General features: G+C 34.5%; 61 protein-coding genes, 2 tRNA genes, 2 rRNA genes and 2 pseudogenes (2 of these 67 only partly in view). 52 read left to right on the plus strand and 15 right to left on the minus strand.

The window, feature by feature from the left end; genetic code table 11:
- Both CALHY_RS05270 and rrf read left to right on the plus strand, forming a co-directional pair.
- A 23S ribosomal RNA gene (locus tag CALHY_RS05270) occupies positions 1-2,564 on the plus strand; it begins 389 nt to the left of the window's first position.
- Between the two features lie 58 nt (positions 2,565-2,622).
- Positions 2,623-2,739 (plus strand): 5S ribosomal RNA (gene rrf / locus CALHY_RS05275).
- A 103-nt stretch (positions 2,740-2,842) separates the two neighbouring features.
- On the opposite strand, the gene CALHY_RS05280 is transcribed toward rrf, so the two are convergent.
- The 6 genes from CALHY_RS05280 to sigY are packed head-to-tail and all read right to left on the minus strand — an operon-like array spanning position 2,843 to position 5,976.
- Entirely contained in the window at positions 2,843-3,601 is a 759-nt protein-coding gene (locus tag CALHY_RS05280) for an ABC transporter permease (RefSeq protein WP_013402952.1), read from the minus strand.
- A complete protein-coding gene (locus CALHY_RS05285; protein ID WP_013402953.1) occupies positions 3,588-4,526 on the minus strand; it encodes an ABC transporter ATP-binding protein in 939 nt (312 codons plus the stop codon). Before CALHY_RS05285 ends, CALHY_RS05280 begins: the two co-directional genes overlap by 14 nt.
- Positions 4,519-4,725 carry a PLD nuclease N-terminal domain-containing protein gene (locus CALHY_RS05290; RefSeq protein ID WP_013402954.1) on the minus strand — a complete coding sequence of 69 codons (207 nt, stop codon included), beginning with the start codon at positions 4,723-4,725 and terminating at the stop codon, positions 4,519-4,521. The genes CALHY_RS05285 and CALHY_RS05290 overlap by 8 nt, the downstream gene beginning before the upstream one ends.
- A 16-nt stretch (positions 4,726-4,741) precedes the next feature.
- Positions 4,742-5,038, minus strand: coding sequence for a hypothetical protein (locus tag CALHY_RS05295; protein WP_013402955.1), 297 nt, complete (start codon positions 5,036-5,038; stop codon positions 4,742-4,744).
- A gap of 4 nt (positions 5,039-5,042) precedes the next feature.
- The gene (locus CALHY_RS05300; protein ID WP_013402956.1) at positions 5,043-5,444 is read right to left on the minus strand and encodes a hypothetical protein; all 402 of its coding nucleotides are present in this window, start codon (positions 5,442-5,444) and stop codon (positions 5,043-5,045) included.
- Entirely contained in the window at positions 5,425-5,976 is a 552-nt protein-coding gene (sigY, locus tag CALHY_RS05305; protein WP_013402957.1) for an RNA polymerase sigma factor SigY, read from the minus strand. Before sigY ends, CALHY_RS05300 begins: the two co-directional genes overlap by 20 nt.
- A 175-nt stretch (positions 5,977-6,151) precedes the next feature.
- Between sigY and CALHY_RS05310 the strand changes: the two genes are divergently transcribed.
- From CALHY_RS05310 to trpA, 13 genes are all read left to right on the plus strand, one after another.
- The gene (locus CALHY_RS05310; RefSeq protein WP_013402958.1) at positions 6,152-7,000 is read left to right on the plus strand and encodes a hypothetical protein; all 849 of its coding nucleotides are present in this window, start codon (positions 6,152-6,154) and stop codon (positions 6,998-7,000) included.
- A gap of 128 nt (positions 7,001-7,128) precedes the next feature.
- Entirely contained in the window at positions 7,129-7,647 is a 519-nt protein-coding gene (locus tag CALHY_RS05315; protein WP_013402959.1) for a shikimate kinase, read from the plus strand.
- Complete coding sequence (locus tag CALHY_RS05320) at positions 7,644-8,504, plus strand: TIM barrel protein (protein ID WP_013402960.1); 861 nt, start codon at positions 7,644-7,646, stop codon at positions 8,502-8,504. The genes CALHY_RS05315 and CALHY_RS05320 overlap by 4 nt, the downstream gene beginning before the upstream one ends.
- Positions 8,505-8,513: 9 nt before the next feature.
- Positions 8,514-8,951 carry a type II 3-dehydroquinate dehydratase gene (aroQ, locus tag CALHY_RS05325; RefSeq protein WP_013402961.1) on the plus strand — a complete coding sequence of 146 codons (438 nt, stop codon included), beginning with the start codon at positions 8,514-8,516 and terminating at the stop codon, positions 8,949-8,951.
- Positions 8,952-8,971: 20 nt separating this feature from the next.
- On the plus strand, positions 8,972-10,036 hold the full coding sequence (locus CALHY_RS05330; RefSeq protein ID WP_013402962.1) for a M24 family metallopeptidase: 1,065 nt from the start codon (positions 8,972-8,974) through the stop codon (positions 10,034-10,036).
- A gap of 17 nt (positions 10,037-10,053) precedes the next feature.
- The gene (locus CALHY_RS14015; protein WP_274376862.1) at positions 10,054-10,182 is read left to right on the plus strand and encodes a hypothetical protein; all 129 of its coding nucleotides are present in this window, start codon (positions 10,054-10,056) and stop codon (positions 10,180-10,182) included.
- 1 nt (position 10,183) lies between these two features.
- Positions 10,184-11,557, plus strand: coding sequence for an anthranilate synthase component I family protein (locus CALHY_RS05335; protein ID WP_013402963.1), 1,374 nt, complete (start codon positions 10,184-10,186; stop codon positions 11,555-11,557).
- On the plus strand, positions 11,538-12,149 hold the full coding sequence (locus tag CALHY_RS05340) for an anthranilate synthase component II (protein ID WP_013402964.1): 612 nt from the start codon (positions 11,538-11,540) through the stop codon (positions 12,147-12,149). Before CALHY_RS05335 ends, CALHY_RS05340 begins: the two co-directional genes overlap by 20 nt.
- Positions 12,130-13,140 carry an anthranilate phosphoribosyltransferase gene (gene trpD / locus CALHY_RS05345; protein ID WP_013402965.1) on the plus strand — a complete coding sequence of 337 codons (1,011 nt, stop codon included), beginning with the start codon at positions 12,130-12,132 and terminating at the stop codon, positions 13,138-13,140. The genes CALHY_RS05340 and trpD overlap by 20 nt, the downstream gene beginning before the upstream one ends.
- Before the next feature lie 6 nt (positions 13,141-13,146).
- Positions 13,147-13,929 carry an indole-3-glycerol phosphate synthase TrpC gene (gene trpC, locus CALHY_RS05350; RefSeq protein ID WP_013402966.1) on the plus strand — a complete coding sequence of 261 codons (783 nt, stop codon included), beginning with the start codon at positions 13,147-13,149 and terminating at the stop codon, positions 13,927-13,929.
- Positions 13,926-14,540 carry a phosphoribosylanthranilate isomerase gene (locus CALHY_RS05355; protein ID WP_013402967.1) on the plus strand — a complete coding sequence of 205 codons (615 nt, stop codon included), beginning with the start codon at positions 13,926-13,928 and terminating at the stop codon, positions 14,538-14,540. Before trpC ends, CALHY_RS05355 begins: the two co-directional genes overlap by 4 nt.
- Positions 14,533-15,714, plus strand: a complete 1,182-nt coding sequence (trpB, locus tag CALHY_RS05360; protein WP_013402968.1) for a tryptophan synthase subunit beta — start codon at positions 14,533-14,535, stop codon at positions 15,712-15,714. The genes CALHY_RS05355 and trpB overlap by 8 nt, the downstream gene beginning before the upstream one ends.
- Positions 15,711-16,481: a tryptophan synthase subunit alpha gene (trpA, locus tag CALHY_RS05365; RefSeq protein ID WP_013402969.1), complete on the plus strand. Its 771-nt coding sequence runs from the start codon at positions 15,711-15,713 to the stop codon at positions 16,479-16,481. Before trpB ends, trpA begins: the two co-directional genes overlap by 4 nt.
- A gap of 61 nt (positions 16,482-16,542) precedes the next feature.
- Here trpA and CALHY_RS05370 read toward each other — a convergent pair whose 3' ends face one another.
- Positions 16,543-16,722 carry a hypothetical protein gene (locus CALHY_RS05370; protein WP_013402970.1) on the minus strand — a complete coding sequence of 60 codons (180 nt, stop codon included), beginning with the start codon at positions 16,720-16,722 and terminating at the stop codon, positions 16,543-16,545.
- A 148-nt stretch (positions 16,723-16,870) separates the two neighbouring features.
- On the opposite strand from CALHY_RS05370, the gene CALHY_RS05375 reads away from it, so the two are divergent.
- The 4 genes from CALHY_RS05375 to truA are packed head-to-tail and all read left to right on the plus strand — an operon-like array spanning position 16,871 to position 20,086.
- Positions 16,871-17,707, plus strand: a complete 837-nt coding sequence (locus CALHY_RS05375) for an energy-coupling factor transporter ATPase (RefSeq protein ID WP_013402971.1) — start codon at positions 16,871-16,873, stop codon at positions 17,705-17,707.
- Positions 17,692-18,558 carry an energy-coupling factor transporter ATPase gene (locus tag CALHY_RS05380; RefSeq protein ID WP_013402972.1) on the plus strand — a complete coding sequence of 289 codons (867 nt, stop codon included), beginning with the start codon at positions 17,692-17,694 and terminating at the stop codon, positions 18,556-18,558. Before CALHY_RS05375 ends, CALHY_RS05380 begins: the two co-directional genes overlap by 16 nt.
- On the plus strand, positions 18,558-19,346 hold the full coding sequence (locus CALHY_RS05385; RefSeq protein ID WP_013402973.1) for an energy-coupling factor transporter transmembrane component T family protein: 789 nt from the start codon (positions 18,558-18,560) through the stop codon (positions 19,344-19,346). Before CALHY_RS05380 ends, CALHY_RS05385 begins: the two co-directional genes overlap by 1 nt.
- A 5-nt stretch (positions 19,347-19,351) precedes the next feature.
- Positions 19,352-20,086: a tRNA pseudouridine(38-40) synthase TruA gene (gene truA, locus CALHY_RS05390; RefSeq protein ID WP_013402974.1), complete on the plus strand. Its 735-nt coding sequence runs from the start codon at positions 19,352-19,354 to the stop codon at positions 20,084-20,086.
- Between the two features lie 10 nt (positions 20,087-20,096).
- Here the strand turns inward: truA and CALHY_RS05395 are convergent.
- Positions 20,097-20,173 (minus strand) — tRNA-Val (locus CALHY_RS05395).
- Between the two features lie 126 nt (positions 20,174-20,299).
- On the opposite strand from CALHY_RS05395, the gene CALHY_RS05400 reads away from it, so the two are divergent.
- From CALHY_RS05400 to rfbC, 28 genes and pseudogenes are all read left to right on the plus strand, one after another.
- Positions 20,300-20,887 (plus strand): YdcF family protein, encoded by a 588-nt coding sequence (locus CALHY_RS05400; RefSeq protein ID WP_013402975.1) that lies wholly within the window; start codon positions 20,300-20,302, stop codon positions 20,885-20,887.
- A 76-nt stretch (positions 20,888-20,963) separates the two neighbouring features.
- Positions 20,964-21,037, plus strand: a tRNA-Gly gene (locus CALHY_RS05405).
- Between the two features lie 168 nt (positions 21,038-21,205).
- Positions 21,206-21,535 carry an anti-sigma factor antagonist gene (locus CALHY_RS05410; RefSeq protein WP_013402976.1) on the plus strand — a complete coding sequence of 110 codons (330 nt, stop codon included), beginning with the start codon at positions 21,206-21,208 and terminating at the stop codon, positions 21,533-21,535.
- Positions 21,536-21,569: 34 nt separating this feature from the next.
- Positions 21,570-22,052, plus strand: a complete 483-nt coding sequence (spoIIAB, locus tag CALHY_RS05415) for an anti-sigma F factor (RefSeq protein WP_041723117.1) — start codon at positions 21,570-21,572, stop codon at positions 22,050-22,052.
- A complete protein-coding gene (locus CALHY_RS05420) occupies positions 22,018-22,740 on the plus strand; it encodes a SigF/SigG family RNA polymerase sporulation sigma factor (protein WP_013402978.1) in 723 nt (240 codons plus the stop codon). Before spoIIAB ends, CALHY_RS05420 begins: the two co-directional genes overlap by 35 nt.
- Positions 22,741-22,844: 104 nt before the next feature.
- Entirely contained in the window at positions 22,845-23,540 is a 696-nt protein-coding gene (locus CALHY_RS05425; protein ID WP_013402979.1) for a ComF family protein, read from the plus strand.
- A gap of 38 nt (positions 23,541-23,578) precedes the next feature.
- Positions 23,579-24,019 carry a TIGR03826 family flagellar region protein gene (locus CALHY_RS05430; RefSeq protein ID WP_013402980.1) on the plus strand — a complete coding sequence of 147 codons (441 nt, stop codon included), beginning with the start codon at positions 23,579-23,581 and terminating at the stop codon, positions 24,017-24,019.
- A gap of 80 nt (positions 24,020-24,099) precedes the next feature.
- Complete coding sequence (gene flgM, locus CALHY_RS05435) at positions 24,100-24,387, plus strand: flagellar biosynthesis anti-sigma factor FlgM (protein WP_013402981.1); 288 nt, start codon at positions 24,100-24,102, stop codon at positions 24,385-24,387.
- Positions 24,388-24,484: 97 nt separating this feature from the next.
- Positions 24,485-24,970 (plus strand): flagellar protein FlgN, encoded by a 486-nt coding sequence (locus tag CALHY_RS05440; RefSeq protein WP_013402982.1) that lies wholly within the window; start codon positions 24,485-24,487, stop codon positions 24,968-24,970.
- Between the two features lie 20 nt (positions 24,971-24,990).
- Positions 24,991-26,568: a flagellar hook-associated protein FlgK gene (flgK, locus tag CALHY_RS05445; protein ID WP_013402983.1), complete on the plus strand. Its 1,578-nt coding sequence runs from the start codon at positions 24,991-24,993 to the stop codon at positions 26,566-26,568.
- Positions 26,569-26,609: 41 nt separating this feature from the next.
- Complete coding sequence (gene flgL / locus CALHY_RS05450) at positions 26,610-27,557, plus strand: flagellar hook-associated protein FlgL (RefSeq protein ID WP_013402984.1); 948 nt, start codon at positions 26,610-26,612, stop codon at positions 27,555-27,557.
- Between the two features lie 37 nt (positions 27,558-27,594).
- Positions 27,595-27,972 carry a DUF6470 family protein gene (locus tag CALHY_RS05455; protein WP_013402985.1) on the plus strand — a complete coding sequence of 126 codons (378 nt, stop codon included), beginning with the start codon at positions 27,595-27,597 and terminating at the stop codon, positions 27,970-27,972.
- A complete protein-coding gene (gene mntA / locus CALHY_RS05460; protein ID WP_013402986.1) occupies positions 27,972-28,412 on the plus strand; it encodes a type VII toxin-antitoxin system MntA family adenylyltransferase antitoxin in 441 nt (146 codons plus the stop codon). The genes CALHY_RS05455 and mntA overlap by 1 nt, the downstream gene beginning before the upstream one ends.
- Entirely contained in the window at positions 28,387-28,806 is a 420-nt protein-coding gene (hepT, locus tag CALHY_RS05465) for a type VII toxin-antitoxin system HepT family RNase toxin (RefSeq protein ID WP_013402987.1), read from the plus strand. The genes mntA and hepT overlap by 26 nt, the downstream gene beginning before the upstream one ends.
- 41 nt (positions 28,807-28,847) lie before the next feature.
- Positions 28,848-29,306, plus strand: a complete 459-nt coding sequence (gene fliW, locus CALHY_RS05470; protein ID WP_013402988.1) for a flagellar assembly protein FliW — start codon at positions 28,848-28,850, stop codon at positions 29,304-29,306.
- Positions 29,307-29,318: 12 nt separating this feature from the next.
- The gene (csrA, locus tag CALHY_RS05475) at positions 29,319-29,561 is read left to right on the plus strand and encodes a carbon storage regulator CsrA (protein ID WP_013402989.1); all 243 of its coding nucleotides are present in this window, start codon (positions 29,319-29,321) and stop codon (positions 29,559-29,561) included.
- A gap of 190 nt (positions 29,562-29,751) precedes the next feature.
- A pseudogene (locus CALHY_RS05480) lies at positions 29,752-30,202 on the plus strand (DUF4143 domain-containing protein); the annotation flags it as partial.
- Between the two features lie 289 nt (positions 30,203-30,491).
- A complete protein-coding gene (gene hag / locus CALHY_RS05485; protein WP_013402990.1) occupies positions 30,492-31,310 on the plus strand; it encodes a flagellin Hag in 819 nt (272 codons plus the stop codon).
- A gap of 89 nt (positions 31,311-31,399) precedes the next feature.
- Positions 31,400-33,292: a glycosyltransferase family 2 protein gene (locus CALHY_RS05490; RefSeq protein ID WP_013402991.1), complete on the plus strand. Its 1,893-nt coding sequence runs from the start codon at positions 31,400-31,402 to the stop codon at positions 33,290-33,292.
- 69 nt (positions 33,293-33,361) lie between these two features.
- A complete protein-coding gene (locus CALHY_RS13305) occupies positions 33,362-35,752 on the plus strand; it encodes a glycosyltransferase (protein WP_013402992.1) in 2,391 nt (796 codons plus the stop codon).
- Positions 35,753-35,863: 111 nt separating this feature from the next.
- Positions 35,864-37,189, plus strand: coding sequence for a glycosyltransferase family 4 protein (locus CALHY_RS05500; RefSeq protein ID WP_013402993.1), 1,326 nt, complete (start codon positions 35,864-35,866; stop codon positions 37,187-37,189).
- Positions 37,173-38,297 (plus strand): FkbM family methyltransferase, encoded by a 1,125-nt coding sequence (locus tag CALHY_RS05505; protein WP_013402994.1) that lies wholly within the window; start codon positions 37,173-37,175, stop codon positions 38,295-38,297. The genes CALHY_RS05500 and CALHY_RS05505 overlap by 17 nt, the downstream gene beginning before the upstream one ends.
- A 241-nt stretch (positions 38,298-38,538) precedes the next feature.
- Positions 38,539-40,749: a haloacid dehalogenase gene (locus tag CALHY_RS05510; RefSeq protein ID WP_013402995.1), complete on the plus strand. Its 2,211-nt coding sequence runs from the start codon at positions 38,539-38,541 to the stop codon at positions 40,747-40,749.
- Between the two features lie 63 nt (positions 40,750-40,812).
- On the plus strand, positions 40,813-41,091 hold the full coding sequence (locus CALHY_RS13400; RefSeq protein WP_274376864.1) for an SPASM domain-containing protein: 279 nt from the start codon (positions 40,813-40,815) through the stop codon (positions 41,089-41,091).
- A gap of 23 nt (positions 41,092-41,114) precedes the next feature.
- Positions 41,115-41,888 (plus strand): glucose-1-phosphate cytidylyltransferase, encoded by a 774-nt coding sequence (gene rfbF / locus CALHY_RS05515; protein WP_013402996.1) that lies wholly within the window; start codon positions 41,115-41,117, stop codon positions 41,886-41,888.
- Positions 41,889-41,912: 24 nt separating this feature from the next.
- Positions 41,913-42,989 (plus strand): CDP-glucose 4,6-dehydratase, encoded by a 1,077-nt coding sequence (gene rfbG, locus CALHY_RS05520; RefSeq protein ID WP_013402997.1) that lies wholly within the window; start codon positions 41,913-41,915, stop codon positions 42,987-42,989.
- Positions 42,990-42,995: 6 nt separating this feature from the next.
- A pseudogene (locus tag CALHY_RS13865) lies at positions 42,996-43,907 on the plus strand (NAD-dependent epimerase/dehydratase family protein).
- A 33-nt stretch (positions 43,908-43,940) separates the two neighbouring features.
- The gene (gene rfbC / locus CALHY_RS05530) at positions 43,941-44,549 is read left to right on the plus strand and encodes a dTDP-4-dehydrorhamnose 3,5-epimerase (RefSeq protein WP_013402998.1); all 609 of its coding nucleotides are present in this window, start codon (positions 43,941-43,943) and stop codon (positions 44,547-44,549) included.
- 290 nt (positions 44,550-44,839) lie between these two features.
- Here rfbC and CALHY_RS05535 read toward each other — a convergent pair whose 3' ends face one another.
- From CALHY_RS05535 to CALHY_RS05550, 4 genes are read right to left on the minus strand one after another with little or no spacing between them, the layout of a single operon-like run.
- Positions 44,840-47,659: a DEAD/DEAH box helicase gene (locus CALHY_RS05535; protein ID WP_013402999.1), complete on the minus strand. Its 2,820-nt coding sequence runs from the start codon at positions 47,657-47,659 to the stop codon at positions 44,840-44,842.
- A 16-nt stretch (positions 47,660-47,675) separates the two neighbouring features.
- The gene (locus CALHY_RS05540; protein ID WP_013403000.1) at positions 47,676-48,890 is read right to left on the minus strand and encodes a hypothetical protein; all 1,215 of its coding nucleotides are present in this window, start codon (positions 48,888-48,890) and stop codon (positions 47,676-47,678) included.
- Positions 48,887-49,612: an OmpA family protein gene (locus CALHY_RS05545; RefSeq protein WP_013403001.1), complete on the minus strand. Its 726-nt coding sequence runs from the start codon at positions 49,610-49,612 to the stop codon at positions 48,887-48,889. Before CALHY_RS05545 ends, CALHY_RS05540 begins: the two co-directional genes overlap by 4 nt.
- 23 nt (positions 49,613-49,635) lie before the next feature.
- Positions 49,636-51,255: a MotA/TolQ/ExbB proton channel family protein gene (locus CALHY_RS05550; RefSeq protein WP_013403002.1), complete on the minus strand. Its 1,620-nt coding sequence runs from the start codon at positions 51,253-51,255 to the stop codon at positions 49,636-49,638.
- A 693-nt stretch (positions 51,256-51,948) separates the two neighbouring features.
- Here CALHY_RS05550 and CALHY_RS13665 point away from each other — a divergent pair.
- The 5 genes from CALHY_RS13665 to CALHY_RS05580 all read left to right on the plus strand — a co-directional run bounded on the left by CALHY_RS13665 (position 51,949) and on the right by CALHY_RS05580 (position 55,370).
- Entirely contained in the window at positions 51,949-52,200 is a 252-nt protein-coding gene (locus tag CALHY_RS13665) for a hypothetical protein (protein ID WP_158304229.1), read from the plus strand.
- A gap of 245 nt (positions 52,201-52,445) precedes the next feature.
- The gene (locus tag CALHY_RS05565) at positions 52,446-52,844 is read left to right on the plus strand and encodes a flagellar protein FlaG (RefSeq protein WP_013403003.1); all 399 of its coding nucleotides are present in this window, start codon (positions 52,446-52,448) and stop codon (positions 52,842-52,844) included.
- A 13-nt stretch (positions 52,845-52,857) separates the two neighbouring features.
- The gene (gene fliD, locus CALHY_RS05570; protein WP_013403004.1) at positions 52,858-54,432 is read left to right on the plus strand and encodes a flagellar filament capping protein FliD; all 1,575 of its coding nucleotides are present in this window, start codon (positions 52,858-52,860) and stop codon (positions 54,430-54,432) included.
- Between the two features lie 80 nt (positions 54,433-54,512).
- A complete protein-coding gene (gene fliS, locus CALHY_RS05575; protein WP_013403005.1) occupies positions 54,513-54,890 on the plus strand; it encodes a flagellar export chaperone FliS in 378 nt (125 codons plus the stop codon).
- Positions 54,891-54,905: 15 nt separating this feature from the next.
- Positions 54,906-55,370 (plus strand): flagellar protein FlgN, encoded by a 465-nt coding sequence (locus CALHY_RS05580; protein ID WP_013403006.1) that lies wholly within the window; start codon positions 54,906-54,908, stop codon positions 55,368-55,370.
- A 6-nt stretch (positions 55,371-55,376) separates the two neighbouring features.
- On the opposite strand, the gene CALHY_RS05585 is transcribed toward CALHY_RS05580, so the two are convergent.
- The 3 genes from CALHY_RS05585 to thpR all read right to left on the minus strand — a co-directional run.
- Complete coding sequence (locus CALHY_RS05585; RefSeq protein ID WP_041723122.1) at positions 55,377-55,718, minus strand: DUF2442 domain-containing protein; 342 nt, start codon at positions 55,716-55,718, stop codon at positions 55,377-55,379.
- A 170-nt stretch (positions 55,719-55,888) separates the two neighbouring features.
- Positions 55,889-57,076 (minus strand): MFS transporter, encoded by a 1,188-nt coding sequence (locus CALHY_RS05590; protein ID WP_013403008.1) that lies wholly within the window; start codon positions 57,074-57,076, stop codon positions 55,889-55,891.
- 47 nt (positions 57,077-57,123) lie between these two features.
- Positions 57,124-57,671 carry the 3' portion of an RNA 2',3'-cyclic phosphodiesterase gene (gene thpR / locus CALHY_RS05595; RefSeq protein ID WP_013403009.1) on the minus strand. 4 nt of this gene lie beyond the right edge of the window, so the window shows 548 of its 552 coding nt (coding positions 5-552); its start codon lies beyond the right edge, outside the window; its stop codon occupies positions 57,124-57,126.

The raw sequence follows: 57,671 nt of genomic DNA on the forward strand, positions 1-57,671 counted from the left end.
AAAGCGCGAGTAGAGTGGTGCTTCTGATCCTGAGTAGCACCAGTGCCGTGGAAGCTGGTGTGAAGCAGGGGGGACCACCCTCCAAGGCTAAATACTACCGGTGACCGATAGTGGACGAGTACCGTGAGGGAAAGGTGAAAAGAACCCCGGGAGGGGAGTGAAATAGAGCCTGAAACCCTGTGCCTACAAGCAGACGGAGGGGCTATATAGTCCTGACGTCGTACTTATTGAAGAACGGTCCGGCGAGTTACTTACGCATGCGAGGCTAAGGCGCGAGAGAGCGCTGGAGCCGCAGGGAAACCGAGTCTGAAGAGGGCGATAGTATGCGTAAGTAGACCCGAAACCGGGTGATCTACCCTTGGCCAGGGTGAAGTGTGGGTGAGACCACATGGAGGCCCGAACCGGTCGTCGTTGAAAAGGCGTCGGATGAGCTGAGGGTAGTGGAGAAATTCCAATCGAACCCGGAGATAGCTGGTTCTCCCCGAAATAGCTTTAGGGCTAGCCTCAAGTGATGGCCGCTGGAGGTAGAGCACTGATTGGGCTAGGGGCGCAAAAACGTTACCGAACCCTATCAAACTCCGAATGCTGGCGGCGTGAAGCTTGGGAGTCAGACCACGAGCGATAAGGTCCGTGGTCGAGAGGGGAACAGCCCAGACCGACTGCTAAGGTCCCAAAGATGTGGCTAAGTGTGCAAAGGATGTTCAGCCGCGAAGACAACCAGGAGGTTGGCTTAGAAGCAGCCATTCCTTTAAAGAGTGCGTAACAGCTCACTGGTCGAGCGGCTGGGCGCCGAAAATACTCGGGGCTGAAGCCACACACCGAAGCATCGGGTTTAAGCTGGGAATATATCCAGCTTAAGCGGTAGGGGAGCGTTCTGCGGTAGGGTGAAGCCCAAGGCGAAAGCCAGGGTGGACGAGGCAGAAGTGAGAATGCCGGAATAAGTAGCGCGAGGCAGGTGGGAAGCCTGCCCGTCGGAAGCCCAAGGGTTTCTGGGGAAGGCGAATCCGCCCAGAGTTAGCCGGGGCCTAAGGCGAGGCCGAAAGGCGTAGCTGATGGGTATCAGGTTGATAATCCTGAGCCACCTGCCGGAGGATACCCTACGAGGCGGGACGCAGGAGGAGCAGGCAACCGGGGAGTTGGTATACCCCGGCCAAGCGGCGAGTGGGCGTGCGTAGGCAAATCCGCGCGCGCGGTAACCATGAGCCGTGATGGGGAGCCGAAATTAAAGTAGGCGAAGTGCTGAGCTTCACACTGCCAAGAAAAGCGTCGCGTAGGCGAAGGCAGGTGCCCGTACTGGAAACCGACACAGGTGGGCGAGGAGAGTATCCACAGACGGACGGGTGAAGCACCGCTAAGGAACTCGGCAAACTGACCCCGTAACTTCGGGAGAAGGGGTGCCTAAGGTGAAAGCCTTAGGTCGCAGGGAATAGGCCCAAGCGACTGTTTATCAAAAACACAGGTCTCTGCCAAGCCGAAAGGCGAGGTATAGGGGCTGACGCCTGCCCGGTGCTGGAAGGTTAAGGGGAGGGGTTAAAAGCTCCGAACCGAAGCCCCAGTGAACGGCGGCCGTAACTATAACGGTCCTAAGGTAGCGAAATTCCTTGTCGGGTAAGTTCCGACCCGCACGAATGGCGTAACGACTTGGGCGCTGTCTTGGCGGTGTGCCCGGCGAAATTGTGGTACCAGTGAAGACGCTGGTTACCCGCGGTTGGACAGAAAGACCCCGTGGAGCTTTACTGCAGCCTGGCACTGTGTTTTGGTGTGCCTTGTACAGGATAGGTGGGAGGCTGAGAAGTGGGGGCGCCAGCCTCCATGGAGCCGACGGTGGGATACCACTCTGGGTGCACTGGAGCACTAACCAGACACTCTGAACCGAGTGATGGGACACTGTCAGGTGGGCAGTTTGACTGGGGCGGTCGCCTCCTAAAAGGTAACGGAGGCGCCCAAAGGTCACCTCAGCACGGATGGAAATCGTGCGGTAGGAGTGCAAAGGCGGTAAGGTGGCTTGACTGTGAGGCTGACAAGCCGAGCAGGGACGAAAGTCGGGCTTAGTGATCCGGCGGTTTCAAGTGGGAGAGCCGTCGCTCAACGGATAAAAGTTACCCCGGGGATAACAGGCTGATCTCCCCCGAGAGTCCACATCGACGGGGAGGTTTGGCACCTCGATGTCGGCTCATCGCATCCTGGGGCTGAAGTAGGTCCCAAGGGTTGGGCTGTTCGCCCATTAAAGCGGTACGTGAGCTGGGTTCAGAACGTCGTGAGACAGTTCGGTCCTTATCCGCCGCGGGCGCAGGGTATTTGAGGGGAGCTGACCCTAGTACGAGAGGACCGGGTTGGACGGACCGCTGGTTTACCAGTTGTACCGCCAGGTGCACGGCTGGGAAGCCAAGTCCGGATGGGATAAACGCTGAAAGCATCTAAGCGTGAAGCCCACCCCAAGATGAGATACCCCACACCGATGAGGTGGTAAGGGTCCTGGGAGACTACCAGGTAGATAGGCCGCATGTGTAAGCGCTGTGAGGCGTTGAGCAAGGCGGTACTAATGGCCCGAGGAGCTTGACCGAGTGAGCTTTCCACCTATTCACTTGCGAGGCTGCTTAAAAAATGAATATAGGTAACAAATCCGGTGGCGAAAGAGCGAGGGAAACACCCGTTCCCATTCCGAACACGGAAGTTAAGCCTCGCAACGCCGATGATACTGTGCTGGAGACGGCACGGGAAAGTAGGTGGCTGCCGGATTTTTATTTTTTGTATTAAAATGTTAAATATTTAACAATACCCATATTCCACCTGGCATCTTTGTACTTATGGCAGCATATATAAAATTCCTGTGAATGAGAATTCAATTTACTTCTAAGCTATTAAATCGAAAAACGGTTGTCACTAAAAATATAAGAGTCAGCAGAATGGTAGTAACCAACGTTGTTTTTACATCTTGTGAGCCAAAATTACTTGTAAGCAAAATCAAATTATATGGGCTGAACTTCTTAAGTTTTTCAAACTGAGAGAGTAAAGCAGTAGAATAAGAGGCTGTACACGCCAAAATTCCGGCTGAGATATTTTTCTTTGTAAAGCTGCTAAGAAGTAATGTAAGCGAAATCACAAACAGGTAGTAAATACACAAGAGAAAGTAAACAGGAACTATGTCAGAGACAGCAATTTTTTGTCCTTCAAAAAGAAGATTAGCGTAATATTGGTTGAAGAATAAACCAACAAACAAGAGCAAGCAAATTGCAATTTCAAAATGTAAATACTTTGCCAGTACAATTTGGGATTTATTAGCACCTTTTGAAAAAGGGAAAACAATTTTTTGGGAATATATTTCCTCATTTATACTCCCAGCAGCAGTGAATATTATAAATAGCGTACCAATCTGAAAAAGCTCTTTGATATAATTTGCCAATGCGTCTTTAGGCTTAAACTCAAATAGCTGATGTATTAAATTGGCAGGAATCTTGTTGCTAACAAAAGAAGGAAGAAGCTTTAACATTACTGGATCTAAGATAGAGAACAATATTATACCGGTTGCAAGAGCAATGTATTTGTACTGTCTTATCCCTTCAATGAATTCTTTTTTAAGATATGCTTTAAATGTCATCATTTTTATCTACCACCCTTATGAAGATATCTTCCAGCGAGGGCTTTTTTAAATAAAAGGATAAAATGGGCTTATCTATCTGTGCTAGTACTTTTATTAACTCTCTTTTTGCTATTTCAACATTGTTAACATAAATTGAGACTTTCCCATAGTTGTCAATATCGATTTTTCGAATATAAGGAAACTGGGACAATTTTTCTTCCAGCTTATCAGGGATACTTTCAAACTCAATACAAAAAATAGGTTGAATGTATCGTTTTTGGAGGTTTCCTAAACTACTACTTACAATTACTTTGCCTTCATGTAATATAGTGACATGGTCGCATATTCTCTCTACATCGCTCAATATATGTGTTGAGAAGAAAACAGTGATTCCTTCTTCTTTCAAAGATTTTATATGTTCTAACACTTCAGCTCTTCCTTCTGGGTCTAAAGAAGCGGTTGGTTCATCAAGAAGCAATAGTTTAGGCTTATTAAATATTGCGACAGCTATTCCAAGTCTTTGAAGCATTCCGCCCGAAAAAGTTGAGATTTTTCTTTTAGAAACGTTTGAAAGTTTTACAATCTCAAGAACTTCTTCAGTCCTCTTTTTAATAGTTCTACTTTCAAAATTGCAAATTTGTCCTATTAAGTTTAAATACTCAACTGGTGTGAGATAACCATAGAATACAGGATTTTGAGGAAGGAATCCAATTTGTTTCACTATGGCATTTTTGTTTGTCTTATAATTAAGATTCTCAAATAAGATTGTTCCTTCATCAAAACTAATTAATCCAGAAAGAATTTTCATTGTGGTTGTCTTACCTGCTCCATTTGGTCCGAGAAAACCATGAACAGTAGCAGGTTTTACTTCAAATGATATGCCTTTTAAAGCTTTTACTTTTCCAAAGCTTTTGTGAAGATTTATCACTTTCAGCAAACTAATCACGCTCTCTTCCGAGTAGCAGGTAAACTATAGGACCTACAAAGTTGAAAATAATTATTATTAGCGCCCATGCCCATTTTGGAAGGTATTTTACTTTGTCATTTTTCAACTTAACAAGACAGAAAATCATAAGAACAAACTGCAGAACAATTACAGGTGCAAGTAATTTTAGCATTTCTTCCATATCCATATTTCCGAGCATTCCAAAACACTCCTTTTCAGTAAGTTTTTCTATTTTTATCTTTTATAATTACCCTCGTGATAAGAAGATATATTATAAGACTGCTGGGGAAATTCAGAAGTCCAAATAGCCCCCAAAGAAAATAGTATTTTTCGCCTCTGTTTTTAGCATCGAAGAATATATATACAGCCTGAGCCATCAACAGGGTAAATAAAATTATGAAAAGACCCATTGGTATTTTTTCATCAGAAAACTGCTGGACTAAAAAAAGCAAAAAGCTCAAGCAAGCGATAGCAGTGATGAAAAAAAATATAAATGTTTTATTAATCTTCATGTTCTCACACCTTTCCTTTTGAGAATATCAATGATGCAGGAATCAAAATCCATGGCATCAGCGTTCCGAAAAGTATCTGAAGCCTTACAAAAAATCCAAAACCATTGATGTTAATTAGCAAAATATAAATGGAAAAGACAAGAAAGCTCAGAAGCAAGAATAATAGAAAATTAACTTTTTCCTGCTTTTTGGCTTTTGCTTCTATTGCATCTTCAATGACTTTCTGGATATCTATCTTTACCAAAGGGGATTTATTCATAGGCTCGAGTTTGTTTTTTAAGAGTTTTAGCTTTTTTTCAAGCAAAACATTATTACAATCTAATTTTTCTAAAGCTTCATTTTCTAATTCTTCATAGTATTTATCAATAATTAAATCTTGAATTTTCTCATTCTTTTTTGCTTTCACTTTCCAGCACTCCTTTCTTTTCAAGCTCTTTTATCAGAAACTTTATGGCAAAATGGAGCCTTGACCTTACTGTCCCGACAGGACAGTTTAAAATTTTGGCAATTTCTTTGTATTTATACCCATAAAAATGTTTTAGAATAAAAACAGCCCTGAATTTATAATCAAGCGATAAAACAGCTTTGTAAATATCATTGTATTCACTATTTGATATGGCAGCATGTTCTACGTCCTGCATATAATCTTTGTATGAGTCATCCAAGTAGGTATATCTTTTATTTTTTCTCAAAAAGTTCTTGTACACGTTTATAGAGATTTTTATAAGCCATGTCGAAAACTTTGCATCTGGTGAGAACTTATCTATGTTCATGATAGCTCGCAAAAGTGTTTCCTGCACAACATCCTGGGCAAAATGATAATCTTGAGTCATCTTCGTCACAAAACCCGAGAGAATATTTAAGTTATTTTCAATGAGCTTGTAGAGAGCTTCTTTGTTTCCTTTCTTTGCCTCTTCTATTAACCTTTTTTCATCCACTACTTATCACTCCTGCTATAAATTAAACGCTATTGATTGCAAAAAAGTTCAAAGTGATTTGGATTACAAAAATATTAAAAAATCTTGTAAATTTGCTTATCAGTATTGATACCCCTTTTTTGATGGAGTATGATTATAATTAGAAGGACAGACATTATGTAAAGGATGAGTAAGAATGCTCAAAAGAATAATAACAAAAGCTCTGATATTACTTATAATTTCATTAATAATAGCCCTTATTATCGAAAGCTTGTTTATGGCAGCAAGCGCTAAAAATTTAAACAAGTTGCCGGCTTCAGTTCAAAAAGCTTCAAAATCTGCAAAGCAAAATATCCAGAGAGAATTGGTTTTCCAGCAGCAGATTGATTTGAACTCAGATGCGCAGGTAGACATAGTAAGCATTTGGCTTGATAAGAACCAGAAAAAATATGTGCTGAGTGTAAACAATGCGCTTTATCAACCAAAAGAAAACATTTTGCAGGTAATTGGAACTGAGATTGTAGATATAGACAGCAGTGATGGATACAAGGAGATCTTGCTACATTACAGGTCAAACAAGGTTGAAAAGTATGTTATATTAGAATATAACGGTAAAGCTTTAAAAGAACTTCTGAATACTGATTCAAAACCAATCATCGATGGAAATAAAGAGGTCATTGTTGAAAGGAATATGGATTTCTGGGTAAAAAAAGAAAGATACGTTTTGGAGCAGACTGCATCTGGCGTGCGAACTTTAAAACTTTCTCCGCAAGAGCTTTACTATGTTGGGGTGTTTGCATATGTTAAAAGACCTTTTGTGTTATATTCGTACAGGGAACAGAAAACTAAGCTCACAACCACAAAAAAGGGTGAAAAAATAGAGATAGTACAATGCGATCCTTCAAACTGGTTTAAGGACCAATCAAAGAAGAACAACAAGATGTACGATTGGTATATGATAAAGACCGAAAAAGGTTTGCTTGGATGGGCAATGTTGAAAGATTTTATAAACTGCATTGACATTGTGAAAGCTCAGGGACAGTAAAATTAAAGTTAATAACCAAAAAGGCCATTCATGAGAATGGTCTTTTATTTTTTCAATGGCAAAAATTTATGATATAATAGATACAAACTCTTACCCTATAATTCGTACAAAAAAGGAAAGGTATTCACATGAAAAATATTGTGCTCACAGGTTTTATGGGAAGTGGCAAGACAACCATAGGAAAATTAATTGCCGAAAAACTCGATATAGAGCTTATTGACACAGACTCAGAGGTAATAAAAGAGTTTGGTATGACAATTGACAAGATATTTGAAGTGCATGGTGAAAAAAAATTCAGAGAGGTTGAAACAAGGGTAATTGAGAGAGTTTCAAAGCTTGAAAATGTTGTTATCTCAACAGGCGGGGGAGTTGTTTTAAATCCCGAAAACGTAAAGCTTTTGAGAGAAAACGGGGTAATATATTTTTTGTATGCCTCTGCCGAAAGTATTCTCAAAAGGCTAAAAGACGATGATACAAGACCTCTTTTGAAAAATGGTGATAAGCTCAGCAACATCATCAGGCTTTTGAACATGAGAATGCCATTTTATAAAAACTGCGATTTTGAAATAAACACAGACATACTCACTCCAGAGCTTGCAGCAGAAAAGATAATTTCAATTCACTTAGCAAAGGAGAGTAAAAGATGATAAGATTTGGTCCTGCAGGAAACTCTCAGAGTTTTTACGATGCTGGTTATAAATCGAGCGTTGATGCGCCAAAGTGGCTAAAATCAATAGGTCTTTCTGCTTATGAGTACCAGTGTAACAAAGGGGTGAACATTTCAAAAGAAAAGGCAAGACAGATTGGTCAGGAAGCGCAAAAGTATGATATACTTGTCTCCATCCACGCACCTTACTATATAAACTTTGGAAGCCAGGAAGAAGAAAAGTTGCAAAAGTCAAAAGAGTACATCTATGAATGCGTAGAAGTTGCAAAGGAGATGAAAGCGCAAAGGATTGTGTTCCACCCCGGTTCATGCGCAAAGGTAGATAGAAGCTTGGCTTTTGAAACAGCAAAAAAGGCAATATTGGAAGTTGTAAACGTGGTAAAAGAAATGCATGCAGATGGGATTTTCTTGTGCCCGGAAACAATGGGCAAAAAAAACAATCTTGGCAGTAGCGATGAGATAATAGAGATTTGCAAAATGGACGAGATGCTGCTTCCAACCATTGATTTTGGGCACATAAATGCTTTCGAAGGCGGCAGCTTAAAGACAGAAGAGGATTTTGAAAATTTACTCAAGAAATTTATTGACCAGCTTGGATATGAAAGGATGAAATACTTTCACAGCCATTTTAGCAGGATAGAATACACATCACAAGGTGAAAAAAAACACTGGAACTATGAAGACAAACAGTTTGAGCCTGACTTTGAACCACTGGCAGAGGCTCTTTACAAGCTAAAGCTTGAACCTGTGATAATCTGTGAATCAAAAGACTATATGGCAGAGGATGCTCTTGTTCTGAAAAAGATCTATCAAGAAACTTTAGAAAAAAGGGTGTGAGTATTTGTAATGAAAAAGGTCTTGGTCATAAACGGCCCAAATCTTAATCTTCTTGGAATAAGAGAAAAAAATATATATGGCAGCGTATCGTACGAAGATGTCCTCAAATCTATTTCACAAAAAGCACAGGAACTTGGATTTGAAGTCGAGTTTTTTCAATCTAACCATGAAGGAGAAATAATAGATAAAATTCACAGTGCATATTTTGAAAAGGTTGATGCTATTATAATAAACCCAGGTGCTTATACTCATTATAGCTATGCAATCCATGATGCAATAAAAGCTGTAAACATTCCCACGATTGAAGTGCATATTTCCAACATTTATGCAAGAGAAGAGTTCAGACGCAAGAGTGTGATTGCTCCTGCTTGCACAGGTCAAATCTCCGGTTTTGGTATCAAAAGCTATATAATAGCACTTTATGCTTTGAAAGAGATTTTAGAGTAGAAAGGAGCAAAGCTTTAGCAATGGTAAGCACAAGAATTGAAAAAATATTCAAAAGAGATGAGAGCATCGAAGCAGTTTTTGTGTCCAAAAAAGAAAACGTCAGATACCTTAGCAATTTCAAAGGCGATGAAAGCTATCTATTTATTACAAGAGAAGGATCAAAATATCTTTTAACAGACTTTAGGTATACCGAGCAGGCAAAAAAAGAAGCAACTGAATTTGAAGTTGTTGACTACAAGGGAAAACTTTATGATACTATAAAAGACTTGATGGTATCGCATAACATTTCAAAGCTTTTTATTGAAGGGTATCATCTTACATTTTCGTTTGTGAGTGAGATGAAAGAAAAGCTTGAAGACAGGGTATGTACACTTTCATTTTCTTTGGATGAACTAAGGTCTGTGAAAGACGATGAAGAGATAGAGAAAATAAAAAAAGCTGTTGAGATTACTGACAGAGCATTTGAGCACATCTTAAAGTTCATAAAGCCAGGTATTTCAGAAAATGACGTGGTTGCAGAGCTCAACTACTTTATACTGAAAAACGGTGCAAAAGGCTTTTCATTTGAACCTATAGTTGCCTCCGGCAAAAGAAGTTCTCTTCCACACGGCGTCGCAACAGACAAAAAGATTGAAGCTGGAGATACTGTTACAATTGACTTTGGATGCAACTTTGACGGCTACATGTCTGATATGACAAGGACAGTATTTGTAGGGAAAGTGGAAAATCAGATGGTAAAGATATACCATATAGTAAAGGAAGCTCAGCAAAAGGCAGAAGAGTTTATAAAAGAAGGTTTAAAAGCAAACGAAGTTGACAAAATTGCCCGCGACTATATAGGTTCTTTTGGTTATATGGAAAAGTTTGGACACTCTTTGGGACATGGTGTTGGACTTGAAATTCACGAACTTCCAAGACTTTCACCAAAGTCTGAGATGGTCTTAGAAGAAAATATGGTTGTGACAATTGAACCGGGCATTTATATTGAAAATTTTGGAGGTGTGAGGATAGAAGATATAGTTGTTGTGAAAAGTGGTGGATGTGAGATTTTGACAAAGTCGTCAAAGGAGCTAATTGTAATTTAGAAATTTGGTATTGTCAGATGAGAAGTTTTCTGATATACTTAAAAATAAGAATAGCTTTAGGCTTTAGAGAGTTTAGAAAGAGCATATTTTTTAAGCTTGGAAAAGATGAGAAGAGAATAGAAGAGATGAGAGGAGATGAGCTGTAAAATGAAAAAGGTGGCAAACGTGCGCCCCGATAGCTCATCGGGGCTTTTTTGTTATCATGATATTGGAACCTATATACCTTTCTTTGAAGAATATTCAAACGATTCAATTGACCTATCAAATATAGATTTTGATTCAATCGAAGGGGATTTCTTTTTCTTTGAAAATTCCCAGATGGCAGCTTTTTGCATTGATAGGTTTTTGTGCGTTACAGTCTATCGTGACAAAATTGAGGTTGATTCTGAAGGTACAAAAAAAGTTTTTTATGGCGATGTTCACCGAATGCTTGATAGCATATTGGAAGGTCTAATTCAAAAGAATGCTTATATCACCTGTCAGTTTAACTATCATGCGGTAAATCTATTAGAAGACATATATTCTGCTGACAGTCCCTATATAGTTCTAAATGTTTACAGAAAAAATGTATTTGTTGACAAACTTACAGGCAAGAAAACTCTTTTGGTGAGCAGCAAAGAATTTGAAAAAGCTGCTGTAATAAATTTGAAGAAGTACCAAAGAACTTTGTTTGATGTAAAAAGCGATGTGGTCTTTTCAACTCCAAAAGAGTACTTTATCAGCACAGTCAAGCAGGCAAAAGAGGATATCAGAAATGGTGAGATTTTTCAGATTGTTCTGTCTCAGATAATATTGGTCAAAAGCAATATCCTAACCAGCCATCTTTTTTACACAATGAAAGAGAGAAATCCTTCAGAGTACAGCATTGTGATAAACAATGAAGAAAGCCAAGTGATTTGTTTTTCGCCAGAGACTCTTATAAAGAAAAAAGGAAACACAGTAAAGACATTTCCAATTGCAGGAACATACAGGATAAACGAAGGCGATGATATTGCCCAGAAAAAGATAGAGATACTAAAAGACAAAAAAGAGATAAGTGAACATGTCATGCTTGTTGACCTTGCGCGAAATGACCTTGGCAGGATTTCAAAACCCGGCACTGTAAAAGTAGAAGAATACTTGAGAATAAAAAGGCTTTATAACCTCATTCATATATATTCAGTTGTTACAGGTGAACTTGAAGAAAAGAGCCTCACAAAAACGATACTATCTGTTTTCCCGGCTGGCACGCTGACCGGCGCGCCAAAGATAAGAGCTATGCAGCTGATTGAAAAGTACGAAAGGCAGAGAAGAGACCTTTACGGAGGAGCAATCGGATATATTTACAAAGACCAGTTTGACCTTGCCATAGCTATAAGAATGGCTGTAAAGGACAAAAAAGAAAACATTATCAAGCTTCAAAGCGGTGCGGGGATTGTGAACTTGTCAGTACCCGAGAATGAGTATCAGGAGTGTTTGACCAAGCTCAGAGCGTTTTTGAGGATAATGGAGGTGGATGAAAATGATATTGTTAATAGATAACTATGACTCTTTTACATTCAATCTTTACCAGATGATTGCAAGTAAAACACAGGTTTTGGTGTTCAGAAACGACAAGGTTACAGTGGATACAATAAAGAAGTTGAATCCGGCCGGCATAATAATTTCTCCAGGTCCGGGCAGTCCAAAAGATGCGGGTGTGAGCAAAGAGGTTGTAAATACATTTGCGGGTAGTATTCCAATCTTGGGTGTGTGTCTTGGTCATCAGGTGATTGGAGAGTGTTTCGGGGCACGAGTAATTCATGCAAAAATGATTTACCATGGAATGAGATCGAGGGTTGACCTGCTTGAAAGCGGTAAAAGAAGCAGACTTTTTAAAGGTGTGCCAGAGAGATTTTTTGCAGGAAGGTATCATTCACTTGTGGTTGAGAAATCTGCATCTTTGAAACAGCTTGAAATAGCTGCTGTGAGTGAAGATGATGAGGTCATGTCCCTGGTAAACGATAGCTTGAGAGTCTATGGGATTCAATTTCATCCTGAGTCAATCCTGACTCCTGATGGTGAGACAATTATTCAAAACTTTTTAGAAATATGCTATGATGGGGTGGGAAAAGATGCTCATCGATGTGCTTGAGCTTGTGACAAACAAAAAGGATTTGGAATATGACCAGGTAAAAAATCTTCTTGACGACATCTTGGAAGGAGAACTTGATGAGATAAAGTTTGGTGCATTTTTGGCAGCACTAAAAACGAAGGGTGAAACAGAAAAAGAGATTTCGGCATTTGTTGATGCCTTTTATGACAAGGCAAGAAAACTTAACTTTGACCATCCAGCTACAATTGATACATGTGGAACAGGTGGCGATGGAAAAGGCACGTTTAACATCTCAACAGCCGCGGCTATTGTTCTTAGCTGTTTTGACGTAAAAGTAGCAAAACATGGTAACAGAAGTATTACAAGCAATTCAGGATCAGCCGACATCTTAGAAAAACTTGGTATAGATATCCAGCCTGGGGAAGATAAAGTTTTGAAAGGGCTTGAGAAACTGAACTTTGCATTTTTGTTTGCGCCACTGTATCATCCTGCCATGAAAAAGGTTGCAAATTTAAGAAGATCACTTGGTATCAGAACAGTTTTTAACATCTTAGGTCCGCTTTTGAACCCTGTACCACTGAAATATCAAGTGGTTGGGACATTTAGCTTTGATGCGCAGGAGAAAGTGGCTTCTGTGCTAAGAGGCAAGAGAAAAAAAGCCGCTGTCATACATAGCCTTGACGGACTTGACGAGATTTCTGTTTCTAAAAAGACAAGGGTGCTTGAGATACAAGACAAGAATATCAAAGAATATTATATTGACTCAAAAGACTATGGAATTGAATTTGATACAAGCTCAATTAGAGGCTTTTCGCCTGAAGAAAATGCAAGGATTTTGATAAGTGTGCTTGAGGGAGAAAAGTCGCCTTATTTTTGGGCTGTTGTTTTAAATTGTGGATTTGCACTTTACATTTGTGAGGTTGCAAAAGATGTTGAAGAAGGAATTAAGCTTTCCTCAAAAGCAATCGAGAGCAAAGAAGCTTATTTAAAGCTCAAAGAGTTGCAGCAGTTTTATAAATCGGGAGTGTAATTGAAAATGAGTGTGCTTGAGCGTATTTTAAGTTATAAAAAGGAAGAGGTTGAAAAGTGCAAAAATCTCATACCTGTTGAGAAAATGAAGAAACTTGCAGTTGAGAAGATTAAAGGTGGCTATTTAGAAAACAAGTTCAAAAGAATATTCAAAAAAGATAAATTCTGTATAATTGGTGAAATAAAACGGGCATCACCTTCGGAGGGCGTAATATCAGAGGATGCCAATGCAAAAGCAATAGCAAAGATGTACGAAGATTTGGGATTTTTTGCTATATCAGTTTTGACAGAAAGATTTTTTTTCAAGGGTTCGGAGCAAGATTTGATGGAAGTAAAAAAAGAGGTATCTCTGCCCGTGCTAAGAAAAGACTTTATCATTGATATCTGGCAGCTTTACCAGACAAAGATGATAGGCGCAGATGCAGCTTTGCTTATCACAAAAGCTTTGTCAGAAAAACAGCTTGCAATATTCATCAAAATTTTAGAAATTCTTGACATTGTCCCGCTTGTTGAGGTTGAAAATGAGTATGAAATTGAAAAAGCTTTGAAGTGTGGTGCAAAACTCATAGGAATCAACAATAGAAACCTGGATGATTTGTCCATCGACATAACAAAAACAGAAAGGCTTTTGAAGTATATTCCAAAAGAAGTTGCTGTGATAAGCGAAAGTGGAATTAAGACAAAAGAGGATTTTGACTATATTCTCTCGCTCGGTGTTGATGGATGTTTGATAGGGACATCTTTTATGAAATCGCAAAATCCGCTTGAAATAATTGGTGATAGGATATGATAGTAAAGTTTTGCGGGCTAAAGAGGCTTTTTGATGTTGAGATGTGCAATAAACTTCAGCCTGATATGATAGGCTTAATATTTGCTCAAAGTTCGAGAAAGGTTGAAAAAGACCTTGCAAAAGATATGGTTTTGGCTAAAAGTCCCTCAATAAAATCAGTGGGAGTTTTTAAAGACCAGAACATATCAGAGGTTATAGAAATAGCAACACAGCTTCAACTTGACTTTGTGCAGCTGCACGGGAAGGAAGATTATGAGTATATAAAACATTTGAAAGATCTTGGATTTAGGGTTATAAAGGCTATTGAAGTTAAAAGACAAGAAGATATAAAAAGAGCTAAACGCTATGTAGAAATAGCCGACTTTGTGCTTCTTGACAGGCCCAAAGGCAGTAGTTTGGATATCACAGAGGTTGCAAAACTTGCTGACTTTGATTATATCATTGCAGGTGGAATAACACCTGAAAATATAGATAAATACTTAAATCTAAATCCAATTGGGATTGACATCAGCTCAGGAATTGAGACAAATGGTTTTAAAGATTTTATAAAGATGAAAAAGATTATTGAAAAGGTAAATAAATACAAGGTTGGTGAAACAAAAAATGGATAGGTATTTTGGAAGATTTGGTGGGATGTATGCACCAGAAACTCTTATGCCAGCTCTTTTAGAGATAGAAGAAGAGTTTTGCAAGCTTGTGAAAGATGAAAATTTTCTCTCTGAATATGAGTACTATCTCAAAAACTATGTTGGAAGACCATCGCCACTTTACTTTGCCAAAAACTTGAGCAATCATCTTGGGGTTAAAATATATCTCAAAAGAGAAGACCTAAACCACACCGGTGCACACAAGATAAACAACTGCATTGGCCAGGCACTTTTGGCAAAGCATATGGGCAAAAAAAGACTTATTGCCGAGACAGGAGCAGGTCAACACGGTGTTGCAACATCTACAGTTGCTGCTCTTTTTGGGATGGAATGCGAGATATTTATGGGTGAAGAAGATGCAAAAAGGCAGTTTCATAACGTGCAGAGGATGAAAATGCTTGGCAGCAAGGTAAGAGTAGTTAACAAGGGAAGCAAGACCTTGAAAGACGCAATAAACGAGGCAATGCGTGACTGGAGCGAGACGTTTGAGTATACCTTTTATCTTTTTGGTACAGCTGCAGGACCTCATCCGTTCCCAACAATTGTAAAATACTTTCAAAGTGTGATTGGGAAAGAGACAAAAGATCAGATAAAAAGGCTTGAAGGAAGACTTCCAGACTATATCTTTGCGTGTGTTGGTGGTGGTTCTAACGCAATTGGTATCTTCTCAGCGTTTTTGGAAGATCATGAAGTAAAGCTTATTGGCGTTGAGGGTGCAGGAGAGGGAATACATACAGGCAAAACGGCTGCGACGCTATGCAGCGGGTCTGTTGGAATCTTGCACGGTGCTAAAACGTATATTTTACAGGATGAGGAAGGGCAAATTCAAAACACACATTCAATCTCAGCAGGGCTTGACTACCCGGGTGTTGGACCTGAACATGCATATTTGAAAGAGACAGGAAGGGTTGAGTATGTAGGGGCTACTGACAAAGAAGCTGTGGATGCATTTTTGCTGCTCACAAGGCTTGAAGGGATAATTCCAGCGCTGGAGTCGAGCCATGCCCTTGCAGAGGTTATTAAAAGGGCAAAGATGGGACTGTTCAAAACCAGTGACATTGTGGTTGTGAACCTTTCTGGAAGAGGTGATAAGGATATAAATACAGTACTTGAGCTTTGGAAGGATGATGAGCTATGAATTTAATAGATGAAAGATTTGAAAAGCTAAAAAAAGAGGGCAAAAAAGCCTTCATAGGCTATGTTACGTTTGGATATCCCTCTTTTGAAGAGACACTTGGGTTTATAAAGCTTGTATATTCATATGTAGACATTTTAGAGATTGGTTTTCCTTTTTCTGACCCTATTGCAGACGGTGAAATTATTCAAAAAGCATCAAGGAAGGCTCTCAGTGAAGGTGTTAAATTGAGCCACCTTTTTGAAAGCATTGAAAAGTTTAAAAAAGATAAGCCGGTTGTGCTAATGCTGTATGCAAACACAGTTTACAAAAGGGGAATTGATAGGTTTTTTGAAAGTAGCAAAGCTTGCGGTGTGGATGGCGTGATAATCCCAGATGTTTCGTTTGAAGAGAGCTTTGAGTTCAAAGAAGTAGCTGAAAAGTTTGGTATTGTCTATATTGACCTTGTATCAATATCTTCTCTTGAGAGAGCCAAGATGATAGGTAGGCAGAGCCGTGGTTTTTTGTATTGTGTTTCAAGAAAAGGTGTGACAGGTTTCAAAGGGCAGATTGATGATAGGATTTTTACTTTTCTAAAAGAACTAAAAACCGTTACCTCAACACCTTTGGCAGTTGGATTTGGTATAAAGAGTAAAGAAGATGTGCAAAAGTTCAAAGACCTTGCTGATGGTATTGTTATTGGAAGCGCTATAATCACAAAGATAGATGAAGGAAAAGACAAACTTGAGGATTTTTTGAAAGAAATCTCAGAAAGTCTAAAAGACAAATAAATTTAAGGGGATGCGAAAAACATCCCCTTTTTATATTTTCACCTTCCTACCGTGCTACGCTTCAGTTTACAGGTGCCTCCGGATTTTCGGTTTCTTTTAAAAGCCGACTGATTTTCTTTGGTGTATCCTCAATTTTTGAAAACTCTTCTGCTTCAAGATTCTCAAGTTCAACTGGCAGGTTGAATTCTTTTAAATTTATCAAGTTGTAATCAAAATAGATGTCACACCTGGGAGAAAACATTTCAAATCCCCCCTTCCAATATATATTATACCCTCTTTTTCGTTAATATGTTCGATGTATGCAGGGATACTTCAAAAATACATGTATATTTAAGGCCAAAAATTTTTGCTATAATAGAATGTAGTTTGGCAAAAAGGAGAAAAGTAAAATGAGCGCTTTTATAGAGTTTAAAAATGTCAGCTTTTCATATGTAAGCTCTGATGGGACAAAAACACCAGCTTTGATTGATATAAATCTTAAGATAGAAAGAGGAGAATTTGTTGCGATATTAGGGCTGAATGGTTCTGGCAAATCAACCCTTGCAAAACTAATAAACGGTCTTTTAATTCCAGAAAAAGGCGATGTGATTGTAGATAGTATGAATACAAAAGATGTAGAAAAAATCTGGGATATCAGAAGAAAGTGCGGATATATATTTCAAAACCCTGACAACCAGCTTGTTGCATCGATTGTTGAAGAAGATGTTGCATTTGGGCCTGAAAACTTAGGAATGCCGAGAGAAAAGATAAGAAAAGCTGTTGATAGCGCACTTTTGACTGTTGAGATGATGGAATATAAAAACCATGCCACGTACAAACTGTCTGGTGGGCAAAAACAGAGGGTTGCAATTGCTGGTGTTCTGGCAATGAAGCCAGAGTGCATCATATTGGATGAGCCAACCTCTATGCTTGACCCCAAAGGAAGGAAAGAGGTTATAGCTACTGTAGAAAGATTAAACAAAGAAGAGAAAAAGACCATTGTTTTGGTTACACACAATATCGACGAGATGCTCTTGAGCCAAAGAAGCATTGTGCTGGATAAAGGACATATAAAGTTTGATGGGCCTTCGTTTGAGCTATTAAAGCTTGACTGGTTTTATGAGATGGGCTTTGACATGCCACAAATTTTGAAGCTCTCAATTGAGCTTAAAAAAAGAGGTGTAAAAATTGATAAGGAAATCTGGTCGGTTGACGAAATGGAGAGATTTTTATGTTCATTGAAATGAAAAATGTAGAGTTCATATATGGCTACAAAACACCATTTGAAAAAAAGGCGCTTGAAAATATCAACCTTTCGATAACAAAAGGAGAATTTATTGGAATTATTGGCAAAACTGGTTCAGGCAAATCTACTTTGGTTCAGCTAATGAACGGGCTTTTGGTGCCGCAGATAGGTGATGTTGTTGTTGATGGTATAAATACAAAGGATAAAAAAAGGGCAAAGGAGATTCGAAAAAGAGTAGGGCTTGTGTTTCAATACCCTGAATATCAGCTATTTGAAGAGACAGTTTACAAAGACATAGCGTTTGGCCCTCAAAACCTTGGATTTTCTGAAGATGAAGTAAAAAGAAGGGTAAAAGAGGTGTGCGAGCTTTTAGAGATTCCCAAAGAGCTTTTAGAAAAATCGCCGTTTGAACTATCAGGTGGTCAAAAACGAAGGATTGCAATAGCAGGGATACTGGCAATGGACCCAGAGTGTATAATTCTTGATGAGCCAACAGCCGGGCTTGATATGCGTGGTCGAAAAAGGATTTTTTCAATTATAGAAAAACTTCACAAAGAAGCAAAAAAGACAATAATTTTGATTTCACACAGTTTAGAAGATGTTGCAATGCTCTGTGAGAGGGTCATAATCCTTAACAAAGGGAAAATCCAATTTGATGGTCCAAAACATCAGGCTTTTGAGAATGTTGAACTTCTTGAAAAAAGCGGACTTTTGCCACCTGATATTCTTTATCTCCAGCACAGGTTAAAACTTAAGGGTTTTAAGATTGACAGATTTGAATATAGTGTTGAAAAGGTTGCTGATATGATAGTTAAAAATCTTGCATTCAAAAGAGAAGGTGAAATGCTATAATGGTTGACTTTGTGATTGGTCAGTATATAAAAAAAGATTCATTTGTGCACAGGCTTGACCCAAGGACAAAGATAATAGTTCTGTTCTTTTTTTGTATCTCAATATTTGTGGTAAATAACTTTTATGGATATATATTTTTGTTTGCCGTAATACTTCTGTGGATTTTTCTCTCAAAGGTAAACCCGCTTATACTTTTGCGCGGAACAAAACCTGTATTTATATTAATCCTTATAACAGTAGTTTTTAATCTTTTTATGACTCAAGGAAAACCTGTGATAAAGATATTAGGGCTTGTTATAACCGACAGAGGTATTGTTCTTTCTATCTTTTTAGTAATCCGGCTATTGCTGCTCATTTTTGCAACAAGCCTTCTTACTCTCACAACATCGCCCATTGAAATAACAGATGCTCTGGAAGTGTTATTAAAACCACTAAAAAAGGTGAAATTTCCTGTTCATGAAATCTCTATGATGATGTCAATTGCCTTAAGGTTTATACCAACCATCTACGAAGAGGCTGACAAGATTATGAAGGCTCAAATGTCAAGAGGTGCTGATTTTGAAACAGGGGGATTAATAAAAAAAGCAAAATCACTTTTGCCACTTTTAATTCCACTTTTTATTTCAGCTTTCAAAAGAGCAGATGAACTTGCAATTGCGATGGAAGCACGCTGCTACAGAGGCTCAGAAGGTCGTACAAAGCTCAAAAAACTTGAGTTTGGATTTCCTGACTATATTTCGTTTGTTGTATGTGGGATTTTAATTACACTTGCAATTTTTGTGAGGTGAAAAACTTGAGAAATATTCTCTTGACCATAGAATATGATGGCACAGAATATTTCGGGTGGCAAAAACAGCCCAATAAAAAAACCATTCAGGGAACAATTGAAGAGGCTATAAAAAAACTTACAGGCGAAGAGGTAAACTTGATTGGTTCTGGAAGAACAGATAGAGGTGTTCATGCTTTAAATCAAAAAGCTAATTTCAAAACAAGCAGCAAAATTCCAACAGACAAGTTTCCGCTTGCCTTAAATTCTGTCCTGCCTGGCGATATATCTATAAAAGACGCTGTTGAGGTACCTTTAAATTTTTCTGCGCGATACAGTGCAAAGCAGAAAACTTATAAGTATCTTATATATAACAAAAATAGTCGTCCTGCGCTTTTGCGAAACTATGCGTATTATTATCCATACCAGCTTGATGTTGATGCCATGCAAAGAGCATGTGAATACTTTATAGGAGAGTATGACTTTAAAAGTTTTTGTTCTGCTGATTCTGAAGCAAAGACAACCATAAGACGTGTATACAATTCATATTTGACCTTTGAAAATGAGTGTATTGCTATATATATAACAGCCAATGGCTTTCTTTACAACATGGCAAGAATTATCGCAGGAACAATCTTAGATGTGGGAGCAGGAAAATTAAAACCAATGGATATTCCGCTTATAATAGAGAGCAAAGACAGAACCAAGGCAGGAAAGACATTGCCACCCTGGGGGCTTTACCTTGTGGATGTTGTTTACTGACAAAAATAAATGGTGGGGATAATAGGACTCGAACCTATGACCTCTTGCATGTCAAGCAAGCGCTCTAACCAACTGAGCTATATCCCCACCAATAAGCTTATTTACTTTTTGCAGTATGTATTATAGCATATATTTTGTAAAATGCAAATATCAAATGAAGGCTGCAATTGAACATAAAGGAAAATTTGAAGAATGTAACGGGGAGTACTTTAAATGAGAAAGTTTTTAAAAATTTCGCTTTGCACCTTGGCTAGTGTAATTTTGATATTTGCAGTTACGGAAGCATCAATAATTATTTTTGGCATTTCTGCAAAGCCTAAAAAATCAGACTGTATTATTGTTTTAGGTTGTGCAGTTTATGGCGATTTTCCAAGTCCGTTTTTTCGAGAAAGGCTTAACAGAGCTTTTGAACTTTATAAAAAAGGCTATGCAAGATACATAATTGTCTGTGGTGCAAAGGGACCGGGCGAAAATATTTCTGAAGCTGAGGCAGGCAAGAGGTATCTTGTGGAAAGTGGAGTTTTGCCTGAGTTTGTTTTGAAGGAAGATAAATCTTTTTCGACATATGAAAATCTTCTCCATGCAAAAAGGATTATGAACAAGAAAGGTTTCAAAAGCGCTATAATTGTTTCAAATATGTTTCACTTAGAAAGAGCACATTTGATTGCTAAAAAATTAAAAATAAATTCTTCTTTTTCAGGTGTATATGTAAAACAATATTTGCATGAAGAATACTATGGTTTTGTGCGCGAAAGTGTAGCTGTGTGGTATGAGATTCTCAAAACTCTTACATCTTTCTGAATTTTCCCGCCCAAATACCTATTGACAACATCAAGATAAGGTATTATAATATTCAATGTGCAAAGGGGAAAGACGAGCGGGTGTAGTTCAATGGTAGAACACCAGCCTTCCAAGCTGGCAGCGTGGGTTCGATTCCCATCACCCGCTCCAGAAAAAGAATATAACGCCCTCAGCAGCAAAAAGCTGTTGAGGGTTTTTTGTTTGCTATTAGAAAGAAAAATATTCTATTTCGACAAAATATTACATTAAATACTGAAGGGTTTTTTAGGGTAATATAGAATTAGAAATAATATAACTTTCAAATCGAGGTGCAATAAAATGGATTTTGAAACAATCATTATAGAAGGAACACTGATTTTAAAGATAAAAGGCGAGCTTGACCAGTACAATGCAGACAGATACAGACTCAGATTTGATATGAAAATTGTAAGTCCAGAAGTTCAAAAAGTTGTGATAGACATTTCAGAGCTTTCATTTATGGACTCGTCAGGTGTTGGCTTTCTTGTAGGAAGGTTCAGAACAGCAAAAGCGTTTGCCAAAGAACTTGTCCTGGTTTGCAACTCAAACTATATCAACAAGCTTCTTTCAACTTGTGGAATAGAAAAGCTGATAAAGAAATATACCACTATTGAAGAGGCATTGAGTTAAATTAAAAGAATTGAAAGGGTGTGAATTTTTAACAATGAAGGTTTTAAATTATATGGAACTGAAAATCCCCTCAAAAGCCCAAAACGAAGCATTTGCAAGAGTTGCTGTTGCTGCGTTTGTTGCTCAGCTTGATCCTACTTTAGATGAAATTACTGAAATAAAAACTGCTGTATCTGAAGCTGTAACAAATTCAATAATTCATGCATATGAGGATAAAATTGGGGAAATAATAATAAAAGGAAAGATTTATGAAAATTATATTGTGGAGATTGAGGTAATTGACTTTGGTAAAGGAATTGAAGATGTTGAACTTGCACGCCAGCCACTCTTTACCACAAAACCTGACCAGGAGCGTTCTGGTATGGGATTTACTGTGATGGAAACATTCATGGATAAGCTTGAGGTTACATCAGAAGTTGGCAGAGGTACATGTGTTAGAATGTTTAAAGCTATCAAAAAACGAAAGAGCGAGGGAGTAGAAATTGAGCAAGGCTTCCCAGGAGGAATTGATAAGTAAGGCTAAAAACGGTGATAAACTTGCACGTCAGCAGCTAATTGAAAGCAATCTTGCGCTTGTGTGGAGTGTTGTAAAAAAGTTTGCTGCAAAAGGAGTAGAACTTGAGGATTTGTTCCAGATAGGTTGCATAGGGCTTATAAAGGCTGTTGACAGGTTTGACCCGTCGTTTAATGTCAGGTTTTCAACATATGCTGTTCCTATGATAATTGGTGAGATAAAAAGATATCTGCGCGATGATGGCAAGATAAAGGTTTCACGAAAGATAAAAGAAAATCAGGGTAAAATAAAAAAACTAAGAAACCAGTTTGTATCAAACCATGGAAGAGAACCCACAATCTCAGAGATTTCGCAGTTGACAGGGCTTTCTAGCGATGAGATTTTGCTTTGCTTGGATGCGTCATCAGAGGTTGCATCGCTGAGTGAAGTTATAAATCAGGAAGAGGGAAAACCTATCACGCTGATGGACATTGCATCTGATGAAGAAGATTATTCGACAAAACTTTTGGATTTGATGGCACTAAAAGAAGGGCTTAAAAAATTAAAAGGACGGGAACGCTACATAATATTTATGCGCTACTTCAAAAACAAAACACAATCTGAGATTGCAAAAGAACTTAATATCTCCCAGGTGCATGTATCAAGGATTGAAAAAAGAGCTTTAGAGAGGATAAAGAGGGAGTTTGTTTGACACGCTGTGATTGAGAAAGCGTGTCTTTTATTTTTATATAGAAATTTTTTCCCTTTTGTGATTTAATATAAATAAAATTACCTGTTCAGTTTTTAAAAATTCCAATGGAAAAACTAATTGAATTTTTCTTTCCACCGAGATGTGCGTTTTGTGGCAGGCTTGGCAAAAGCCCGTGCGATGATTGCAAGAAAAATATAAGGTTTATTTCAGGCAATACGTGTCAAAAATGCGGAATACCTATTGGAGATACTACTTTGCAGTTTTGTTCTTCTTGTCTGAGAGAAAACTTTGCATTTGAAAGAGTTTTTCCAGTATTCTACTATGAAGGGGTAGTTCGAAGAGGCGTTCATCTTTTCAAGTACAGAGGTTTTTATCAAAATGCAATAACCTTCTCAAGGCTTATGGCTAAAAAGATTCTTGAAGCAGGTATAAATGCGGATATAATAACCTTTGTTCCAACAAGCTATGAAAGGTATTTACAAAGGGGTTTTAACCATTCCTCTTTGCTTGCAAAAAATATTGGGAAGATACTTAAAATTCCCACGGTTGACCTTCTTACAAGAGTAGGTTTTACAAAACCTTTTTATAACCTCTCACGCCAGGAAAGGCAAAAAGAGATAAAAGGTAAGATAAAACTTAAAAAAGGGTATGAAAATATTATAAAAGGCAAAAAAGTCATTCTTGTTGACGACATCTTCACAACAGGTGCAACAGCAAATGAGTGTTCAAAAGTTTTGCTTGAGAATGGGGCAAAGTGCGTTTTTGTTTCTGTCCTTGCGATAACAAAGCTTGCAAGGTAAACTGCCAATTTAAAATTTTAAAAGGGGGTTTTTAAAACATGGATGTCAGAAACTGTCGAAGATGTGGAAAAATTTATCTTTATGACGGAAGTCCTATCTGTCCTCAGTGCAGAAAAGAGGAAGAAGAGGATTTCAAAAAAGTGAAAGAGTATCTTTATGACCATCCTGGTGCGACCTTGCCAGAGGTGTCAAATGCAACAGGCGTGTCACCAGAAAAGATTTTAAGGTTTTTAAAGGAAGAAAGGCTTGAGATTGTTGGTGAGAGCAATATCATTTTAGAGTGTGAAAGATGTGGTAAAGCAATTAAGACAGGAAGGCTTTGCGATGAGTGCAAGAAAGAAGTTGGAACAAGGTTTTTGAGCTATCTTGACGACAAAAAACTTCAAGAGTCGAAAAAGAAAAATGAGGAGTTTGCTAAAAGAAGAGAGGCTGGCTACAGGTACCTTTCGAAGGATTTTAAAGAAGAGGAGAACAAGTGAAAAATTAATTAAACTTTTTTGAATTTTCTCACGATAATAACTGTAGAAAAAGCTTTTAAGATACAAGGCAGGGATGTAAAATGAGGATAGAAGATAGAATGAGGATATTTCAGATTTACAGCCAAACAGCAAAAGTAACCAGAGTCGAAAAGAAGCAGGAACCTACTGCAACTGATAAGGTTGAAATATCAAGCGAGGCAAGAGATTTTCAAGCTGTTTTGAATGCTATAAAGCTCACACCTGATGTTCGTGAAGAGAAGGTAAATGAGATAAAAAAGAAGATTGACTCTGGCACATACAATGTATCTGGAAAAGATGTTGTTGAAAAACTTATAAGAGAATACAAAGCTTCAAAAAAGAACGAGTAAAATTTTGGCTGCTTTTAAATTAATAGCAGCCTTAATGTTTATTTGAAAGTATAAAAGATTTAAATGTCGATTAAAATTTTAGAAAGGAAGCAATAAAATGAATTGTATAGAAAAAATAATCAAGCTTTTAGAAGAAGAATATAAGGTATTTGAGAGGATTTTGAACCTCAGCAATGAAAAAACAAAATACATTGTGGAAAACAATCTTTCAGGGCTAATTGAAGTCTCAAATCAGGAGAAAAAAGAGACAGAAATAATCGACAAACTTGAAAGAGAACGGCAAGAAATCTTAAATTCTTTGTCAAAAGAAAAAAATATTGCTATTTCCAATCTAAACGACATTGTGAGCATTGCCACACCTGATGAATGGCAGAGAATAAATGATTTGAGAATAAAACTTGGTGAAATTATTTTTAAGCTTAAAAAAGCAAATGACCTTAACGCTTCATTAGTTTCAAGTGCGCTTGAGTATATAGATTTTATGACAAATGTAATTTCATCGCATTTTTCAGACAACACTACATATCAAAGGGATGGGCAAACAGGGCAACAAAAGAAAAACCTTTTTGATGTTAAGCTGTAGAAAAAAGGGGTTGAAATAGAATGTCGTTTTACGGGCTTGAGATTGCAAGAACAGGAATATTTGTCAACAGAAAAGGGTTAGAGGTGACATCGCATAACGTTGCCAATGCTTCAACACCAGGGTATACAAGGCAGGTTTTAAATGTAAAGTCAAATCCACCATCTGCTAAGGTTGGTTTTTATAGCCCAAAATTTCAGGTTGGTATGGGTGCTGATGTGCAAAGCCTTGAGCAGATAAGAGATATGTTTTTGGATATTCAATATAGAAACGAATATTCGCGCCAAGGAGAGTATGAAATAAAAGCTGATAACCTGAATTTTATAGAGTCCATATTCAATGAACCAAGTGACACAGGACTTTCTTCTGTTATAGACCAATTTTTCTCAAGCTTGCAGGAGCTTTCAAAAAATCCGGAGAGTTTAACAGTTCGTGCGCTTGTTCGCCAGAGAGGTCAAGCTTTAACTGATGCGATACATAAGATGTACAAACAGCTTGAAGATTTGCAGAGCGAGCTAAATGACCAGGTATATGATAAAATTTTAGAAATAAACAGCATAGCATCCCAGATTGCAGATTTGAACCAGCAGATATTTGTTTTAGAGCTTCGAGGCGAAAAGGCAAATGACCTTCGTGACCAGCGAAATCTTCTTGTTGACAAGCTCTCAAAGATTGTTGACACAACTGCTTATGAAGATAAAGATGGCAGGTTCATTGTGCAGATAGCTGGCGGCGAAACCCTTGTAAATCACTTTACAGTCTATGAGCTTGAGACAGACAAATCAAAAATTATGAGAAAAAGTGGATTTGATTCAAATGGTCTGCCAACAGGATTCAATCCTGACGACCCGCTTTCACAGCAAAACCTTTACGATGTTCCAGGGCTTTTTGTTGTTATGTGGAAGGACACAGGTCAGGTTTTGAATATAAAGTCAGGTGAGCTTAAAGGACTTTTGGATATGAGAGATGGCGTTGGTGGTCTGAGTGAAGATATGACTGTAAATGGTCAGCCAGTTGATGTTCCCAATAAAAATTCTTTTACAGGTATTCCTTATTATTTAAACAGACTTAACGAGTTTGCGCAAAAGCTTATTGAAAAATTCAATGAACTTCACACACAGGGCTGGTCACTCAACGGACAAAATACAAGTATAAACTTTTTCGAACCACCTGTTGGCCAGACATTTTTCTATGCAAGGTATATAAAAGTCTCTGATGCTATTATGAACGACCTTAACAACATTGCAACAACTTATGATGCAAGTAGTCTTCCAGGTGGGAATGACCTTGTTGTTGATATGTTGAAGCTAAGAAATGATACCTCAATTTTCAAAGAAGGAAAGTTTGAAGATTTTCTAAAGTCTTTGATTTCAAACCTTGGAGTTGACTCTCAGGGTGCAAAAAACTTTGCAGAAAACCAGAAAGTTATGGTCACCCAGCTTGACAACAGACGCCAGGCAGTATCAGGTGTTTCCATAGATGAAGAGATGACAAATTTAATCAAATACCAGCATGGTTTTCAGGCCTCAGCAAGAATGATAAATGCATTTGATGAGATGCTTGATGTTTTAGTCAACAGACTAGGGCTTGTTGGAAGATAGCAGGTTTTAGCTAAACGAGGAGTTTGTGAGGTGAATTTGCTGTGAGAATTACAAACAATATGATGATCAACAACTTTTTGATAAATCTGAATAAAAACCTTAGCAGATTAGATGACATTCAGTATAAAATGGCAACAGGTAAAAAAATTCGCTACCCATCAGATGACCCAGTAATTACCGCAAGGTCGCTGAGGCTCAGAACTGATGTTTCTGAAATAGAGCAGCTTCAGAAAAATGTTGATGATGCAACATCGTGGGTTAACACAACAGAAAGTGCGCTTGCTGATATTAACGAAAGCCTTCAGAGAGTTAGAGAGCTTGCAGTAAGGGGTGCAAACGGAACAAACACAAAAGAAGACATGGCTCAGATTGCAAAAGAGGTTGCTCAGATAAAACAGCATATAATCCAGGTTGGGAATACAAACTATGCAGGAAGGTATATCTTCTCTGGTTTTAAAACAGACACAGCACCAATAAATTCTGATGGTTCTTTTTCAGACACAGGTGATTTTACTTCAACTGGCGGGTATCCAGTAGATTTGTCAACAGGTAAAAATATAATCCAGTTTGAGCTTATGAAGGCAAATTATATTGGCATTAATAAAACAGCCAACCAGGTTTTTTATATTCAGGGTGAAACTGATGAGAACAAGGGGAATTTATTTAAGGTGCTGGATAATTTAATAAATGCACTTCAAAACGGTGATGGGAGTACGGTAAACTCACTTTTGGCTGATATTGACAGACACATTGACAATGTTGTTGCACAGCGTGGTGATATAGGTGCGCTTCAGAACAGACTTGAGCTTATTAAAAATAGACTCAGTGACGACAATGTGAACTTTACTACATTGCTATCAAACAACGAGGATGTTGACATGGCAGAGATTATTATGCAGCTCAAAACCGCAGAAAATGTTTACAGGGCAGCACTTCAAACAGGTGCTCAAGTTTTGCCGCCAACACTTTTGGATTTTCTGAGATTTTAAATAGCATTTGGCAGAAAAGCTTGAGGAAGTGCTAAAGATGCAAATTGCAAGGATTCAAATTCACCAGGAGTTTGTTAAGGTAAAACTTTCCCAGGAACATGTAAAAGTTAAAATAAATCAAGACAGGTGCTGGGAAGAGGTAAACCTTGGCTCAACAGACTACCTTGTGCGAAGCTCTGCACAAAGAGGTTATGAGCAGGTTTTAAGGTATATACAAAAGACAGCAGAAAATGGCAACAGACTTGCCAGAATTGAAGATGGTGGTCAGCCTATAATTGACATATGCATAGAAGAAGCATTTCCTGAGTATGACTATAACGTAGATGTCATCCCAAAAAGCCGCCCGCAAATTTACTTTGAAGGTGGCAAGGTTTATATAGATTTTGAGATGGGTAAGGTTGATGTGAGGGTATGATGGAAAAAGATAAGATTGTAAAAATTTTGAAAGAGTATTTTGAGAAAGAAAATGCTGTCATATTTGCATATTTGTTCGGTTCATATGCAAAAGGAAAAGAACGCAAAAATAGTGATGTAGACATTGCTGTATATATTAACGAAGAGATAGCAAAAGATGCAAAAAAAGTATTAGAATATCAAATTAAACATATGTCAGATATTTCTGATTTACTAAAAAAAGAAGTTGATTTAGTAATTTTAAATCATGCTTCACCTCTATTGAGGCATGAAGTGATTTCGGAAGGCACCTTGTTAATAGAAAAAGACCATGACAAATTGGTAAATTTCAAAAAACAGAGTTTTTATTATTATCAAGATTGGCTGCATATTATGAAAATCAAGATGATGTATATAAAAGAGAGGATATCAGCTGATGGTAAAGAAAGAACTGGTAAGTGAAAAAATAGATAGGATATGGTTTAGTTTGAACAGAGTAAAAAGATTTCAAAATATGGGTTTTGAAGAATTTAAAAAAGACCAAGATGCTCAGGACATAGTTATCCATAATCTTTTTTTGATAATTCAAAATCTAATAGATATAGGAAACCACATAATAGCAGATGAAGGTTTTGAAACACCAGGTTATTATGGAGAGATTCCTGAGATATTATCAAAAGAAAAGGTTATTTCGGAGAGTTTGGCTTCAGTTTTTAAAAAAATGATTTCTTTTCGAAATATAATTGTGCATGAGTATTCTAAAGTTGACATAGCAAAGGTTTACGATATTTTAATTTACGGCATTGACGATATAAAGAAAATCATTGAGGAGATTATAAGATATGCAAAACTTTAAAATGTTAATCATATAAAGAGTTAAAAAAGAGGAGATTTAAGATGGTAGTTCAAAAATCAGTTGTGAAATCAAGAGTTTTTGGAGAGCTTGAAGTCAGTGAAGAAAACATAATATTCTTTGAAGAGGGTATTCCTGCATTTGAGAATTTGAAGAAATTTGTCATAGTAAAAGAAGACCAAAGTCCATTTTTCTGGCTTCAATCAGTTGAAGATAAAGACATTGCTTTTGTAATAATCAATCCTTTTGAAATAAAGCCAGATTATGAATTTGATTTGCCAGATGAAGTTGTAAATAAATTAGAAATAACTTCTGCTCAAGACGTTGCAGTTTTTTGTATTGTTGTAATTCCAGAGGATGTAAGACAAACAAGGGTAAACCTGAAAGCTCCAGTTATTATAAATGTGAACAAGAGAAAGGGAATGCAGTATCTTTTAGATGATGAAAGGTATCCTCTAAGATATTACCTTTTTGAAAATTCAAATTCCAATGTGCAGAAATGAGGTATACAGAAGATGCTTGTCCTTTCACGAAAAGAAGGTGACCAGGTTCTAATTGGAGAAAATATAATCATAAAAGTCATCAGCATAGAAAAAGACTGTGTAAAACTTGGAATAGATGCTCCAAAAAACGTCAAGGTTTTACGATATGAGCTACTTCAAGAGGTCAAAAACGAAAATGTTGAAGCGTTGCAGGGAAGAGAGAGACTCAATAAGATTAAAGATTTAAAGGAGATTTTGTCCGATGAGCGAAGATAAAGGGGTAAGATACACAAAAAATTGGAAGGTCAACTGAAGGCAGGTAAAAGCCTGCCTTTTTTATTTTCTAAGATTATTTTATTTGAGATAGATTCAAAAATACAAAGTATACTTTAAAAAATTAGCTTAAAAATATAAAGTATACTTTATATTTTTAGGCTAAAAATTAGAAGTATACTTTACCAAATGCAAAAATGTTTTAAAAGCAAAGCAGAGAATATATATATATATCTGATCCACCTATTAGAATTGCAGTTTTAATGATAGACAATCTCTTTATTGATAGCAAAGAACTTGGAATTACGATAGAAACAGCAGTTTTTAAGCATGTATATAACTTTTACAGTGAAGTAAATGCAAAGATAGGATATTTTAGAAAATCAACTGATAATCAAAAAGAGATTGACATAGTTGCCCATTTTCCAAATGGTAAGAGCTTAATTGAAGTAAAGTTTAGAGAAGATAGCACACTTGCCGAAGATGATGCAATTGTGCAGATGTGCCAAAGAGAAAAAGATATTATCTCAGCAGTGCTTGTCACAAAAAGAGCAGAAGACTATGGCAGACTTGAGCTAAATACAAGAGTTCCAATTATAAAGATTCCGGCTTTTGTGTTTATGTATTTGTTTGGAAGAAGGTAATAATGAGTGTTATTTTCCTATTTTGATGGTTAATAAATGTATTAAAGGGTAAAAAATGAGGAGGTAATTGAGGTGAGAGAAGGTGTCAAATTAGGAGATATTGTTTACTGGTTTTTCAGACTAAATGGTTGTTTTACAATACAAAATTTTATTGTTCATAGCACTTATAAAAATTTTTAAATTTAAGCTAAACTACAGAAACTATCTCACCGATATATATATTGAAAACAAAATAAAGCTTCACAGGGACGTGAAGCTAAAAAATTAAATTCAGGGAGGGTGTTGTAAGATGCGTATTAATAATAATGTTCAGGCGCTCAATACTTATAACAGATTGACAATCAACAATGATATGCTTTCAAAATCACTTGAAAAGCTCTCATCTGGTATGAGAATTAACAGAGCTGGCGATGACGCAGCTGGTTTGGCAATTTCAGAAAAGATGAGAGGTCAGATCAGAGGTTTGAATCAAGCTATTAGAAATGCTCAGGATGGTATTTCGTTAATTCAGACAGCTGAGGGCGCTTTGAATGAAACTCATTCGATTTTACAAAGAATGAGAGAGTTGGCTGTTCAAGCTGCTAACGACACAAATACAGCTGAAGACAGACAAGCTCTTCAGGCAGAGGTTGACCAGTTGGTTAAGGAAATCGATAGAATAGCTAACACAACCCAGTTCAACACAAAGACATTATTAGACGGTTCTTATTCATCATCTTCATTGGTATTCCAGATTGGTGCAAACAAGGATCAGAATATAGGTTTAACAATTGCAAGTGCAAAGGCAGCTGATTTAGGAGTAGATACAATAAATATTACTGACCAGACGTCAGCAAATCAAGCTATCTCAACAATTGATGGAGCAATTGGAAAAGTCTCCAGTATTAGAGCAAAACTTGGTGCTTATCAGAACAGGCTTGAGCATACAATCAATAACTTGGGCGTATCTGCAGAGAACTTAACAGCAGCAGAAAGCAGAATCAGAGATGTTGACATGGCAAAAGAAATGATGGCTTATACTAAGAACAATATTTTAATGCAAGCTGCAACTGCAATGCTTGCTCAGGCAAATCAGCTTCCACAAGCAGTATTGCAGCTTTTAAGGTAATTGAAAGGTAAAAGTGAAAGTAAAAAGCAAGCCCTGGTGTAAGTATACCAGGGCTTTTTTGAAATTTTTTGAAAGGAGAGAATTAAATTTTGGCAGATGTAAGATTGAGCATATGCATGATGGTAATGGATGAAGAAAAGAATCTAAAGAGATGTTTGGAAAGTTTAAAACCCTTGCTTTTACGAGAAGATGTTGAACTTATAATTGTTGATACTGGGTCAAAGGATAAGGCTGTTGAAATTGCAAAAAACTATGCCACAAAGATATATTTTAAAGAATGGAACCATGATTTTTCTGATATGAGAAACTATACAATATCCTTAGCAAGTGGTGATTGGGTTTTTATACTGGATGCAGATGAAGAAATTGAGAATCCAGAAAATGTCATAGATGAAATCGAAAAAGCCGAAAAGAAACAAGCAAAGACCATTTGTTTAACTGTTAAAAATTTAACTCAAGAAGAGGACAAAAAAAATTATGTGATTAATATATCACCAAGGATATTCAAAAAAAATTACATAAAATATTGGGGGAAAGTCCACAATCAACCAATTTATCATGAACCAGTTTATTACAGTGATATTGCTATATATCATTATGGGTATATTCTTCTAGATACAAAATTAATGGAATATAAGTATAAAAGGACAGTAACTTTGCTCCTTAAAGAACTCGAAAAAGATCCTACCAATATTTATTACAGGTATCAGCTTGGTGTAAGTTATAGCATGTATGGTAAATTAAAAGAGGCAAGTATAGAGTTTGAGAAAGCTTATAATTTGTTAAGAACTCAGAATAGTGAAATAAAAAAAAGATTTGTAGTTTTATATTGCCTTTATGCAAAAACTCTCCTCGGTTTAGGCTTATATGATATTGCTCGGGAAATTGCAGAAGAAGGTATAAATTACAACAGTGATTATGTAGATTTATACTACATAGCTGGACAATCGCTTTATATGATTGGAAGACGAAAGGAAGCAGTGGAGTATTTTAAAAAATATTTAAACTTTTTTGCTAAAAATGAAAAACCTCAAATTTTAAACGATCCAAGTTTAGCTTTTTATTATGTAAATGACTATTACATTGATCAGGCAATTTCATATATTTTGCAGTACTACTTTGATACAAAAAATTTTGGTGAGGTAAAAAACTATATAGATTTATTCAGAGATAATAGCTCAAGACTCAAACACTATGTATTGATGTATTTAGAAACACAAGAGTATAAAAAACTGAAAGAGTTTTACGTTCAAAGTGAACAAAAGGAAAAAATAGCTGAACTAATTGAGAAATTTATTGTGGATTTAAAATTAGATGAAGAAGAGAGAAATAAATTATATAAAGAATTTGCTACGGTTGACAATTTATATGGTAAATACGCAGAATTATGGATTAATCCTGTAGAAGCTGCAGACATCATAAACTATATTTTTAATTATGGAGAAATAAAGAACCTTTCTGCATTCTATTTTAAGGCATTGTTATGTCATTTAGATAAAAAGGAATTTTTGCTTAAAAAGCTTAAAGAAATAGATATATTAACTCTCAGAGTAAAAATAGCAGAGGCGTTAACAGCAAAGTTTATTGATTTTGAAGATGTTATTAGCCTTTTAGAAGTAATAAAGACAGAAAAAGCAGATATAGATATTTTAGCTCGTTATACATCTTTAGCGTTGTTGGTATTGTTAAATTTTCCTCGCCAAAGTGATGAAAGATTGTATGAGATATTCTTAAACTACACAGAAAATGGTATATTGTTGATGAGCAGACTTTATGAGAATGAAGAAATTAAAGAAAAATACAGATATTTTTTATCTGAGGAAGAAAAATATTTTGCTTTAATGTACTTGATTTACCTTTCATTACAAGAGAAGAGAATGGACAAAAGTATAAAATACTTGCGTGAAGCAATAACAACAATGCCAAAATTGGTTAAACATCTTAAAAGATTCTCTAAGGACATCTTGGGAGTGGATGTTTAGAAGTTAGATTAAGTAAAACTGTAGGGGATAGTTAGTAATTTTTACATACATTTGAGGGAGTGAATTTAAGTGAATGAAAACATTGAGAGTAAAGTTGAGAGAATAAAAAAGCTTCTTAATGAACTTGTTGAAAAAGGAGAATTAGATTATGCGTTAGAAGTGATTAACAAATGCGAAAATGTTATTAAAAATGATGCAGAGATTATTTCAATAAAAGGGATAATATACTACGCTAAGAATGAAATTGAAAAAGCAGAAGAGGTTTTCAAAAAAGGTTTGCTTGTTGATTCTACATATGCAGATTTTTATTATAACTTGGGTTGTGTATATGAATTAAAAGAAGAATATGAAAAAGCGGCAAAATTCTTTGCTCGATCTTTAGAGTTTGCTACTGGCGAGGAGACAATAGAAATTGGCAAAAAGTTAAATAATATTTTGTGTAAAATTTCTACACCTTTAAAAGACGAGACCAAAATAGCTTTCTTTGTAAAACCGGGGTTAGATAGTTTTTTAAACGATATAATATTAGGCTTGATGGACGAATACTTTGTAAGGAAGATTACTGTAACTGACTTTAAACAAATAGACGAAGGCATGCAATGGGCTGATATTTGTTGGTTTGAGTGGTGCGATGATCTTGTGATATATGGGAGCAGGCATGAGCTTGCAAGGGAGAAGAAGTTAGTATGTAGAATTCATAGGTATGAAGCATTTACAAATTATATATTCCAAGTTGAATGGGAAAATATCGATAAAGTAATATTTGTGGCATCTCATATTTTCGATATTGTAAATTCAAAATTGAGTGGCAATATAGAGAATAAGAGTATTATTATACCTAATGGTATTCGCATGGAAGATTACAATTTTAGGAAGAGAGAGAAAGGTTTCAATGTAGCTTATGTTGGTTATTTAAATTATAGAAAGTCTCCTAATATGTTATTACAGATAATAAATAAACTAAAGCGAATTGATAAAAGATATCGTTTATTTATCGCAGGAGAATTTCAAGATGAAGAAAATATGATGTATTTCAAATATATGCTTAAAGAAATGAGTTTAGAAGAGCATGTAATATTCGATGGATGGCAAAAAGATATCAACGCATGGTTGGAAGATAAAGATTATTTAGTAAGTTGTAGTATTTCTGAAGGACATCCAGTAGGAATAATGGAAGCAATGGTAAAAGGGATAAAACCTGTGATACATAATTTTGTTGGGGCAAGGGATATTTATCCCGAAAAGTATTTGTGGAACACTATAGATGAAGCGGTAGATATGATTTTGGATAGGAATTATGATTCAATAGAATACAGAGAGTTCATAAGTAATAATTATTCTTTAAAAAAAGAAATTGATGAAATCAAAAAAGCGATTGTCAATTTAGGTGGACTACCAAAAAAAAATAGGAAGATGAATGTAATTGATTTAATTCATAAAGTGAATAGTCTTGTTCGGGATAATTATTCTGTAAATAACGAATTTACTGAATTATTAACAATAGTTACTCCAACTTACAACAGAAGTAATATTTTAAAAGAAGATCTTGAAAATAATTTGAAAATGGGAAAGATAAAAAAAATAATTGTTGAAAATGGTTCAGAACCTAATCATGTTGCTGTTGTAAAAAGTTTCGATTTAGATAAATATGGAATTCAAAAAATTATTTACCTTAACAAAAATATAGGTCCTAATGAAGGATTTAAAATAGGATTGGATCAAGTTGAAACAGAATTTTTTACTTCTTTACCAGATGACGATATTATTTTAGTTAAAAATTCATCGAAAAAGCTAGATGAATTATTAAGAGAAATTAGAGATGAAAATGTTTTTTTATGCTGTAGGTACGTAGTGAAGTTAATGGAGGACAAAGGACCCACAGCTTTTTATGATAGAAGTAAATATAATAATCTTTATGGAAAAGATTTCTTAACAAATATGCTTAAAACAGGAGAAATTGAAATGTTTGGGAACGGAGCTATACTTCATACGTATGAGATGAAACACTTTCTTGAAAATTATCTTCCTGAACCAATATTCTATGCTTGTGGGGATTATGTTTTTTTGGCAAGGTTATTTGGACATAAACCTGAGAAAAAAATAATTATAACAGATAAATATATCTATTTACAAAGATACGGTAAATACAATACATCATCTTTATACACAATGAAAGAACAAAAACTTTATTCTCATTTAATTTCAATGTTAATTGCAAGTTATTATTGTTTAAAGAATTCTTTGCTCAGTAAAGATGAAATTGTAGATTCTTTATTAAAAAGGGCGCAACTATTGAAAAACTTATATGGTTTAGAAATTGGTTTTACTAACATGATGGTAAACTATATTTTTGAGAAGAAAAACGTTGAACAGTTTATCGAAATCATCAAGGATATATATAATTTAGATATGGGTGAAAATATACCACCTGAAATTATTGAGATTGTTAATTGTATTTAGAAAGCTTTTGTCAATTTATTCATTAAACCCAATTAGTTATAAAGCTATCCAAATGTTATAAAAAATGAAATAACATAGCAAAATTATTTTCATAAAAAGGAATGGTAGAGAATGATTAAAATTTGTCATGTTACTCCCCATATGGGCGGAGGAGTTGGGAGAGTTATTTCCGGTTTAGTTAGGTTAACTGCTGATAAAATACAACATAAAATAATTTTGCTAGAACAGCCTCAAAAATGGAATTTTATTAATTCAGCCTTTGAAGCAGGGGCTAAAATATCAATATCCCCTGATAGTTCGAAAATAGGAAATTTACTTTCTGAAAGTGATATAGTTGTTATTCACTGGTGGCATCATCCCAAAATATCAAAATTTTTATATAATTTACCTGAAGTTCCATTACGCATAATTATATGGACACATATAAATAATCTTACTGTTCCAGCGTTAAATCCGAACTTTTTATTAGAAGCAACAAGGGTTATTTTCTCTACAGAAGCATCTTATGAAGCAAAGGTTTTTGAAGGAATTCCTCCAGACATTTTAGAAAAGAAAACAGGAGTCGTATATGGCTGTCCAGGTATAGATGATTTTGTGAACATAAAAAAGAAGGAACATGATGGTTTTAATGTAGGTTATATAGGGTTGGTTGATTTCTCAAAATTGCATCCTAATTTTGTGGAGTTTTGTTCTGCTGTTAAATTAAATAAAGCTAAGTTTATTTTAGTCGGTGATGCACCAGTTAGAGAGTATATTGAAAAAAAAGGTGAAGAAAAAGGGTTAAAAGGAAAATTTATTTTTACTGGATATGTAAATGATGTAAAAACAGTACTTTCGGAAATCGATGTTTTAGGTTATCCACTAATACCATATCATACATTTGCTGCTGAAAATTCTATTATTGAAGCTATGGCTGCAGGAATTCCACCTGTTCTTCTTAATCAATTGGTAGAAAGATATATTATCAAAGACGGAGAAACAGGAATTTTGGTTAATAGTGTAGAAGAATATGGACAGGCAATAAGATATTTATATAATAATCCCGATAAGAGAGAGGAAATGGGTAAAAAGGCTCAAGAATATGTTTTAAAGAAATATACGGCTAAAAATTTTGTAGAATCTTTTATTAAAAATTGTGAATTAACCATGGAAGAATCAAAAAAGTTAGTTAATTTCAAGAAATATCTAGGTAATACTCCTGCTGAGTGGTTTATGTCTTGTCTTGGAAAGGATTATGAAGCGTTTAAAATTAGTTATGAAACTGGATTGAACAATCAAACCGAAGAGATAAAAAAGTTAATTAAATCAACTAGTCCATCGTTAAAGCAAAAGAATAAATCCTCTGTAATTCACTATAGAAGAGAATTTCCAAATGATGTATATCTTAATCTATGGGCGAAAATAATGGAGGAAGAAAGTAATGAATGTTTCGAATAACAATAGTTTTCAGACCAAAATAGAAAATTTGATTATGTCTTACGAAAATGCTGAACAATTTGATAAGTTTTTTAATGAAATTGCTTCTTCTGATATTTTCATTTACGGAGCGGGGAATGCAGGGAGAATGACATATGAATTATTGCAAAAGTTAAATTTGGACATAGTGGGGTTTATGGACAGAAGGGCATCTGATTTGAAAGCTTACATTGGTAAGCCTGTTTTTCCTGTTGACACTAAAGAGATAAATAAAGAAAAAGCCTTTGTTATTATTGGTTTTTTATGTAATGAGGAAGAACTGAAGAAAATAAAAGAGTATTTATTTGCACTAAAGTTTAAGAAATTTTGTTATTACTACGAAATGTGTATATTTTATAATATTTTGGACCTTGGCAAAGATGTTCTTAAACATCATAAAGACAAAATAATTGAAGCAGCTTCTTATTTAGAAGATATAAGAAGTCAAGAAATTTTTTTCAATTTTCTTGAAGGTACTTTCTCTATAAATATAGAAAAATTGCCCAAACCGGATAAGAGCATTCAATATTTTGTTGAAGATATTGATCACAAAAAAGGATATTCACGATTCATTGATTGTGGGGCTTATGATGGTGATACTGCTTATATGTTAAATAAAATGGTAGGACAAGTTGAAAAGATAGCTTTGTTTGAACCTGAGCCGGATCACTTCAAAAGATTAGTGAGTAAACTAAAAAAAGATCCGGTTGCAAAAGAGCATATATTATTTCCGTGCGGGGTATGGAGTAGTACAACAATGTTGAAGTTTTTATCAGGTAAGGGTATGGGAAGCCAAATTTCACAAGATGGTGATATTTATGTACAATGTGTAGCTTTGGATGATGTGCTGATGGATTTTGCGCCTACCTTTATTAAAATGGATGTTGAAGGGGCTGAATATGAAGCTCTCATAGGTGCAGAGAACATAATAAAAAAGTACTCTCCCGATTTGGCTATGTGTGTTTATCACAAAATTGAGCATATATGGGAAATTCCTTGTTTAATTAAGAAAATTAATCCTGATTATAAGCTTTATTTGCGAGCTCATGGATTATACGGAGTGGATACAGTTTTATATGCAACTTGTTAATATCAGCTGTAAGATTTTATAAATTGATTTCCTAAATAAACCTAATTTTCTTGGTTGTTATTATGGCAATTAATACGTAGAATTTTAAAAGATGTTAAAAACTTAGTAAGTACACTTGAAAAATTTTAGTAATTAAATTTGTTGATGCATGCTGTTTTTGCAATATGCCATTTGATGAACCACAACTATCCCCTGGAGAGCAATTACAATAAATCTTTATTGTCAGAAAGGAGAGATAAACATGAATTGGATTGAATACCAAAATCAGGAAGATATTGACTATAGAAGGAGATTTATCGAAGAGTTCCGTTTTAATTTTAATGAATATAAAAATAAAAATATTGTTCTTTATGGTATTGGAGAAAAAACAAAACTTATATTAGAAGAAGCTAAAGAATTTAATTTTGTTGGATTAATGGATAAAGACACAGTAGGAAGTGTTATTTATGGACTAAAAGTTTTATCTTATGATGAGGTTATTTCTTCAAATGTAGACTTAATAATTATTGTGGCTAATATGTCGGTTTCTGAGTTAATATATAGGCGTATTTCGTTTTTAAAAAAAGATTATGGAATAGAAATTAAGTATATTAATGGAACTACTCCTGTTGATTTTGGAGATGAAATAATAAGTAATGATCCATATTGGTTAAATGATATAAATAAATTAAAATCAGAAATAGAAAAACATGATGTAATTTCGTTTGATGTTTTTGATACATTACTTATGCGGAAAGTATTAAATCCTTCTGATATTTTTGATTTAGTAGAAAGAGAGTTATATTACAAATATAACATTGAAATACCATTCAAGATAAAAAGAATTGAAGCTGAAAAATATTGTTACAATTATATAGATAAAAATTATGATATTTTCCAGATATACAGTGTATTAAAAGAATTGTTAAATATAACTGATAACAACTTGTTAAATAAAATAATGCAAATAGAAATTGAGTTAGAAATGGAATGTTGTATACCAAGAAGTGATATTATAGATGTGTATTTGTATTCAATAAAAAAAGGGAAAACTGTATGTATTACTTCAGATACGTACTTTAATAGAAAATATTTAGAACTATTACTTAGGAAAAATGGGATCTTACAATTCGATAAACTGTTAATATCATGCGAAGAGAAAAAGTCAAAGTCTGGTGGAGATATGTTTGAATATTTAAAACAATTGTATAAGCAGAAGAAAATATTGCATATTGGTGATAATCAAATTTCTGATAGAGAAATACCTCAGAAATATAGTATAAGTACATTCCAAGTTAGAAGCGGGTATGATTTGATTTTAAGTTCTTTATTAAAGGATTTGTTGATTAATGTCAAAAATTCCTCTGATAGTATTTTGATGGGAGTGAGTATGTTCCCTTTATTAAAGAGTCCTTTTTCGTTGAATAAAGGAAAAGGGGCCATATATATAAATAGTATGTATGATATTGGTTATTCATTCTTTGGTCCAATGGTTTTAAATTTTGTATTGTGGCTTATTAAAATGGCCAAAAAAGAAAGAATAGAAAAATTACTTTTCTTTTCACGTGATGGATATATTATTGAAAAGATATATAAGAAAATAGTTGAGTTCTATGATCTTGATGCACCAGAAAGCATATATTTTTTAACATCAAGAAGAGCTTCAAGTGTAGCGGCTATTGAAAATTGGGAAGATGTAGTATTTATTATAAAAAATGTGTGTAAATGTAGAAATTTGAAAATAAAAGAGTTAATAAATATAGCTTTTGGTATTTACATAGAGGATAAAGACGAGTTCGCAGAAAAATATTATTATGAAGTTACGGAAAAAGAGTTGTTAGACTATTTATATAACTATGCTGATTTAACATTTGAGAATGCAAAGAAAGAAAGGGCAAATTATTTGAAATATATTAGTTCATTAACAATAAAAGAAGCTAGAAATATAGGCTGTGTTAATTTTGTAGGAAAGGGGGTAACACAGTATTGTGTTTCAAAAATAATGAAAAAAGATTTATGTGGTTATTACTTTGCAACTGAATATGATATAAAAAACATAATTCTTCCCTCTCAAAAGGCATATGGTTTATATGGAGAGTTAATTTCTCCTCATTTAAGCAAAACTTCTATCTCAACCAAGTATTTATTTGGCGAAATAGTATTTACTTCGCCAGATGGGCAGCTTGTAAAGTTTGATGATAATGGACAACCTGTATTCGAGAAAAATTCAATTAACGAATTTCACTTTTCAATAATAAATGAATGTCACGAAGGCATGCTCGCCTTTGTAGAGGAAATGATTAAATTAGATAGAGGATTATTAGAAAGAAATTTTGGTAATGAACTAATTGACAAGTTATATGGTTTATTTACATCACATGCGTGTTTTATATCCGATGATATAAAAAAATTTTTTATTGTTGATGATTACTACGCTCCAAGTAGAAGAGGAACTAATTTGTTTATGGATTGATTAAGTTATTCAAATAATTACTATTTTTCATAAAGATGATCTTTACAAATTTTATAAGCTAACATTTGTCCACAACCTTTTTACATGATGCAAATTAACCCAGATGGCAATGTAGTTCCATGTTGTTCTTTTTCGTATCCAATTGTTGTTGGTGATGTAACTAAAGAGTCATTTGTAGATATCTGGAATAGTTCAAAATTTAAAGCTTTTAGAAGAGGTATGTTGGATGGAATTAATAATGCAAGCAGTGTATGCTCAAAGTGTAAACAATATAAGTATGGAATTTATGAGGAAGACGTACTTGATAATTATGCAGACCAGCTAAAGAAGCTATTTGAATAGTATAAAAAAGGGGGAAAAAGAAAGTGAAAGCGGTAATTTTAGCGGGGGGATTTGGAACAAGGCTTAGTGAGGAAACCATAAGTAAACCTAAGCCCATGGTTGAAATAGGTGATAAGCCTATTTTATGGCATATACTTAATATATACTCTTATTGGGGAATCAATGAATTTATTATATGTTTAGGTTATAAAGGTTATATGATAAAAGAATACTTTGTAAACTATCATTTACATAATTGTGATATTACAGTTGATATAAAAAGTGGGGAAATTTACTACCACAATAATTTCAATCAAGATTGGAAAATTACATTAGTAGACACAGGACTGCATACTATGACTGGAGGAAGAATTAAAAGAATTCAAAAATATGTTAACAATGAAACTTTCATGTTGACCTATGGGGATGCAGTGGCAGATATAAATATCAATGAGCTTTATAAATCACACATAAAATCAAATAAAATAGCTACAGTTACAGCAGTTCGGCCTCCAGGGAGATTTGGAACGTTAATAATTGATAATGAGAACAATGTAATTGAGTTTATTGAAAAACCAGCAGGAGATGGAGCGTGGATTAATGGAGGATTCTTTGTTTTAGAACCAGAAATTTTTAATTATATTAAAGATGACTCTACAATTTTTGAAAGAGAACCATTAGAAAGATTGGCAAAGGAAAATCAGTTGAATGCGTATAAACATTATGGGTTTTGGAAAGCAATGGATACACTAAGAGACAAAATTGAATTAGAAAATTTGTGGAATAGTGGAACTGCTCCATGGAAGTTGTGGGATTAAGTATTTTCATTGGGGGAACATAGAATGAACTTTTTAAATAGTTTTTCCAAAAAAAAAGTATTGATAACTGGTCATACTGGGTTTAAAGGTTCTTGGCTCACTATGTGGTTACTAAAATATGGTGCAGAGATAATTGGTTATTCGTTAAAGCCTCCAACAACGCCAAGTTTATTTGAAATTTGTAAATTAAGGGACAAGATTGTTAGTATTGAGGGCGATATAAGAGATTATGAGACTCTTTCTAATGTTTTTAAGAAATATAAACCGGAGATAGTATTCCATTTAGCAGCACAACCACTTGTAAAAAGATCATATATGGAGCCTGCTTATACTTATGAGACCAATATTATGGGTACAGTAAATGTATTAGAAGCTTCGAGATTAACAGAAAGTGTAAAAGTTATAGTCGTAGTAACATCTGATAAGTGTTATGAAAATAAAGAGTGGGTTTATGCATACAGAGAGACTGACTCATTGGGGGGAGTAGATCCGTATAGTTCAAGCAAGGCGTGTGCTGAGTTAATAGTTTCAGCATACCGAGCAAGTTATTTTAAAAAAAGTAAGGTAGGTGTCGCTTCAGTAAGAGCAGGCAATGTTATAGGAGGAGGAGACTGGGCTGAAGATAGGCTTATGCCCGACATCATTAGGGCGATAATGCATAATAAGCCTCTTCAGATAAGGAACCCTAATGCAACGAGACCTTGGCAATTTGTGTTAGAGCCATTACTTGGATATTTAAAATTGGCGCATCTGTTGCAAAAAGAACCAGAAAAGTATAGTGAAGCGTGGAATTTTGGTCCTTTAAGTTTTAGGTTACTCAAAGTTATAGATATTGTGGAGGAAGTAAAAAAATATTGGAATAATTTAGAAGTTAAGATTGAAAAAGAAAATAGTTTTCAAGAGGCAAATGTCTTGAAATTAGATATCAGTAAGTCAATTGAAAAACTGAACTGGTATCCTGTTTATGATATATATACATCCATTAAAGAAACTATTGAATGGTACAAAGCTTTTTATTTCAAAGAAACTGAAGATATGTTTGAATATTCTTTGACCCAAATAAAAAAATATGAAGAATATGCTAAAAAATATTTGGAGTGATATTGTGTGTGGTACAGAAAGGTTCTTATTACAGGGATAACGGGATATATAGGTTCTAATATAGCAAGGTATATAGTCAATAATATGACATGCCGAGTTATAGGAATAAAAAGGAAGACAAGTAATATGGATTACGTTAGAGATATAGAAGACAAGATTAAATTATACCAAATTGAAGATTCGTTTAAAGAAATTGACGAAATTCTATCAACTGAAAAACCAGATATAATTTTTCATTTAGCAGCACGATTTCTTCACAACCATACCTCAGATGATATAGATGATTTGATTAATAGTAATATAAGGTTTGGAGTGTATATTTTAGAGTCAATGATAAAAAATAAAGTAAAGTATTTAATTAATACATGAACTTCATGGCTGCATTACAATAATGAAGAATATAATCCTGTAAATTTATATGCAGCAACTAAAAAAGCTTTTCAGGATATTTTGAAATTTTATACAGAAACATATAATTTAAATGTGATTACATTGGAATTGACGGATACATACGGTCCAGGAGACAGAAGAAAGAAAATTATAAATTTGTTAAGAGAAGCATATTTAAGTGGCAAAGTTTTGGACATGTCACCAGGGAAACAGGTAATGAACTTCGTATATATTGATGATGTTGTATTGGCGTATTTACATGCTGCAGAAATTATTTATAAACAAAATTTAAAAAACGAGTGCTTTGGTGTTGTATCCAATGAAAACTATACTTTGCAAGAAGTGGTTAGAATGATAAATGAAATTACAGGAGATAAATTAAAAGTTAGATGGGGGGCTTTACCATATAGAGAAAGGGAGTTTTTTTCTCCTTGGATGAATTACAAAATTTTGCCTGGTTGGCAACCAAGAGTAAAATTAAGAGATGGGCTGAAAATTCTTTTTAGTAAAGAGCTTCAAAAATTTTGATACTTATTATATATTATCAGGAGGGTATGTTGGATGTTTAAAGAAGTAAATAAGTCGATAATTCCTGGTTGTTTTGAATTTATCCCTGATATAAAAGAAGACCAACGTGGTATGTTTGTAAAAATTTATAATACTGATTTTTATAGTAGCATATTGCTTAACACAAGTATAAAAGAAAGCTACTTTACTATTTCTCACAAAAATGTAATAAGGGGTTTACATTTTCAATTACCACCTTATGAAGTAGCTAAAATTGTGTGTTGTGTTGAGGGAGAGATAATGGATGTTGTTGTAGACTTAAGAGAGGGTTCTCCAACCTATGGTAAGTATGATATTTTTTATCTAAGCGCAGAAAAATCTAATATTTTATATATTCCCGAGGGATTAGCACATGGTTACTGTGTTTTGAGTGAAAAGGCAATAGTAATTTATAATGTTACAAATGTATATTCAAAAGAACATGATACTGGAATAAGATGGGATAGTGTAGGAATTCCTTGGCCAGTTGATAATCCTATACTTTCAGAAAAGGACAAAAATTTACCAGAGTTTAAATATTTCCATACTCCTTTTAAGTATAAGGGTTATGTAAATATAAATGTTGAGAATTTAATGGATAAAATTATTGGGAATAAAATTTAGGAAGAATTATTTATGTGTGGGATGGAGTAAACTTGTATGGCTTAATGTTAGAGATACTACTAATAAATTAAGGATAGAATAATTCATTCCAGAGCCTTCCAAAGATTGGAAGCAAGACAAAAGTTTCTGTGTCAGCAAATGGTGACCATTACAGAGAACAAAATTAAGCCATACTCTTGTAGTTCAACAAATTTCACGCTCAATTGCGAAAGCTTTTCTTTGAGAATGGTGTAAACCAAAAGAATTTATATGATTAAAACAGAACAACTAATCAAACTCAATGCCTAACGTTAACACTTAGCCTCAACAAAACTATCCAAATCTAATACTTCTTCTAATTCTTCAAGTGATATTTCAAATTTGTTTGGAACAATTACTTCTTTGAACAATTCTTTTTTAGCTTGAAGTAGGTCATGTATGTGCTCGTCGATTGTCTTTTTGACCAAGTCAGGAGCAGTTGTAATTAAGTAGTAAACGTTGACATCTTTTTGCTGACCAATTCTGTAAACTCTGTCTGTTGCTTGGTCTTCCTTTGCAGGATTCCATTCCCGAGTATAGTGTATCACATGGTTTGCGGAGGTAATATTGAGCCCTATGCCACCAACCTGTGTGTTGAGGATTAAAACATTAAATTCTGCTGATTGATTAAAATTGTCAATTATTTGTTTGCGGCGAGAGCTATCCCGTATTTCACCATTCAAGATGTTGACAAACAAGCCATATCTTTGTTGGATTATAGATGAAAGCATTGCTTGGACAGGTTTAAACTTTGTGAAAATCAAAGCTTTTTCATCTTTTTGCTTTATTTCATCAAGTATTTCAATTAGTTTTTTCACCTTTGCGCACTCTTTGACCACTTTGTTGATATTCTTCTTGTGTATATCGTCGTTTGATATTTCTGGAAAATCACATACGTATATTAGCTTATGAAGAGTATCAAGAAGAATTTGCTTTTTATTTTCGGATTTTTTGAAATCAGCTATAATTTTACTGTATAGCATCTTTTGATAGTCTGTCATTTCGATACGGTGAGAAATTACGAATTTTTTCGGAAGTCCATGAAGATTTTTATCCTTTGTTCGCCTGAGATAATAAGGTTTAATTATTGATAAAAGTCCCTCTATTAACTTTTCAGAATCATTACTATCTGAATTAACAATTGGATCTTCAAATCTCTCTTTGAAATTATGATAACAGCCCAATAAACCTGGTTGAACGAAATCCATAATGCACCAAAACTCGCTTAGTCCATTTTCAAGTGGTGTGCCTGTCAAAGCTACTCTTGTTTTTGCTTTGAGTGCTTTTGTGGCTTTTGTTCTGTAAGCGTCAGGATTTTTTATGTATTGAGCTTCATCGCACACAACAACTTTCCAATCTATCTTACCAAGAATGATCTGGTCTTTCACAAGCGTGTCATACGTTGTTATAACAATGTCGTTTTTTGCAATTTCTTCTGGTTTTCTAATTCTATTATTATTGTGGTGAATGTAAAGATTGTTTTTCAGCAACGGAGCAAATTTCTCTATTTCGTCAGACCAGTTTTTTATTAATGTATTGGGTACAATGATTAGCGATGGTTTCAATTCTTCAATTTCCTTTAAATATGCCAAAAAAGCAATGACTTGAAACGTTTTTCCTAAGCCCATTTCGTCAGCAAGTATCCCGCCAATAGAGTTTTTGTACAGTGTTTTAAGCCAATTGATACCTTCCTTTTGAAATTCTTTAATCTCAATATTTTCACTGATGAATTTTGGTCTGATGAATTCTACTTCTTCTTTTGTGAGTTGGAGTTTAAAATTGATAACTGTTTCACTGTATTCAAGATGAGCTATATTATCAAATATCTCTAATACGAATTTAATTTCACTTTCTGGTATTTTAAAACCTGTTTCTTCATATACGCTTTTTATTTCCTCAATTTTTGTTTTGAAATTTTTAATATCATTGTAATTATTTCTAACCCATTTATCGCCTATTTTTACGTATTCATCATTTGATAACTCTAAAATAGGTAAGATTTCGTCAATCTGAACATCTTCGGAATATTGGTTGTCAGATGATTCAAACTTAATTTCTCCTACTAAGTCGAATAAACCTGTTTTTGTGTCTTTATTTAGCTTTATAATTGGCTTTATATGATAAACTTTTATACCAATTTCTTTAACCCTTTTACTGAATTCGTCTATATCTATCCAGTCGGGCAAAAACAAATGGGGGGTTTCAATCAGTTTTGGAATTTCGGGTCCTTTGAATTTGGGAAGCCTTTTTATGGTATTGAATTTTTCCACAGCATTGTTACTGGAAAAGATTCTAATTCTTCGATACCCAATTGGAATTGTTTTGACTTTTTCAAGATATTCATCTTTGCTATGAAAAATGTGATTAATTTCTTGTGTTTTTTCACTTTGGTGAATAATAACAGGTTCAATTGCAATTTCGTCTTTATTCGGTGTTTTGATTACATAATCAACTTCATCTACATACAAGTATTCCTCGTTTTTTAAGTAATCTTCGAGAATAACATTTTCAGACTTTGCTTTGGACTGCAGTAGACTTATATATTCTGCCAACATTTCCTTTGATTTTTCTTGATTGATTTTGTTTACAATAGAAATCAAATCATACACATGCTTTTCCATTAGATATGCCTTGTTATCAAAAAACAAAACATTTTCTATAATATGATATTTGTCAATTTTCTTACCACTGGAAAGATATAAATCATATTTAAGCCTAAAATCAACAGAAGTGAAAATACCTTCAGTACGTATCTTTATTTTTAAATTTTTGATGTCTCTTGGTAAGTTGGTCAGTATTCTATCCTGATTCTCTATTTTATACAAGCTATCATATGAGATGATATATGCATTTTCTTTATGTGGCTGAATTATTTCATCGTTCCATAATTGTTGCAGAATTATCAATTTCTGGTATGAATCACTTGTTAGTTTCTTCAGATATTTCGTTATAATATGGTTTTTGTCAAAAGGTAGTGAAATATTTTGTCTTTTCTTGTTTGTAAAATTTAAGAAAATAGTTGTGATAATACCATCTTTACAATAATCTATCTCAGTAGAGATAGACTTTTTGAAAAGATTAAAGAAAAACATGAGTCATCTCCCACCTTTATTCAATGTTTTCATAATATCGTAAGCATAGAAATGTTTTGTATTTCCAATTTGTTTGGTGAGTAATTCTGAATAAGCAGGTGTTTTTGTCTTTAAAAAAATCGTTAGACTTATCTAAACTTATATATACTTCATATGCGCTTTTGAAATAATCTTTAGAATATGCATAGATTGCATTTCCCACGTTACCGAATTCTATTACCACGATGTTTTTGAAGTACATAAAAACTCTGTAATTTTGTCTATCAGGATATACATATTCCATATACTTAATAAATCGTTTCCAAAAACTAAATCTCTCATTGTCATCACTGAAGAAAAGCAAAAGTTTTTGTTCATTTAACCACATTAACAGTTTTTGCTTTACATTTTCATCTAACAAATTCCAAAACAAGTTTACCTTGGGCTTATTAGGTTCACCAAACCTATCAACTAAGATTTCAAGTATCTGTCTGTCGCAGTGTTCTATATCCAAGACAGTAAGGTAATGATTGTAAAACTGTGCTAATTTTTCTATCGAATTTGTTTTCTCAAGCATGTCACAGATGTATTTTATGTTGTTTGTATCACTAAAAAAGTGTGTGGATTTTGCAGTTATGGCAACATTCCAACATAGCTCTATGAATAAAGGTTTGTCATCTTTGATAGAAAATCTTTCTTTTATACTAACAAGTGAAATATTTTCTTTTATTATAAATTCAACAAATTTGTTTATTTCGGCTCCGCTGTCAATCCACTGTTTTATAAAAAAGAATTCACGTTCACTTATACCTATTAGCTTATTTAGGTGGTCAAATTTTTTAAAGTAGAATTTTAAAGCATACATTATAGCAGGTTCACTATATAATGTCTGGAAAGTGGACCACAATTGTTTAAAAAGCGATATCTTAGGGTTAAGCCATGTCAGCTTTATTATGTTGATTCTTGCAGTATGTTCAATTTTGTCATAATTCGAAGATAAGTAAGATAAGAGAAGGCGAACATGCCTGAGTTTAATTTTATATGAAAATTCTAGGAGATCATAGTCCGATGTAATTTTACTCAGTGCTTCAATGAGATTATTCACCTCTGACGAAAAATTTTTATCAAATTCAAATATCGCTGGATTTTCTATTTCACCCAAAACTTTTTCTATGGTTGCTTCCATATTTCTTCTTGCAATGCTTAATTTAAAAGGGTAGAAGTCAAGTGTTGGTATATTTATTTTTTTCATTTTGATGCACCCTTTAGGATTTGTTCCATTTGTCTGACCATTTCTTCCTCTTTGAGTCTGAATTTGAACTCAACACGTCTTGAAGCATCTTGATCGACCTTGCCGTTTTTATATATCAATTGGCTGAATGAACGACCATTTGATGTTATGTATTTTTTGAGCAACTGTTTCTGGGGAAAATCAGGAAACTGGTTACTTAGAATGTATCTCACTACTTCAAAAGCTCTTTTTTGCGATAATTCAAGGTTATATAGGTAATCACCTCTGTTATCTGTGTGACCTTCAATTATAATTTGCGATATATTGTCTTTATTTTGTGGTGATAATAAAATTCCAATATATTTGGGAATGAACTGCTGCAAGAATTTCTTTCCATTTTGTGTAAGGTTGTAGCTGTTATATTCAAATAGCACACTTTCGGAAAATGTAATTGCGCCTGTTTGAGGGTCTATTTTTAGCGAGAGTTTAGAATTTTTGAATTCCTTAATTAAATCCTCTACAATTTTTTTTCTTATTCCCACAATTGATTCTAATTTTTGTTCTGTTTTTTTGAGATTTTCAGTTAATTTTTCCCTTTCTTTTATTTTGGCTTGCAGTATTTCTGAATAGGAAAATATCAAGAGCATGAGTAACAGGATGAACATCAAAATCAAGGCAGCCATCATATCTGAGTATGACATCCAATAATCATGAGGTTTTTCATGGTCTTCAAAATCCTGCATTTGTTATCCCTCCGATTTTCTTGTTAATTCTTTTTTGAAAGTGTTTCTATAGCTACTAACGTCTTGTTGAAACTATCGTAGAAGTTTTTCAGTGACCTATCTAAATCCTCGACCATATCATGCATAGAACTTAATAGGCGAAACAGATAATTTGTAATATTTTCTAATTCCGAATCGATATAATTTAGTCCCGTTTTTAATCCATCATTTACTCTTTGCATAAAATCTTGAGATGATGCGGTTATTGCGTCGCTTATATATGTCAATGAGGCGCTTATGTCTTTTATTGTATTTTCTACTTTGTTTACAGAGTCCAGGAAGTTTGATATTTTCATACTGATTTCTTCATCTGTATTTTCAATCTTTTCAACAAGTTTGTAATACTCTTCTTTGATCTTCTCTAATTCTATACTGAGCATTTCTAGTTGCTTTTCAAAAGTATCTTGGACTTTTACTATAAAATCGAGATTTTCTGAGGCTTTGTTGTTTACCTCTTCAATTACCTTAAGATTCGAAGTTAAACTATTCAGAATATCTGTAAAAACTGTGCTGATTTTTACTTGATTTTGTGTCGTTTCAATGACAGACTTTATGAAGTCATCTAAAGACTGTTTTAGAGTAAGCTGCCAGGTGCAAATATTATCAATTGTGGCGGCAAGTTCTTGAAATTTATAACTCAAAGCACCAGACATCTCATTTACAAATTTATCAACAATTTTGGAAATTCCTTCAACTTGAGTTTGAGACGCCACGTTTGAGAAGTTTTCAATCACGCTTGCAATATTATTTATCGCAGGCTCAATGATTGATTTATAGAGTTCATCATTGTAAGAAAAAAGCTGAGGTAGAATTTCATTGTTTATCTTATCTGTTAATACCTTCGAAAGCTCTGTTGATATATCAGTTGCTATCGTTTTCAATAATGATGTTTGAGTTTCCAACAAATCATGTATTTCTTTTATGTAACTCTTATTTTCTTCTCCGACTATATCTTTGATTACCTGCTGAAATTGGTGTATGATCCTGACTCGTGAGGTTAAAAGTATTCTATCTGCTAACGTCCAGACTAGAGAGAAAAATATGCCTACAATTGATGTATAAAAAGCTAGTTTCAAACCAATCATTAGATTTTCTATACTGCTTTTCATAGCCTCACCGGTTGCAATGTTAATATCACTTAATCCTTTTCCAAGTCCAACAAATGTTCCTAAAATACCAAGACCTGTTAGCAATCCAGGTGTTGCTTCGGCTAACCTTCTGTTTGTAAGAGCATCGATTAAATTTGCTTTGTTAAAGTGCTTATCAATCTTTTCTTCTGGGCTGAATTTGGAATTTTCTCTATATTTTTTCCAGAGAGAAATTATTATGTCCTCGTTACATGAATCTATTATTTTGTCAACGTCATCTAACGATAGTTCTGCGTTATTTGCATTAACTGTTATCTTGTTAGTAATTTCCTTTAGTTTTTTACAAACGAAATTTACTTTTATCCATTTGTGTGATTCCACTTTGTATGTAAAAATAAAGTTTGAAACAACAAACAACCCAGTAGCTACAACAATTATAAAAAAGCACCATGTATCAGTAGAAATAGAAAAAAACAAACTCAAGATTATATCGAATATCATTTGTGAAGTATCCATAGAAAAGTTTCCTCCTTTATAGTCATTGGACCATAGCCTTGGTTTGTTTGTGAGAATTTAGTTTTTAGAGATTAATACGTATTGTATGTTTAAAAATATTTTACCACAAGACGAATCAAATGTAATACTCAGAGTTTAAAATTTTCTATTTCTCATCTTAGAACAAACGTAAATTTTTTTCTAAACTTTGTCAATATATAGCAAAAAGGCAAAAGCCGTTTGAAAAAAGTAATAGACGGGAAAATTGATTAGGAAAATATCAAAAATTAAAAATTGACTTTGGCGAGGTGGTTTATATGAGTAAAAATTCTATAGAAACGTTTGTAGCAGACCTCTGGGAAAAGATATTTTCTTATCTAAGCAGAGTTTCAATATTCTACTGGCTCAGAAAAGTAACAAAAAATACAAGTTATTTTTTTGTTGATGCATGGGTATTAGGAAATTTATTTCTATACATTTTTGGCTGTTATACTAACCTACTACATAAATATCCGCTTTAAATTTTTATTTTGGATAATTTTAACTTATGGTATTTTGAGAGTTTTCGAAATAATAATATACCAACTCAATGTATTATTTTTTGATAGAATAAGGGCGCAGAAGAAAAATCAAGATTATTCTATAAAATCAGCAACCAGAATGGTTATATTACTACTTCACAATTTTGCTGAAATAATGTTTTGGTATTCGTCTATGATGATTTGTATTTTAAAGCTTGAAGGAAACTTTTCTCAACAAAGTACTGTTTGGGATTATATAAGATCAAATATTTTAAATGTGGCAACATTTAATAGTAATGAAATAGAGAAAATAGTAAATAAAACAAATTCAAATATAGCTAATCTAATATTTTTTGAAAATATTACAGGCTTATTTATGACATTATTGTGCTTAGCGAGATTTATTAATTTATTGCCAACAGTTAAGACTAAAGATGAAATGTAAATATAGGTACATCTGTAATATTTATGTATCTTAATCAAACAAGCAAATGGTAACCAATTTTTAGCAATAAAGAACCTCTCAATGAAGTATATAAGCTGCATGTGAAGAAAATATTCAAGGTTGAGAACAAATCAGAAACTACACAGCAATATCAATGACACTGTCATTCTGACAATATCCTTAAACTTTTCCCTTTCCACAACCGATAATATAAAAAGAAAGATTAAAAAGAGAGGGAAGCGATAATGGTTGTTGATGGTATTGGAGTCAAAACCATTGATATATCGAATGCAGTATCAAGGATTCAAGACAGCAGAACAAGACCCGAAAATATTGAAGTTAGCTTGCAGGAAGAAAAGGGTATAAATAAAGAAGGAGTTAATGATAAATTTACAGAGAAGAATGACAAAAAGGAACTTGATGAAGATACACTCCTAAAGATGATAAACCAAGCCAACAAAGCATTTGAAGCAAAATACACACGGCTTGAGTTTTCTATTCACAAAGAGACACATGAAATTGTTGTAAAGGTATATGACAAAGAAACAAATGAGCTTATAAGAGAAATACCACCCGAGAAGATTTTGGATATAATTGCAAAGCTTTGGGAGCTTGCAGGCATTTTTGTGGATGAGAGAAGATAGGTGGTGATAAAAAATGAATGTTAACTCAACTAATTCGACAAGCTATACAAATCCTTATGACATGTATAAATACTACACAAGAGTAGGTGGACTTGCAAGCGGACTTGACACAGATTCAATTATTCAGGGTTTGATGAGTGTTGAGAAGACAAAGTATAATAAGCTGTATCAGCAAAAACAGCTTTTAGAGTGGCAAAGACAGGATTATATGGACATAGCAAGTGCTATATCGAGTTTTAAAGATTATGTTTTTAATCTCAAGCTTTCAAGTAACTTTGTAAAGTATAAGACAAGTGGAGAGGCTGTTGACTCTGGTTATGTTTCTGTTACAGGGACAGCTAACGCACTTGAGGGGAATTATCAAATAAAAGTTGAACAGCTTGCAACCCAAGCAAATGCTGTGGTGAATGATCTTACGGCAATTAAAAAAGATGATCAGAACAAAGTAAAACTTCAAGTTGAACTGACAGTTGGCAGTTCGACTGTCACAAAAACAATAGAGCTTACTTGGAATCCAGGAGATTCTACTTCAACTTTTGGTGCTAATTTGGCAAAATCGATAAATGAGGCATTTAGTAGTGATGGTGGGTTGAAGGCTTATTACGACTCAACATTAAATAAACTTATAATAGCTTCTCAAAAGACAGGCAGCAATGTAAGTTTTACTGTGATAGATGTAAATAACAATAATGCTCAAATAGCAAGTGGAACAGGCACAGATGCAAAGGTTTATATAAAAGATAGTTTTAACAACGAATCACTTGTTACCTCAGCCACTAATACAATAAATGTCTATGGAATGAGCATAACATTGAATAAAACAACATTGGATGTTCAAGGCAGTGCGCAATATAAATCTTTTTCAATTTCAAAAGATGTTGATGCGATTGTAAACAATATCAAAGATTTTATTAATAAATACAACGAGCTTGTCAGCAAAATTTATAGTAAAATAACAGAAAAGCGAAATAGAGACTATTTGCCACTGACAGAAGAACAAAAAGCCCAGATGAAGGACACGGACATTCAAAAATGGGAGGATGTAGCTAAAAAAGGGCTTTTGTATGGTGATTCTATACTTTCAAGTTTTTTGGACAATATGCGAAACTACTTATACAAACAAGTTCCAGGTCTTCCTTCTAACTTAGATACGATATCTGAAGCAGGAATAGAAACATACAGCTATTTTGAAAGCAAAGAAGGAAAAATTTATATCAAAGATGAAGCTAAGCTCAGAGATGCGATAGCAAATAATTTTGATGCATTTGTGAAGCTGTTTACAAGCAGTGGTGACGACACAAAATCTATTGATGATGATGGGATTCTCCAGCGATTTTACAGCCTTGCAAATGATACCCTAAAGAAGATATACGACAAAGCTGGCAAACCATATTTTACAAACACATATGACCCGAATAGTTCTATAGGAAAGCAGCTAAGAAGCATTATTGACCAAATGAATGCTGAGCAAGAGAGACTGCAAAAGGTGGAAGATAGATATTACAGGCAGTTTACTCAGCTTGAGCAGTTAATTGCCCAAATGAATACTCAAAGCTCGTGGTTATCTCAACAGTTTAGTGGCAGGTAAGCATACTTATAGATATTTAGTTGTTTAGAATAACAAATTAAAATTTAAGAAATAAACAAAAATATGAGGAGGCAAAATTTATGGACGCAGCAGCAAGATATCAAGAGGAAATGATAATGACAAAACCGCCAGAAGAATTGACGCTTATGCTTTATGATGGGTGTATAAGATTTATAAAACTTGCAATGCAGGCAATTGATGAGAAAAAGTTTGACAAAGCAAATGAGAATATTATCAAGGCAGAGAATATCATCACAGAACTCATGTCAACCCTTGATATGCAATATGAGATATCAAAAAATTTGATGAGCCTATATGATTTTATCTACAGATGGCTTATTCAAGCAAATCTTAAAAAAGATAAGAAATATTTGCAAGAGGCACTTGAAATTGTGCAGGATTTGCGAAACACCTGGGCAGAGGCAATAAAGATTGCAAGACAGCAAAAGAATAAATAAAAAGGGCTGGGGTTTATGTATAATAAGCTTGTAAGTCTTCTTGAAGAAAAAGAAAAGCTTGTGGATAGGTTTTTGACTCTCACAAGTTTGCAGCAGGAGTATATTTTAAATGACAACTTTGATGAGCTTTCTAAGATTGTTGATGAAAAAGGAGATTTGATTGAGAAAATAAATAGAATAGACAGTGAGTTTTTAGAGGAGTTTGAAAGCATCAAAACTCAAAAGGGAATAAAAAGTTTTGATGAGATAACAGATATTGACAAAGAAACAGGCATTTTGCTCAAAAGCCTCACATCATCCATTTTACAAAAGCTTCAGGTGATAAAGGACATAGATGAAAAGAATAATATTTTAATTCGAGCAAAATTTGATGAGATAAAAAGGGCTCTAAAAAGCATGAGGTACAAAAAAGAGGCTTTGAAAGACTATTCACAGTACAAACAAACCCAGTTTCCATCCGGCTTTGACAAAAAAGAGTAAAGGGGCTTAAAAAGCCCCTTCTTTGTCACTCTTTTGCCTGAATTCATTTTCAATCTTTTCAAAAAGCCAAGTAGGCTCTTGTACCTCAGGGCAAGTTTCATACAGAACAAGTGGGTCTAAGTCAAGGCAGGTTGTTTCATCGTAATTTCCACTTACATCCCATGCAAGTGTTCCATTTAAAACAGTGCATCTTTCCATAAAGAATTTTTTATCTTTGAGTCTTTGAAACTCACCCTTTTCAAGCAGAGTAGAGGCATCAAATAGTTTTATGCTACCATCATCAAAGTATATATACACCTTGTAATCCTCAGTAGGAATAACCTGTACAACCTCAGGATAGTATTCCATCATATATTAATCACCTCAAAAATTTTAAACTAAAGGATTAATTCTCATCAGCCGTAGAAAATACAAATTTCTGGCATTTTTGTTTTTCACCTCAGTTTGCACAATAGGTTTGTTCTTTATAAAATTATACTCTAAATTTCACAAATCATATCTTAAAATTTTAAAGGTAACTAACTTTCAACTTTTATCTTCCTTACAAAATATAAATTCCCAAGCGCAAAGAAAGCTGCAAGTAAGAACACATATTCATACCCGAATTTATTCCACAGAAAACCAGATAGCATAGGAAGGCTCATTGAAACTGCATGGTCCATGCTTGTGCCTGTTGAAAGAGTAGGAGTTAGGTCGTCAGGATGCTTTATAATCTTCTTTATGTATGTTGACCTTGCCATTGATGTTGCAAACATCAAGTTGTCAATGATGTAACACCCATATGCAATGGCAAGTGCGAGCCATTTTATTTTTATATTCTCAGTTGCAGCATATCCAAGACATATGAGAAAAATAACTACCGCGTCAAATGTAAGTATCTTCTTTTCGCCAAGTCTGTCAATGAGCCTACCGATTATATTTCTAAAACCAATTCCTAAAAATGAACAAATGATTCCCACAAGCGCAAAATTTGCAACAGGTTGTTTGAAAATCTTAATCAAGACCCAGGGTGCAAAGGTGATAAATATTTGTTTTCTTGCTCCAAAGAAGATTGAAAGCACGTAATAAAGCCAGTAATCTTTTTTGATGACAAACTTGAATCCTTTGTGTTCAGGTTTTCTTGGGAGTTTAACAGGCAGTAAAAATAATGCTGCAAATAGATACATCAGAGCAGCAATAACATATGCTGTCTTGAAAGAAAAATTCAGAAATTTAAATCCTACCATAACTATAAAATAACCTATTATAGATGCAGCTGTTGCTACAGAACCGATAAGACCTAAAGTTTTTCCGTATTCCTCTTCTTTAGAAAGCTCCATTCCAATACTTGAGCTCAAGACCATGTTTAGATGTGTTCCTGTATTGTAAATAGCAGTCCATACAATCAATAGCAGAAAAGTTGGAGCAAAAAATCCAAGACCAATCAGAGCAAATGAACACAAAGATGTTGCAATTATACTTACCCTCAAATCACCGAGGAAATATAAAAAGCCTATTAAGAATATAATCAAAAAACCAGGAGTTTCACGGGGAAACTCCAAAATTCCTCTTGCCATTGGAGAGATATTGTAGTTTGCAGCGATGTAGTTGTTAAATATTGTATCGTTTATTCCACCGCCTATTCCCATAAAAGCGTTGGCAAATATAAATAGTATAATACTTGAGAAAACAGCGCTTAAACTTTGTTTGGCAAAATGTTTTGACACAGTTATTCAGTCCTTTCTTTTGCAAAATTCTAAAATAAATTTTGCAATCAGTGTAGCTGTATCTCAAATAGGGGTGTATAGACTCTTTTTCTATCTATCTCCTCACTCAAAAAAAGAATGACCTTTTCAACAGGAATTTCATCAAAAGAAAAGCTTTCAACATACTTTTGAAAATTCTCAAAAGGCTCATTTAACACAACATCCTGGGCAATTGTTATATGGGGTGTGTACTCTCTTTTTTCTCTTTCAAAGCCAACCTCCGCCATTGCATCCTCAACAAGAGAAAAAATGTTATTGAGTTTTTCAAGATTGCCATCTGGCTTTAGATACACAACTCTCAAGTTCCCATGCCCTTTAAAATATCCACAGGATGAGATTTTCAATGAAAAACGGGAAAAATCTTTTAAATTTTTTTCAAGCGCCTGTCTGATTTTTTCTACCTTTTCATATTCAATCTCACCCAAGAATTTGAGGGTTAAATGAAAGTTGTCAATGTACTTCCATCTGCCTTTTTTACTGATTGACTTTAAAAAGCTTTGCACTTCAACAATCTGCTCTTTTAAGCTTTTTGGGAAGTCAATACCAATGAATGTTC

The sequence above is a fragment of the Caldicellulosiruptor hydrothermalis 108 genome, assembly GCF_000166355.1.
GTDB classification, from domain to species: Bacteria; Bacillota; Thermoanaerobacteria; order Caldicellulosiruptorales; family Caldicellulosiruptoraceae; genus Caldicellulosiruptor; species Caldicellulosiruptor hydrothermalis.

Excerpts from the sequence above, each read along its gene's own strand:
- CALHY_RS05280 (WP_013402952.1), bottom strand. The coding sequence starts at position 3,601 with ATGATGACATTTAAAGCATATCTTAAAAAAGAATTCATTGAAGGGATA.
- CALHY_RS05290 (WP_013402954.1), bottom strand. The coding sequence starts at position 4,725 with ATGCTCGGAAATATGGATATGGAAGAAATGCTAAAATTACTTGCACCT.
- CALHY_RS05295 (WP_013402955.1), bottom strand. The coding sequence starts at position 5,038 with ATGAAGATTAATAAAACATTTATATTTTTTTTCATCACTGCTATCGCT.
- CALHY_RS05310 (WP_013402958.1), top strand. The coding sequence starts at position 6,152 with ATGCTCAAAAGAATAATAACAAAAGCTCTGATATTACTTATAATTTCA.
- CALHY_RS05315 (WP_013402959.1), top strand. The coding sequence starts at position 7,129 with ATGAAAAATATTGTGCTCACAGGTTTTATGGGAAGTGGCAAGACAACC.
- CALHY_RS05320 (WP_013402960.1), top strand. The coding sequence starts at position 7,644 with ATGATAAGATTTGGTCCTGCAGGAAACTCTCAGAGTTTTTACGATGCT.
- aroQ (WP_013402961.1), top strand. The coding sequence starts at position 8,514 with ATGAAAAAGGTCTTGGTCATAAACGGCCCAAATCTTAATCTTCTTGGA.
- CALHY_RS05330 (WP_013402962.1), top strand. The coding sequence starts at position 8,972 with ATGGTAAGCACAAGAATTGAAAAAATATTCAAAAGAGATGAGAGCATC.
- CALHY_RS14015 (WP_274376862.1), top strand. The coding sequence starts at position 10,054 with ATGAGAAGTTTTCTGATATACTTAAAAATAAGAATAGCTTTAGGCTTT.
- CALHY_RS05335 (WP_013402963.1), top strand. The coding sequence starts at position 10,184 with ATGAAAAAGGTGGCAAACGTGCGCCCCGATAGCTCATCGGGGCTTTTT.
- CALHY_RS05340 (WP_013402964.1), top strand. The coding sequence starts at position 11,538 with ATGATATTGTTAATAGATAACTATGACTCTTTTACATTCAATCTTTAC.
- trpD (WP_013402965.1), top strand. The coding sequence starts at position 12,130 with ATGCTCATCGATGTGCTTGAGCTTGTGACAAACAAAAAGGATTTGGAA.
- trpC (WP_013402966.1), top strand. The coding sequence starts at position 13,147 with ATGAGTGTGCTTGAGCGTATTTTAAGTTATAAAAAGGAAGAGGTTGAA.
- CALHY_RS05355 (WP_013402967.1), top strand. The coding sequence starts at position 13,926 with ATGATAGTAAAGTTTTGCGGGCTAAAGAGGCTTTTTGATGTTGAGATG.
- trpB (WP_013402968.1), top strand. The coding sequence starts at position 14,533 with ATGGATAGGTATTTTGGAAGATTTGGTGGGATGTATGCACCAGAAACT.
- trpA (WP_013402969.1), top strand. The coding sequence starts at position 15,711 with ATGAATTTAATAGATGAAAGATTTGAAAAGCTAAAAAAAGAGGGCAAA.
- CALHY_RS05370 (WP_013402970.1), bottom strand. The coding sequence starts at position 16,722 with ATGTTTTCTCCCAGGTGTGACATCTATTTTGATTACAACTTGATAAAT.
- CALHY_RS05375 (WP_013402971.1), top strand. The coding sequence starts at position 16,871 with ATGAGCGCTTTTATAGAGTTTAAAAATGTCAGCTTTTCATATGTAAGC.
- CALHY_RS05380 (WP_013402972.1), top strand. The coding sequence starts at position 17,692 with ATGTTCATTGAAATGAAAAATGTAGAGTTCATATATGGCTACAAAACA.
- CALHY_RS05385 (WP_013402973.1), top strand. The coding sequence starts at position 18,558 with ATGGTTGACTTTGTGATTGGTCAGTATATAAAAAAAGATTCATTTGTG.
- CALHY_RS05400 (WP_013402975.1), top strand. The coding sequence starts at position 20,300 with ATGAGAAAGTTTTTAAAAATTTCGCTTTGCACCTTGGCTAGTGTAATT.
- CALHY_RS05410 (WP_013402976.1), top strand. The coding sequence starts at position 21,206 with ATGGATTTTGAAACAATCATTATAGAAGGAACACTGATTTTAAAGATA.
- spoIIAB (WP_041723117.1), top strand. The coding sequence starts at position 21,570 with ATGAAGGTTTTAAATTATATGGAACTGAAAATCCCCTCAAAAGCCCAA.
- CALHY_RS05425 (WP_013402979.1), top strand. The coding sequence starts at position 22,845 with ATGGAAAAACTAATTGAATTTTTCTTTCCACCGAGATGTGCGTTTTGT.
- CALHY_RS05430 (WP_013402980.1), top strand. The coding sequence starts at position 23,579 with ATGGATGTCAGAAACTGTCGAAGATGTGGAAAAATTTATCTTTATGAC.
- flgM (WP_013402981.1), top strand. The coding sequence starts at position 24,100 with ATGAGGATAGAAGATAGAATGAGGATATTTCAGATTTACAGCCAAACA.
- CALHY_RS05440 (WP_013402982.1), top strand. The coding sequence starts at position 24,485 with ATGAATTGTATAGAAAAAATAATCAAGCTTTTAGAAGAAGAATATAAG.
- flgK (WP_013402983.1), top strand. The coding sequence starts at position 24,991 with ATGTCGTTTTACGGGCTTGAGATTGCAAGAACAGGAATATTTGTCAAC.
- CALHY_RS05455 (WP_013402985.1), top strand. The coding sequence starts at position 27,595 with ATGCAAATTGCAAGGATTCAAATTCACCAGGAGTTTGTTAAGGTAAAA.
- mntA (WP_013402986.1), top strand. The coding sequence starts at position 27,972 with ATGGAAAAAGATAAGATTGTAAAAATTTTGAAAGAGTATTTTGAGAAA.
- hepT (WP_013402987.1), top strand. The coding sequence starts at position 28,387 with ATGGTAAAGAAAGAACTGGTAAGTGAAAAAATAGATAGGATATGGTTT.
- fliW (WP_013402988.1), top strand. The coding sequence starts at position 28,848 with ATGGTAGTTCAAAAATCAGTTGTGAAATCAAGAGTTTTTGGAGAGCTT.
- csrA (WP_013402989.1), top strand. The coding sequence starts at position 29,319 with ATGCTTGTCCTTTCACGAAAAGAAGGTGACCAGGTTCTAATTGGAGAA.
- hag (WP_013402990.1), top strand. The coding sequence starts at position 30,492 with ATGCGTATTAATAATAATGTTCAGGCGCTCAATACTTATAACAGATTG.
- CALHY_RS05500 (WP_013402993.1), top strand. The coding sequence starts at position 35,864 with ATGATTAAAATTTGTCATGTTACTCCCCATATGGGCGGAGGAGTTGGG.
- CALHY_RS05505 (WP_013402994.1), top strand. The coding sequence starts at position 37,173 with ATGAATGTTTCGAATAACAATAGTTTTCAGACCAAAATAGAAAATTTG.
- CALHY_RS05510 (WP_013402995.1), top strand. The coding sequence starts at position 38,539 with ATGAATTGGATTGAATACCAAAATCAGGAAGATATTGACTATAGAAGG.
- rfbG (WP_013402997.1), top strand. The coding sequence starts at position 41,913 with ATGAACTTTTTAAATAGTTTTTCCAAAAAAAAAGTATTGATAACTGGT.
- rfbC (WP_013402998.1), top strand. The coding sequence starts at position 43,941 with ATGTTTAAAGAAGTAAATAAGTCGATAATTCCTGGTTGTTTTGAATTT.
- CALHY_RS05535 (WP_013402999.1), bottom strand. The coding sequence starts at position 47,659 with ATGTTTTTCTTTAATCTTTTCAAAAAGTCTATCTCTACTGAGATAGAT.
- CALHY_RS05540 (WP_013403000.1), bottom strand. The coding sequence starts at position 48,890 with ATGAAAAAAATAAATATACCAACACTTGACTTCTACCCTTTTAAATTA.
- CALHY_RS05545 (WP_013403001.1), bottom strand. The coding sequence starts at position 49,612 with ATGCAGGATTTTGAAGACCATGAAAAACCTCATGATTATTGGATGTCA.
- CALHY_RS05550 (WP_013403002.1), bottom strand. The coding sequence starts at position 51,255 with ATGGATACTTCACAAATGATATTCGATATAATCTTGAGTTTGTTTTTT.
- CALHY_RS13665 (WP_158304229.1), top strand. The coding sequence starts at position 51,949 with ATGATGATTTGTATTTTAAAGCTTGAAGGAAACTTTTCTCAACAAAGT.
- CALHY_RS05565 (WP_013403003.1), top strand. The coding sequence starts at position 52,446 with ATGGTTGTTGATGGTATTGGAGTCAAAACCATTGATATATCGAATGCA.
- fliD (WP_013403004.1), top strand. The coding sequence starts at position 52,858 with ATGAATGTTAACTCAACTAATTCGACAAGCTATACAAATCCTTATGAC.
- fliS (WP_013403005.1), top strand. The coding sequence starts at position 54,513 with ATGGACGCAGCAGCAAGATATCAAGAGGAAATGATAATGACAAAACCG.
- CALHY_RS05580 (WP_013403006.1), top strand. The coding sequence starts at position 54,906 with ATGTATAATAAGCTTGTAAGTCTTCTTGAAGAAAAAGAAAAGCTTGTG.
- CALHY_RS05585 (WP_041723122.1), bottom strand. The coding sequence starts at position 55,718 with ATGGAATACTATCCTGAGGTTGTACAGGTTATTCCTACTGAGGATTAC.